Annotated in this window: 39 protein-coding genes and 1 pseudogene (2 of these 40 only partly in view); 22 read left to right on the top strand and 18 right to left on the bottom strand. The window is 41.1% G+C overall.

Annotated features, from left to right (window positions below):
- Both B5X70_RS04480 and B5X70_RS04475 read right to left on the bottom strand, forming a co-directional pair.
- Positions 1-1183, bottom strand: a pseudogene (locus B5X70_RS04480) (hypothetical protein) (its annotated part extends 8267 nt beyond the left edge of the window); the annotation flags it as partial.
- Positions 1184-1795: 612 nt separating this feature from the next.
- On the bottom strand, positions 1796-4270 hold the full coding sequence (locus tag B5X70_RS04475) for a hypothetical protein (protein WP_079556679.1): 2475 nt from the start codon (positions 4268-4270) through the stop codon (positions 1796-1798).
- A gap of 266 nt (positions 4271-4536) precedes the next feature.
- On the opposite strand from B5X70_RS04475, the gene B5X70_RS04470 reads away from it, so the two are divergent.
- On the top strand, positions 4537-5010 hold the full coding sequence (locus B5X70_RS04470) for a S24/S26 family peptidase (RefSeq protein ID WP_079556678.1): 474 nt from the start codon (positions 4537-4539) through the stop codon (positions 5008-5010).
- Between the two features lie 475 nt (positions 5011-5485).
- Here the strand turns inward: B5X70_RS04470 and B5X70_RS04465 are convergent, their stop codons facing one another.
- The 7 genes from B5X70_RS04465 to B5X70_RS04435 form a co-directional block, all read right to left on the bottom strand.
- Positions 5486-6745, bottom strand: a complete 1260-nt coding sequence (locus B5X70_RS04465) for an adenylosuccinate synthase (protein WP_079556677.1) — start codon at positions 6743-6745, stop codon at positions 5486-5488.
- Positions 6746-6969: 224 nt separating this feature from the next.
- Positions 6970-7422, bottom strand: a complete 453-nt coding sequence (locus B5X70_RS04460) for a Fur family transcriptional regulator (RefSeq protein ID WP_079556676.1) — start codon at positions 7420-7422, stop codon at positions 6970-6972.
- Between the two features lie 442 nt (positions 7423-7864).
- Complete coding sequence (locus B5X70_RS04455; protein WP_079556675.1) at positions 7865-10093, bottom strand: RelA/SpoT family protein; 2229 nt, start codon at positions 10091-10093, stop codon at positions 7865-7867.
- 106 nt (positions 10094-10199) lie between these two features.
- Positions 10200-11486 carry a M16 family metallopeptidase gene (locus B5X70_RS04450; protein ID WP_079556674.1) on the bottom strand — a complete coding sequence of 429 codons (1287 nt, stop codon included), beginning with the start codon at positions 11484-11486 and terminating at the stop codon, positions 10200-10202.
- Between the two features lie 57 nt (positions 11487-11543).
- Complete coding sequence (locus B5X70_RS04445; protein WP_079556673.1) at positions 11544-12785, bottom strand: M16 family metallopeptidase; 1242 nt, start codon at positions 12783-12785, stop codon at positions 11544-11546.
- A 140-nt stretch (positions 12786-12925) separates the two neighbouring features.
- Entirely contained in the window at positions 12926-13861 is a 936-nt protein-coding gene (locus tag B5X70_RS04440; protein ID WP_079556672.1) for an NAD(P)H-dependent flavin oxidoreductase, read from the bottom strand.
- A 63-nt stretch (positions 13862-13924) separates the two neighbouring features.
- Entirely contained in the window at positions 13925-16327 is a 2403-nt protein-coding gene (locus tag B5X70_RS04435; RefSeq protein WP_079556671.1) for a TonB-dependent receptor, read from the bottom strand.
- Between the two features lie 285 nt (positions 16328-16612).
- On the opposite strand from B5X70_RS04435, the gene B5X70_RS04430 reads away from it, so the two are divergent.
- On the top strand, positions 16613-17422 hold the full coding sequence (locus B5X70_RS04430) for a hypothetical protein (RefSeq protein WP_079556670.1): 810 nt from the start codon (positions 16613-16615) through the stop codon (positions 17420-17422).
- 109 nt (positions 17423-17531) lie between these two features.
- Here B5X70_RS04430 and B5X70_RS04425 read toward each other — a convergent pair whose 3' ends face one another.
- Positions 17532-17915: a co-chaperone GroES gene (locus B5X70_RS04425; RefSeq protein ID WP_079556669.1), complete on the bottom strand. Its 384-nt coding sequence runs from the start codon at positions 17913-17915 to the stop codon at positions 17532-17534.
- Between the two features lie 58 nt (positions 17916-17973).
- On the opposite strand from B5X70_RS04425, the gene B5X70_RS04420 reads away from it, so the two are divergent.
- Positions 17974-19761, top strand: coding sequence for a chloride channel protein (locus B5X70_RS04420; protein WP_079556668.1), 1788 nt, complete (start codon positions 17974-17976; stop codon positions 19759-19761).
- Positions 19762-19885: 124 nt separating this feature from the next.
- On the opposite strand, the gene B5X70_RS04415 is transcribed toward B5X70_RS04420, so the two are convergent.
- Positions 19886-24661: a LamG-like jellyroll fold domain-containing protein gene (locus tag B5X70_RS04415; RefSeq protein ID WP_079556667.1), complete on the bottom strand. Its 4776-nt coding sequence runs from the start codon at positions 24659-24661 to the stop codon at positions 19886-19888.
- Positions 24662-25307: 646 nt separating this feature from the next.
- On the opposite strand from B5X70_RS04415, the gene glyA reads away from it, so the two are divergent.
- The 4 genes from glyA to B5X70_RS04395 all read left to right on the top strand — a co-directional run bounded on the left by glyA (position 25308) and on the right by B5X70_RS04395 (position 30166).
- Positions 25308-26585 (top strand): serine hydroxymethyltransferase, encoded by a 1278-nt coding sequence (gene glyA / locus B5X70_RS04410; RefSeq protein ID WP_079556666.1) that lies wholly within the window; start codon positions 25308-25310, stop codon positions 26583-26585.
- Positions 26586-27035: 450 nt separating this feature from the next.
- Entirely contained in the window at positions 27036-27962 is a 927-nt protein-coding gene (locus tag B5X70_RS04405) for a serine/threonine protein kinase (RefSeq protein ID WP_079556665.1), read from the top strand.
- Position 27963: 1 nt separating this feature from the next.
- Positions 27964-28797 carry an SDR family oxidoreductase gene (locus tag B5X70_RS04400; protein ID WP_079556664.1) on the top strand — a complete coding sequence of 278 codons (834 nt, stop codon included), beginning with the start codon at positions 27964-27966 and terminating at the stop codon, positions 28795-28797.
- A gap of 229 nt (positions 28798-29026) precedes the next feature.
- Positions 29027-30166 carry a metallophosphoesterase gene (locus B5X70_RS04395; RefSeq protein WP_232468306.1) on the top strand — a complete coding sequence of 380 codons (1140 nt, stop codon included), beginning with the start codon at positions 29027-29029 and terminating at the stop codon, positions 30164-30166.
- A gap of 27 nt (positions 30167-30193) precedes the next feature.
- Here the strand turns inward: B5X70_RS04395 and B5X70_RS04390 are convergent, their stop codons facing one another.
- The gene (locus tag B5X70_RS04390; protein ID WP_079556690.1) at positions 30194-31594 is read right to left on the bottom strand and encodes an adenylate/guanylate cyclase domain-containing protein; all 1401 of its coding nucleotides are present in this window, start codon (positions 31592-31594) and stop codon (positions 30194-30196) included.
- 250 nt (positions 31595-31844) lie between these two features.
- On the bottom strand, positions 31845-32768 hold the full coding sequence (gene miaA / locus B5X70_RS04385) for a tRNA (adenosine(37)-N6)-dimethylallyltransferase MiaA (protein WP_079556663.1): 924 nt from the start codon (positions 32766-32768) through the stop codon (positions 31845-31847).
- Between the two features lie 378 nt (positions 32769-33146).
- On the opposite strand from miaA, the gene B5X70_RS04380 reads away from it, so the two are divergent.
- The 9 genes from B5X70_RS04380 to B5X70_RS04340 all read left to right on the top strand — a co-directional run bounded on the left by B5X70_RS04380 (position 33147) and on the right by B5X70_RS04340 (position 45105).
- Positions 33147-33734, top strand: a complete 588-nt coding sequence (locus tag B5X70_RS04380) for a YIP1 family protein (protein WP_079556662.1) — start codon at positions 33147-33149, stop codon at positions 33732-33734.
- A gap of 4 nt (positions 33735-33738) precedes the next feature.
- Positions 33739-34197: an SsrA-binding protein SmpB gene (gene smpB / locus B5X70_RS04375; protein WP_079556661.1), complete on the top strand. Its 459-nt coding sequence runs from the start codon at positions 33739-33741 to the stop codon at positions 34195-34197.
- 472 nt (positions 34198-34669) lie between these two features.
- Positions 34670-35245 (top strand): RNA polymerase sigma factor, encoded by a 576-nt coding sequence (locus tag B5X70_RS04370; protein ID WP_079556660.1) that lies wholly within the window; start codon positions 34670-34672, stop codon positions 35243-35245.
- Positions 35233-36633 carry an outer membrane beta-barrel protein gene (locus tag B5X70_RS04365; protein WP_079556659.1) on the top strand — a complete coding sequence of 467 codons (1401 nt, stop codon included), beginning with the start codon at positions 35233-35235 and terminating at the stop codon, positions 36631-36633. The genes B5X70_RS04370 and B5X70_RS04365 overlap by 13 nt, the downstream gene beginning before the upstream one ends.
- Positions 36634-36924: 291 nt before the next feature.
- Positions 36925-37341, top strand: coding sequence for an HYC_CC_PP family protein (locus tag B5X70_RS04360; protein WP_143255025.1), 417 nt, complete (start codon positions 36925-36927; stop codon positions 37339-37341).
- 355 nt (positions 37342-37696) lie between these two features.
- Entirely contained in the window at positions 37697-38065 is a 369-nt protein-coding gene (locus B5X70_RS04355; protein WP_079556657.1) for a heavy-metal-associated domain-containing protein, read from the top strand.
- 20 nt (positions 38066-38085) lie between these two features.
- The gene (locus B5X70_RS04350; RefSeq protein WP_079556656.1) at positions 38086-42024 is read left to right on the top strand and encodes an efflux RND transporter permease subunit; all 3939 of its coding nucleotides are present in this window, start codon (positions 38086-38088) and stop codon (positions 42022-42024) included.
- Positions 42005-43255 (top strand): TolC family protein, encoded by a 1251-nt coding sequence (locus tag B5X70_RS04345; RefSeq protein ID WP_079556655.1) that lies wholly within the window; start codon positions 42005-42007, stop codon positions 43253-43255. The genes B5X70_RS04350 and B5X70_RS04345 overlap by 20 nt, the downstream gene beginning before the upstream one ends.
- Positions 43256-43359: 104 nt before the next feature.
- Complete coding sequence (locus tag B5X70_RS04340) at positions 43360-45105, top strand: efflux RND transporter periplasmic adaptor subunit (protein ID WP_079556654.1); 1746 nt, start codon at positions 43360-43362, stop codon at positions 45103-45105.
- Positions 45106-45186: 81 nt separating this feature from the next.
- Here B5X70_RS04340 and floA read toward each other — a convergent pair whose 3' ends face one another.
- The 4 genes from floA to B5X70_RS04320 all read right to left on the bottom strand — a co-directional run bounded on the left by floA (position 45187) and on the right by B5X70_RS04320 (position 49593).
- Complete coding sequence (floA, locus tag B5X70_RS04335) at positions 45187-46191, bottom strand: flotillin-like protein FloA (protein WP_079556653.1); 1005 nt, start codon at positions 46189-46191, stop codon at positions 45187-45189.
- A 5-nt stretch (positions 46192-46196) separates the two neighbouring features.
- Positions 46197-46658, bottom strand: coding sequence for an NfeD family protein (locus B5X70_RS04330; protein WP_079556652.1), 462 nt, complete (start codon positions 46656-46658; stop codon positions 46197-46199).
- Positions 46659-46667: 9 nt separating this feature from the next.
- On the bottom strand, positions 46668-46943 hold the full coding sequence (locus B5X70_RS04325) for an ATP-dependent Clp protease adaptor ClpS (RefSeq protein WP_079556651.1): 276 nt from the start codon (positions 46941-46943) through the stop codon (positions 46668-46670).
- Positions 46944-47007: 64 nt separating this feature from the next.
- Positions 47008-49593 carry a PD40 domain-containing protein gene (locus B5X70_RS04320; RefSeq protein WP_079556650.1) on the bottom strand — a complete coding sequence of 862 codons (2586 nt, stop codon included), beginning with the start codon at positions 49591-49593 and terminating at the stop codon, positions 47008-47010.
- Positions 49594-49837: 244 nt separating this feature from the next.
- Between B5X70_RS04320 and bcp the strand changes: the two genes are divergently transcribed.
- The 3 genes from bcp to B5X70_RS04305 all read left to right on the top strand — a co-directional run bounded on the left by bcp (position 49838) and on the right by B5X70_RS04305 (position 52679).
- Positions 49838-50287: a thioredoxin-dependent thiol peroxidase gene (gene bcp, locus B5X70_RS04315; protein ID WP_079556649.1), complete on the top strand. Its 450-nt coding sequence runs from the start codon at positions 49838-49840 to the stop codon at positions 50285-50287.
- A gap of 408 nt (positions 50288-50695) precedes the next feature.
- On the top strand, positions 50696-51715 hold the full coding sequence (recA, locus tag B5X70_RS04310) for a recombinase RecA (protein ID WP_079556648.1): 1020 nt from the start codon (positions 50696-50698) through the stop codon (positions 51713-51715).
- 124 nt (positions 51716-51839) lie between these two features.
- Complete coding sequence (locus tag B5X70_RS04305) at positions 51840-52679, top strand: CvfB family protein (protein WP_079556647.1); 840 nt, start codon at positions 51840-51842, stop codon at positions 52677-52679.
- A 278-nt stretch (positions 52680-52957) separates the two neighbouring features.
- On the opposite strand, the gene B5X70_RS04300 is transcribed toward B5X70_RS04305, so the two are convergent.
- On the bottom strand, positions 52958-54103 hold the full coding sequence (locus B5X70_RS04300; protein ID WP_079556646.1) for a glycoside hydrolase family 26 protein: 1146 nt from the start codon (positions 54101-54103) through the stop codon (positions 52958-52960).
- A gap of 651 nt (positions 54104-54754) precedes the next feature.
- On the opposite strand from B5X70_RS04300, the gene B5X70_RS04295 reads away from it, so the two are divergent.
- From B5X70_RS04295 to B5X70_RS04285, 3 genes are all read left to right on the top strand, one after another.
- Positions 54755-55306: a helix-turn-helix domain-containing protein gene (locus B5X70_RS04295; protein ID WP_079556645.1), complete on the top strand. Its 552-nt coding sequence runs from the start codon at positions 54755-54757 to the stop codon at positions 55304-55306.
- Between the two features lie 118 nt (positions 55307-55424).
- Entirely contained in the window at positions 55425-57341 is a 1917-nt protein-coding gene (locus B5X70_RS04290; RefSeq protein ID WP_088328646.1) for a DUF4914 family protein, read from the top strand.
- Between the two features lie 265 nt (positions 57342-57606).
- A protein-coding gene (locus B5X70_RS04285; RefSeq protein WP_079556644.1) for an L-threonylcarbamoyladenylate synthase crosses the window boundary here: on the top strand, positions 57607-57671 show its start. Its footprint extends 928 nt past the window's final position; the window shows 65 of its 993 coding nt (coding positions 1-65); it begins with the start codon at positions 57607-57609; its stop codon lies beyond the right edge, outside the window.

Here is a 57671-nt window from a genome sequence, read left to right as displayed (position 1 = left end):
CCCCCGGCACAACAGAATAACTGCCTGAGGCAGTTGAACGGTATAAAAGCACATAATTCTCAATATCTGAAGGATAGTTACCGTTTAATATTCCTTCGGAGAGATCAAAAATGAGTGATGCATTAAAGTTTCCTGCTTTGTGCAGGTAAAAATCTTTTTTCCAACGTTCCTCAACGCCCACAGGTAAATCGGTAAAAACAGGTGAATCATTTACCTCATCATTAACAGAAATAAAAAGATAATCGCCATTGTTAAAGCCTCCGTTTTCGCGGAGGTAAAAACCACTAACCGAAGCTTCGGTGTGAAAACCATCGGACTCCCTACCTATTCCGGCCATATTTTCCCGATAACCGGCTGGAGGGGAGAAAAGGTTATTGTTGATGGTAATATCATACTTCAAAGCGAGATATTGCGAAACAATCTGCATTTGAGCTGTGTTCAAAGCAGAGCGATAAATTATAAATTCAGCGACATCAACATCATGGTATCCTGTATTATATCGACCTAACGCTGCTCCATTCCATGAAGTGAGCTGATTTGCAACATTTCTGGCTCCCAGAAAACTGTTATTTTGAAAGTTTTTACGGTGTGCTGTTGAGAGCGATGAGTTTAATGATGTAGCAAAAATCCCATAGGTATCTACAGTTCGGCCTCCTGAGTGGGGCTGAGCCGCTGCCACCATATTTGTCTGGAGGTCGTTTCCCCAGTGGTGCGAACGTATCTGAGTGTCGTTGAACCAATAAACGTGCAGGTTAGTATTTGCTCCACTACCCGTTCCCCCAAATAGTGCTTTAAAAGTACTGTTGCTTCTGCGTTTCCCTACAAACAGCACAGTGTAATCGCTGTTGGCAATCACATTACCATCAAATGACAGAAAATCGTTAGAGCCATCAAATGAAACAGCAGATCTACCATTTATTTGATCTATAAGAAACCTAGGTCTTGAATCGGCTACAGATTGCTCTGCATGATTTTCATTTCCAGACTCATCCGGCCATATATCAACAAAATCGTTATCGGATAATTCAAGCATATCCGCATTAAACCAAATAACATTTTGTGGCTGCCCATTTTCACCAGAGGCATTTCCAACACCACCCGGCCCAGATTGAGCATACAATCCGGTAATTGCTCCTATGAGCACCATTGATATTAGAGAATATCTAAAGTAGATTTTTTTCATGGTGCAAAGATTATATAAAAATTAGAACTTTGAATAATTTCAGACAACGAAATAGGCATCAAAATACCTTTTTATTTTCTACGTAACATAAAAAAGAATAGTTACAAATAAATGTCAGAAAAACATTATATTTACATATTTTAATATATACACCTGCCGTCTGTTAGAGCTAAAAATGAGAATTAATGGATGAAGGGTGACAAGGTAGAAAGGAGATGAAGCGTAGCGGAATTCAGCATAGCGGAACCGGAAACCGGAGTTCCGTAAGGCGGGATAAACCACATAAAGCATATAAGATTTTAACCACAATGGGCACTAAGAAGACACAGAGGTCTCTATAAATTCATTGCGCACTTTGTGTAATTCTTTGTGAACTAAGTGGTTGGACTTTACCATATAAGGCATATAAGATAGGGTTAATAGTTTAAGTTTGACACCATGAACCATAAACTCAAAACTCTTCAACATTTCTTATCAACCTAATGACCTAGTAACTTGCCACCTTTCAACCTTGTTACCATTTAAAAACAATAGAGGACCTTACATATCGTGAAGCCCTCTATTGTCTTAACTCTTATATTATTCTCAGCGTCTTAGCGTCTCTGCGTTTAATCATCTGACCCCCACTACCCGCTCACTCTTCACCACATCGCCGGCAGTTACACGTACAATGAATATGGCACTGGTGCGTGGAAGCACCACCAAAGTACGACTGCTGCGAGCCAATGTTTCGCTCACTTTTTGACCTTCTATAGAGAACACCTCAATGTTAGCTTCCCCCATTTGAAGCAATTGCGAATCAATGCTTACCAAAACTTTTCCGGCAACGCCATTGATACGAATACTTGCGGCTGCACTTGGATCTTCCATCTCAGGTTCCAAATCTGTGGAGACCATATAGAAGTGAAGCACGAAACGATCATCCCGTTCGCCCGGTTCGCTCACCGTATAAACATACTCGCCTCCGGCAGTAACATGGATAAAAGCCCCCGTGTCCCGATCCTCCAGGTAAACAGAATGCATCCCGTAGTAATAACTCATATCAAACGTGAGAGACACATCACCTGGCACCCTGTTGCGAACAATCAGCGGAATGGTGCGAACAGGTTGATTCAACTCGGGTAATCCGTTAATAGCCAATTCTGTTTCACCTGTCCGGGTAAATATTTCAGGCACTCGCTCATCATTGTTGCGATATTTTTCGGAGTCACCTTCATCAATACCTTCAGATGCACTCCGAGAAAAATAGATAACTGCTCCATCACGAGTCAGTCCGTTATTGGCAGTAATACGAATAACATCACCATAAGCGTTGTTACTGCTCTTTAATTGTGATTCAGGTAAGCCATGTACTCGTGCCTGATTGTTTACTGTTATTGTTCGATTACTTCCTATTGGACGTACGTAAAAGGATTGCTTAGGTGGTATTAAACTCATTTCCTCCTCATTATATTCTCCACTATCAGAAAATAATGAAACACGAGCTCCAGGAACAGCCGATCTATTAAATGTAATATAAGTCATTGACTCTCCAATTCGGGTTCTATACCAAATAGTAGATTCAAAATGTTCTCGCTCCCATCCTGTGTCATCTAACCAGTTAATAAAGCTTGGATAGGGATTTGCCATTAATTGAAATCTGTTTTCAACAAAAGTTCGACTAATCTCACCGGAATTTAACTCTCCCATATAGGAAAGCTCCATTAAGTGATCCGATTCAGAAGTTTTATGATAAAAAACAGCTACCCCTTCCAGCTTTCGCATAGCTGTTTCATAATGTTGAGTAAAAGTGGAATACCAGCGATCACGATACACATTGACAAGCGTTCCAGAACCTTGAGCTCCCGGACTGAAATTACCAAAAGTAGCATCTCGGATGGCACTTCCTAGATAATACCATTTCTCTTTGGGTAGAGTTAATTTGACATTCGCATCTCCTGTAATTTGACCATATGTTATTAAAGAGGCCATTCCGCCTTCCTCATAACTATTTTCAAGAACCAATTCTGCATCATCCTGAATGATTAAATTACCATTGACAGTTAAACGTGCTCCGGGTTTAAGGGTAAGCACGGCACCGTTTTCGATAAGAAGGTTGTTCACTTCAATAACACCTGAATAAAAAGAAATTTCCGGATTATTACCAGATGGTTTTATCCTAACATTAGATTGAATATCAGGCAAAGAGCCACCCCAGTTACGCGTATCAGCCCAATTAACATCAATGCTTCCAACCCATAAAAACCGATAACCACCAATGTTCACAACATCAGGTAACACTTTCTCAGCAATCGCAAGTAAATCTTCATTTCCAGACTCATTCTCTAGAAAATCATCAATATCTCCATACTTGTTCGCTATTGGAGAATAGGCATATTCATGATCAGCATCCGGATCCAGTAAATATAAGTTACTATTACCATTAGGAGATTGAAACCCTCCTCCCTGAAATTTAAATGTTCCACCTATGATAAGTTTCCCCGTATTTGATAAAGCACCATTAGTAATCGTAAAATCTCCTTTAACTACCATATTCCCATTTATGAAGATTCCTGCACCAGTAACATTAACATTTCCATGTACGATCAGCGTTGCTCCTTCTTTAACATTTAATGACTGTGATGCAGTAAGATTACCAAAAATTTCAACATAGGCTCCATTTTCTATCACGTGCCCACCCCATTGAGCAAGGATGCAATTACCGTTATTTACAGTAAATCTGCCATTAATAGTAACACGTGCCGGATTAAAATCTCCTGTTCGGGTAATAACTGCACCACTAACAATTGTCATTGTCTGGCTTGTGATTCCAGTAACTGGGGGCTGATTTCCATTCCAACTTGAAGCATCCTCATAATTTCCTTCAATCGAGTTGCTTACAAACTGCCCTGCGGACTCACCAATAGCCAGCATGCTAAGCACTAATAAAAATCCCAATTTCTTCGTGTATATCTTCTTCATACCTTTGGTATTAAATACAAAATCATTTTTCAATATCAGGACAAACCTCTTAAACATATTTTTATCATTGTTGTTCAGAGTGTCCGTTTGAAGTTTTATACGAAAAAACAGAGTGACTTGTTTCATTTTTAAATGTTAAAAACTAAAAACAAACAACAATTGGTCTGAAAATTGAGACCATCAACCACGCACCCCTTAACACCTTATCTATTAACACTATAATACTAGTAAAAACACAATTCAGATCAATACAATTTGAATAATCAAATTGAACCATCATCATACGATTAACATAATTATATCACTGTTGGTGTTTTTTGCGCATTGTTTTACCTGATTGTTACAAATAAGTAATAACTTTTTTATATTATTGTGGCCTGAACCACAATTACATGTCGCCATTTACTGAAATAGAATATTTGTCCTGGTTAGAGGAACTGCTTAAGCACGGGAAAACCGTGCAGGTACCGGTAATTGGCATGAGCATGTTTCCCTTTTTAATGAAGGACGATGTGATACAGGTAAGCCCCATTGGATATGATGATTTAAAACCAGGCCAGATTCTGATTTTCACCCGTGAAAACAGATGGATTGCCCACCGGCTCATTAAATCTGAAAATGGTTTTTGCTATACCCGGGGAGATGGAAATGCAAAAGAAGATGAGCCCATCCCTTTCAAGGATGTAAAAGGTGTTTTATCCGGCATAGGCTCATCACGCTGGATATTGGCAAAATATAGCTTTGGGAGAATCGGCAAAGTGCTTATCAAAACGGGAGTGGTAACGGGGCCGACATTCTGGTTTCTGGGAATTCTCTCGTATAAGATTCTGTGTTTGTATAGGAGGGTTTTAAAGGTTGGAGGGTAGGAAGGTTGAAAGGTGACAAGGTGATTAGGTAAAAGAGTGAAGTTGATAAGTTTTGAGTTGATAGTTGATGGTTTTAAGTTAGAGGTTTAAGGTTTAAGGTTTAAGGTTTGAAGTTTGAAGTTTGAAAACATTGAACTTAGAACATTAAACATTGATCTTATATGCCTTATATGGTAAAAAAAAACGTCAATTTTAACAACAATGGACACAATGAAAGGCACAACGAACACAATGAAAAACCTTATTTGGTTGAATTTAACCAGAGATAACACAGATTCCTATTCACGTCTTCAGGTCATTTATTAATAAAAAAGAGGCATAACACGTATGCCCCTTCTGATTCTTCAATACCCTTATATATCATATATGCTTTAATTCCAGACACCCTGTTACCTTGTCACCCTGTTACCCTGTCACCGTAAACTCCGCTTTCCGCTTTCCGCTTTCCGGTCTCCGGTCTCCGGTCTTCCAACCCTTACCTAACAATCGTCTGCTCCCTATCCGGCCCCACAGAAACTATAGAAATAGGTATTCCCAATTCACGCTCCAAATAATCGATGTAAAGATTTAACTCCTCGGGAAATTCGTTTTCGGAACGCACACCGGTGAGGTCACACTTCCAGCCGGGCAATTCGGTGTAAACCGGTTCAAGGTTTTCAGGCAGTTCGTAGGGGAACTCCTCAAAAATTTCATCATCAATTTTATAGGCTGTAGCCACTTTTATGGTTTCCAGATCGCTTAACACATCGCCTTTCATCATGATCAATTTGGTCACGCCATTAATCATTACACTATATTTAAGAGCAACCAGGTCAAGCCAGCCGCAGCGACGTGGACGTCCGGTGGTTGAACCAAACTCATTTCCATTTTTTCGCAGATTTTCACCCACCTCATCAAACAGTTCTGTTGGAAAAGGGCCACTTCCCACACGGGTACAGTAGGCTTTGAATATTCCAAACACCTCGCCTATTTTGTTGGGAGCAATTCCCATTCCGGTGCAGGCTCCGGCACATACGGTATTGGAAGATGTAACAAATGGATAAGAACCAAAATCTATATCCAACAAAGTTCCCTGTGCACCTTCAGCCAGAATGGATTTCCCCTCGTTGATGTACCCATTCAGTTCATGTTCACTGTCGATGAGCTTAAATTTCTTTATATTTTCGATGCCCTCCATTAAACCAGCCTCAAACTCCTCAATGTTATAATCGAAATCATACATTTCAAGCAGTTTTATGTGTTTCTCCTTTAGGGCAGCATATTTTTTATCAAAATCGTGTAGAATATCTCCCACTCTCAGACCATTCCGACCTGTCTTATCCATATAAGTGGGTCCAATACCCTTCAGGGTAGAACCAATTTTAGTGTCGCCTTTAGATGCTTCCGAAGCGGCATCCAAAATGCGGTGTGTTGGTAAAATCAGGTGTGCTTTTTTTGAAATATATAAGTTTTTGGTCAAATCAAAACCTTTGGCCGACAGCCCGTCAATCTCCTTTTTAAAACTGACCGGATCTAAAACCACACCGTTTCCGATGACATTAATAATGCCTTCACGAAAAATTCCTGACGGAATATTATGAAGAACAAACTTCTGATTATCAAACTCCAGTGTATGTCCGGCGTTTGGGCCTCCCTGGAAACGGGTAATCACATCATATTTTGGGGTTAAAACATCCACCACTTTACCTTTTCCCTCATCGCCCCACTGCAATCCTAATAAAACATCTACCTTCATTATTTCTATTTATTTGGGCTGTTAGTTAATAACAGCCGGAAAACTTTTGGACAATAAAAATCGGAAAACCGTCCCTTTCAGGGATGACTTTCCGATGTGTAAAATTAGATATTATAAATGGGATAACGAGTAAAAAATCGATTTATTTTTTAACCTGTCTTGTCGAAACCATCTTGACTCCACAACTGTAAAGGATTTGAGCTTTTAATTTTGTAAGAAAATGACTACTCCTGATCCTGGCAGGCTGAACATGTACCGTAAATGTACAGACTGTGGTGCGACACTTCAAAATTCATGACTTTGGCAGCATTGTTAAGCACCATTTGAACGGTTGGGTCACAAAACTCAACAACACCTCCACATTTCATACAGATAAGATGGTCATGTTGTTTCGATTCAAAAGCCTTTTCAAACTGCGCAATGTTCTTTCCGAACTGGTGTTTAATCACCAGTTTACAATCGAGCAAAAGATCGATGGTGTTATAAAGCGTGGCTCGGCTCACCCGGTAGTTTTTGTTTTTCATAAAGATATAGAGTGATTCAATGTCGAAATGACCATCACGGGAATATATCTCCTCCAGAATAGCGTAACGTTCGGGTGTTTTCCGGTGTCCGTTTTTTTGAAGATATTCAGTAAAAATCTGCCTTACGGCATCTTTTGGTTTAACCTTATCCATAATTAATCCTATTAAAAACAGAGAGCTGCAATATAGGAATTTTTCAGAATATCTGAAAGCAAATAAGTTTTTAAGGTTACTCGGTTGGAGGGTGGCATGGTAAAAAGTTTACAAGGGTTGTGGATTAAAGTTGACGAGTTATGAGTTTATGGGTTATGGTTGAGTATTTTTTGAAAGATTGGTATATCGAATCTCCTTATAATTTGGGGTGTTAGCCCCTAAGAGTTATGGTAAATGAACTACTGATCGAATGTGTGAAAATTTAACCACGGTGTTCACAAAGGTTTACACAAAGTTCGCAAAGAATCACTTAGTGTCCATTGTGTCTTCTCTGTGATCTTTGTGGTTTAAAAAAGTTTGAAGTTTTAGGTTCAAGGTTGACTCAACTTTGAACTTAAAACTTCGAACATTAAACTTATGTGTCTTATGTGGTAAAAAAAAACTACGCATTAATTCTCTCCTGGCGGGATACATTGTGTACCCCTTTTATGCGTGAAATATTAAATATGAGATTATTCAAATCCTCTGTATTATGGATATATAGATAGATGGTCCCTTCAAAAATGCCGTCGTGACTGTCGAAATGAATGGAACGCATATTAACATTCTGGTCGTCGGAGATGACTTTGGTAATTTTGCTGACGATACCAATCTGATCAATGCCGGAGAGATTGATCACCGCCAAAAACGAGAGTATTTTATGTGACTCCCAGCTGGCTGATACGATACGATTACCGTGGCTTGACATCAATCTGATGGCAACCGGGCATTTACGGCTGTGCAGAATTAATTTCTCCTTATCGTCGTGATATCCTACCACATCATCGCCGGGAATGGGATTACAGCAGGGTGCGATAAGATAGCTTTCATCGTCCATCTGATCTGAGACCACCATTTCGTTGGGCTTAGATGCTTTCTCGGTGCTGCGACGACCGGAGCGAACCCCGCTTTGGGTTTTCCCAAAAGATAAACGCCAATACCTCACCCATTTGTTGGTGGTTTTATCGCTGAGAATCTTTTGAAGATTATCCAGTCTGATGAGATTTCTTGAGATTTTAATATAGAGTTCTTCCTTGTTGGGAAGGTTATAAAAATTCTGAAGTTTCTTCAGAATTTTGGCATTGATGGTCAACTTTTTTTTCTTAAGCGCATCTTCCAAAACACTTTCACCCCGCTTAACCATATCCTTACGCTCTTTTTTGAAAGCATCTTTAATACGTGTTTTGGCCTTGGCTGTGGTCACATAACTCAACCACTCATATTTTGGCGTCTGTTTTTCCGAAGTAAGAATCTCTACCTGATCGCCACTTTTTAGCTCATGGCTCAATGGCACCAATTTGTAATTCACCTTGGCACCTATGCATTTATAGCCGATATTGGAGTGAATTTCGAAAGCTAAATCAAGGGTAGTCGCGCCTTTCGGCAGAATCTTCACATCCCCTTTAGGGGTAAAAATCATCATTTCGGCGCTGAACAAGTTCAGTTTAAAATCGTCCAGAAATTCCAACGAATCGGAATCAGGGTTTTCCAGCACCTCCCGGATGCGTTTTAGCCAATTATCGAGTTCTGATTCCTTGTCGCTCTGCCCTTTATATTTCCAATGTGCTGCAAAACCTCTTTCAGCAATTTCATCCATACGCGCACTGCGAATCTGTATTTCGACCCACTTGCCATCCGGCCCCATAAAAGTGGCATGCAACGCCTCATAACCATTGGCCTTAGGAACACTTACCCAGTCGCGAAGCCGGTCGGGTTTCGGTTTATATAAGTCGGTAATGTAAGAATAGATATTCCAGCATTGCGATTTTTCAGGAATGGCAGGTTTGGGTTGAAAAACAATGCGTAAGGCCAACAGATCATAAATCTCTTCGAAAGGAATCTGTTTCTTTTGCATTTTAGTCCATATTGAAAATATGGACTTTGGTCGTCCTACTATATCAAATTCATATCCCTCCTTCTTGAGTCGGTCAATAATCGGAAGAGAAAAACGATTCAGTAGTTGTAGATTTCGCTCCTGATACTCTTTTAGGTCATCAGAAATCTCCTGGTATATACCTGGATGTTCATATTTAAGACTCAAATCCTCCAGCTCAGTCTTTATCGCATAAAGACCTAAGCGATGAGCCAATGGAGCGTAAATAAACAGGGTCTCCCCGGCAATTTTGAGTTTTTTATGCTCCGGCATGCTGTCCAGAGTACGCATGTTATGAAGTCGGTCGGCCAGTTTAATGAGAATAACACGAACATCCTCAACCATGGTAAGAAGAAGTTTGCGGAAATTCTCAGCCTGCTTGGATTGAGTCTGATCAAAAGCACCTTCCAGTTTGGTAAGGCCATCCACAATATTGGCAACGGTATCACCAAAAATTGTTTTTATGTCGTCAACAGTATAATCGGTATCCTCCACCACATCGTGCAAAATGGCAGCAGAAATACCCTTTGGCCCCAAACCAATCTCTTCGGCAACAATGCGCGCAACAGCCAAGGGGTGAGTAATGTATAACTCACCCGATTTTCGGCGCACCCCCTTATGCGCCTCCAATGCCAACTCAAACGCCTTTTGAATAAGCCGGTAATCTTCCGGTTTCTGACAACGGTTACAAATTTTCAGAATCTCATCCAGCTCCTGCTTGGCTTCCTGCTCTTCCAGTTTAAGTGTTTCCTCCGACATATAGATTGATCGTTAGACTATTTAGATTTTAGACTATTAGATATTAAGAATAACAAAATCCCAATCAGCGGAATTTCAAAATAGCAATTTAGTCACTTTTGGTCAACTATTTTCCGGCAACGACGACATAAAAGTCGTCGGGGTTCAAATACTTTTCGGATAACTGCATGATACGTTGCTGATCAATTTTGGTTATCTCCTCCACCATTTTTGCATAAAAAGTAAAATCCAAATCATATTCCCACAATGATCTGAATATATCCGATGTTGAAAAAGGGCCATCAAAATTGCGCATCAATTCCCCCAACATATAATTTTTAACAACCTCTAATTCATTTTCAGGCACAGGTTCTTTCGTTAATCGAACCATCTCATCAATGATGGCACCAACGGCAGCCTGCCGCATTTCGCCCATCACCTCTGAGCCAATAACCCACATCCCGCCATTTTTATAGGCTACAATATTTGAACCAATTCCATAGGTAAGCCCTTTCTCTTCGCGAACCGAAGTCATTAGCCGCGAGCCAAAATACCCTCCCAAAATGGTATTCACAATTTGCAGGGGAATAAAATCAGGGTGATTATTATTAAAAAGTGGCCGGCCTATGCGAAGAGCCGATTGCAAAGCCCCTTCCTTTTCTATGAGATGCACCTTTTGTCCCAAAGGCTCAATCTCGCCAACACCATTTAAATTGACCGTTCCGGGGAGCCACTGTGAGGAACCGAAATACTTGACCAACAAATCTCCGATTTCATTTCCCGGTTGGCCGGATACAATGATTCTACATCCTAAGGGAGTATAGGCATTTTTGTGAAATTCAAACAATTCATCCCGGGTCAGCTCATCAAAATGAGACAATTTCAAAGTTTTTCCATAAGGATGGTTTGCTCCGAAAACAACCTCGGGAAACCGCCTTGCTGCAATGGTCTTCACCTTTTCTGAGTCGAGAATATACTCCTGTCGTCGTTTATTAATATAGATATCTGTTTCGCGCTTATCGAAAGCCGGATTTTTAATAATATCTTCTACCAATGGCAACATATCCGGAAGTTCTTTGGTCAGACAAATCAGTGTAACCACCGTGTTGTGGTAAAAAGTCTGGGTGCTAAGGTACGCACCATAAAAATCGAGCATACCGGAAATCTCCTGAGAAGTCCGACTCGTGGTACCTTCCATCAACAGGTTTCCAACAGTGGATGCCAATAATGGTTTACCCGCCTGCACAGCTCCGGCCGGAAACATCCAGTCGATTTTTGTCACGTCCTGGCTTCCGGCTGTTATCATTGAAACCTCAATGCCGTTGGGCAAACTCAAACCGGCAACCGGCAAAAAACCGATCTGGTTTATGGTTTCGAAGGCCGGCCCTTTCGACCGGTCTGGTTTTATGTGCATATAAAAATTCTTTTGTCTGTTTGTTGCATATTTCGATTTCAGCTTAAATCCACCTCATCACCCTTTTTCGGCCAGGTAATGAAGGGTTGAGCTGTTTTCTTTTCGGAAAACGCTACCGGCAGTTGCCTGAATCTGCTCTGCTGTGACTGCCCTGTAGTGCTCTATTTCACGATTGATATTCTCCGCATCACCCATCAATTCATACTGCGCCATGTTCATGGCCTTATTTAAAAAACTGATTTCAGCGAAAACAAGATTGGATTCAATCTTGTTTTTAACTTTCTGCAACTCTCTGTCATCCACCAGAGTGTTAGTAATCGAATGCAATTCGTTCCAAACGGCATCTTCCGCATCTTTCATTTTTATCCCCGGCATTAATCGCCCTGTGACGGCGAATAAACCGGGATCCATATCACCTGAAATATAAGCATTTACATCTGAAAACAGTTGCTTATCCTTTATGAGCGATTGAATCAATCGTGATGAAGGACCATTTGATAAAATATCAGATAACAGGTCGTTGATGCAGAAATCATCGTCCCTCCGTGCGCCGATGTGAAAATGAATATTGAGCAGATGCGCCGGCACATCACGTTTTACTTGGAGAAAACGTGCTTCCTGTTGTGGGAGTTCAGCCGGAATATTTCGAACCGGAACATCCCTGCGGGGGATGTCACCAAACCATTTTTCGGCCAGTTTAAAAACGCTGTCGGGTTGCACATTTCCTGAAACTGACAACACAGCATTATTGGGGGCATAGTGACGATAAAAGAAGTTCTTGACATCGTCCATGGTGGCATTTTCGATGTGGCTGATGTCTTTACCAATGGTTGGCCACTGATAAGGATGCTGTTTGTAAGCCATAGGCCGCGTAAGAAGAGGAATGTCGCCATAGGGCTGGTTCAGGTAACGCTGTTTGAACTCCTCAATCACCACCTTTCGTTGCACTTCAAGGTTTTTATCGGTAAAATTCAGCTCCAGCATTCTGTCCGACTCGAGCCAAAAAGCAGTTTCAATATTGGCTGCCGGCAAAGTCACGTAGTAGTTGGTGAAATCATTGCTGGTCCAGGCGTTGTTCTCACCTCCTACCCTTTGCAGAGGCTCATCGTAGGATGGTACGTTCACACTTCCGCCAAACATCAGATGTTCAAACAAATGTGCAAATCCTGTCTTATCAGGGGCTTCATCTCTCGCACCCACATCGTAAAGCAGGTTTACAGCTACCAAAGGTGTTGTGATATCTGGATGAACCACAATCTTTAACCCGTTTGCCAACTGATGTTTGTATATTTCTATCATAGAGTTTTATCTAATTTTTAATGATTTACTTATTCCAATGTCAAATCAAATTGGAAGTATCTCCATCGCTCACCCCTAACCCCAATGGGGGAACCTCTAAGCGCACCAAGTTTGCCCGAAGCCTAACGGTTGATTTGATACTAAATCCTTAACCGTGCTTCGTTATAACCTGATTTTAAGTCTTCAAAAATATCGGCCACACTTTGAAGTTTATCCACCAACGCAGCCACCTGGCCAATTTCCAGCTCACCTTCATCTAAATCGCCTTCAAACATCCCCTTCTTTGCTCTGCCACGCCCCAATAACTGAGACAACTCCTCCGGAGTGGCTCCACGTAATTCTGCCTCGCGAACAAGCTCGAAGAAACGATTGCGCAACAACCTCACTGGTGCCAGCTTTTTCAATGAGAGCATGGTATCACCCTCCTTCGCGGCTATGGCATATTGTTTAAAAGCCTCATGCGCCGATGATTCAGCGGATAAGGCAAACCGGGAACCAATCTGCACCCCTTCGGCACCCAGAACCATGGCAGCTAAAACCTGCTCTCCTGCGCCAATTCCACCGGCGGCAATCAAAGGCAACGATGTTGCCTTGCGGATTAAAGGAATCAGGGTCAGCGTGGTTGTCTCCTCTCTCCCATTATGTCCTCCTGCTTCAAATCCTTCGGCAACAATGGCATCTACACCTGCTTCTTCGCATTTGGCAGCAAAACGGCTGTTGGCTATCACATGAACTACCGTTATTCCGTGAGATTTAAGAAAGCCTGTCCATTTGGCCGGACTTCCCGCAGAGGTAAACACTATTTTCACCTCCTCTTCCACAATGATATTCATCAACTCATCAATGTTGGGGTAGAGCAATGGAACATTGACCCCCCAGGGGTTTGAAGTTGCCTGTTTCATCTGACGAATGTGATGCTGAAGCACATCGGGATACATACTTCCTGCCCCCAACAATCCCAAACCACCGCAATTACTTACTGCTGATGCCAGTTTCCATCCACTGCACCAGACCATTCCTCCCTGAATCACGGGATACTCTATATTGAAAAGTTCAGTTATCCTGCTTTTTTGCATTTTAATTGTATTTTGAACCTACAAAGATAGAGTTAATTAAGACAATGTAGAACGATTGAGGACTTAAAACTCAAGGATTACCCCAATAGACGGCAAAACCGTTCCAGAAGAGGTCCTTAGCTCTCTCAATTCATATCTTGGGCGGGAGTCATTTTCGGCAGTGAAAATGATTGGTGAATCATTTTCATCCAGTGCCTGAACCAAACGTGCAGGGTTTCTGCTCTGGAAATTATACACATTTTGAATATCCAGATACAAACCTAAAGAGAAACGTTCGAAAAAGAAGGTTTTATCCACCCGTAAATCAAGTTGATGAAACGGATCCAATCTCTCCTGATTAAATCTTGAGAAATCCAGGTATTCTCTTCCTCTTACATCCCATGCTTCCACGAGTTCAGAAGTGTTCCGGTCAAAAGGGGTATAAGGCAATGCCCCAATGTAACGCCACTTGAGGCCGGCATCCCAATTGCGGTTAAAGTTTTTATTAACGGTTAAGGTGAGAAGATGGCCACTGTCCCAGGACGATGCAACATAATCACCTGAGGCATCGGTAAACTCACTGTTCACCCAGGTGTAGGCCAAAATATAGCTTAACCCTTCTGGAGAACGACGCTGAATTAAAAATTCAGCGCCATAGGCACGTCCTTTACTATCAGGAGTTACCTCCTCATCACCCAATACGCCAAAATCGGCTCCCTTACTGGCTAGCGAAATGCCTTCGTTAACCGACAATGGATAATCGGCATATCTTTTTCTGAAACCTTCGATGGTGGCTCGTGTGTTGCTGTTTATTCTATATTCAAAACCGGCAACAAAATGGTCGGCACGGATATACTTCAGATTGTTGAAACGGTTTTGTAACACCCCGTTCTCATCACGAAACCCAAGTGTGGTGTATGGTGGCAGCTGATAATACCTGCCAACAGAAGCATTGACCAAAAACTCAGGTAGGAAAGCGTAAGAAGCAGATGCGCGGGGGCTTATCTGATCCAACGGATTTCGCATGGAACTGCTGAAAGAGTTGGCATCAACTCTTACCCCTCCCGAGAGACGTAAACGCTCTTCTAACATCCGTCGTGAAACCGACCCGAAAACCCCATATTTAAACAAGTCCAGATTCGTTTCATAATCAATTAAACGAGAAACATCGTTTACAAAAATGCGGTTGGTGGTGCGGTTATAATAATTAGCATGTTCAAGGTTAAAACCTGCACTCAAACGGTATTCACCCGGGTTTGCCACAAACTCAAATCTTAATTTATTCTCAATCTCATCGGAAACATAATCGTTTAAGAGGTTATCCGGGGAACTGTCATCATTATCAGCATATTTAAAAATGGTGTTGTTTAAATGGTTCCGACTGAGCGCGACTAAAAAATTGTTACTACCGATAAACCGACGATATGAAGCACCCAGCGTGTAATTCCACTGCTCATTAACCGGCAGATAACTTAAAATGTAACGGTTCTCTTCTGTGTCGTCCGGTGAAGAGTTCAATCTAAATTGGTCCAATGCACCCACTCCCAGGAATGTAATTTCATCGCGCCTGTTGAGTTTAGTTTTGGTTACAAACTGAAAATCGTTAAACGTGGGAAGAAATGGCAAGCCCAATTGGTCGAACAGAAACTGCAGATAGGAACGACGCACAGAAAACAACCCTGAGGTGTTTTCTGTAATTGGTGTATTAACAGACAATGAGAGCTCCGAAGCACCTACTGTAGCCTTAAAAGCAGGTCTCTCTGGATTGGGGTCAATCTGTCGGAATTCGAAAACCGAACTCAAAGCGTTGCCTCTTGAGGCCGGAAACGCACTGCTGTAAAAGTCAACCTCTCTGATAAAATCCACATTTAGAATTCCAACCGGCCCCCCGGATGCACCCTGAGTTGAGAAATGATTCAGCACAGGAATCTCAATGCCATCCAGGTAAAAGCGATTTTCAGCCGGCCCCCCGCCACGCACAATCAGCTCGTTTCGAAAAGAGGTGGTGCTCCCCACCCCGGGAAAACTCTGTAATACTTTTGAAAAATCACGACTGGCGCCTGCACTTCTTTCAATTACATCGAGCCCGATGCGCTGAAGCGACAAAGGACTCTCAATTCTTTGGGCAAACGGACTGGCAACCACTCTTACCTCCTCCAGTGAAGTAGTTGTAGGTGTTAACGCAATTTCAACGTAGTTTGGTCTCATCGCCGAAAGCAATATCTCCTCCGAAATAAATGGTTCGTAGCCCAAACTCGAAACCTGAAGACGCACAAAACCCACATTCAATCCCGTAAATTCAAAACGCCCATCCTCATTACTGGAAGTCCCGGTTGTTGTATTAAATATGATGATATTGGTGAAAGGCAGTAATTCATTGGTATTGGCATCCTTTATGACCCCTGTAAGCGTGGTGGTTTGTTGAGCTGATGAGTAGCTGAAAGCCAATATAAAAGCCAAAAGGAATGTGGTATGATATCTCTTCATAAGTTTATTGTTTAGCAAATTTCGTTTTGTTGTTAAACAAAACGAAAATCATTAAGTTCAAATGCAAAAAAACAACATCTTTGGCATATTACTTGCAGTTTTCACATCCGGTTGGTAAATTAATAGAAAAGTTGTTACGAAGATGGTCAGGGCTAACGCCACTAAATTAAACAATGTATTTTTCATACGAAACACCCTCTTTTATAACTCTAGCCCACACGAGCACGACAATTAATGGATTTTATCCCGAAGCATAGGGAATCCCAATAAAACAAAACACAACACATGAAGCGAATGCTATTTCAAATTTCGTTACTAACCTTAATCCTGCTATCATCCTGCTTGTCAACAAGTCAAAAAGAAGAATCCAGCACTGCTGTGGTGCAAAACCCGGTTACATTTTCATTGACTGAACTGGACAGTTTGGTGGGAAGAAAGCCATGTTCAACCGGCCTATGGACAATGCCTGAAGTGGAATATTTCATGACCAAAATGATGGGTGATGAAAAATATATGGAATTTCTTTTCCTGATGCAGGACGCATCGGCTCTGAAAAAAGACCGCGTCATATACTCAATAGGTGTTTTGCCTGACGATGCCATCCAGGCACTCGGCATCATCATGTTCGACACCAACCACAACAGGGTTTATGCCGAACTGGTTTATCCCGGATTGCGTGAAGTATTCACCTCATCAGAAAGCGCGCCGGTTCTTCCATCAGAAGTGATGTCGAGAAGAGCAGCTTTTGGCATTGAACATCCCGAAATTGTAGCCCGCGAATACCCGGTTCATTATACCGGAAAATATCCGCATACCGATGGCGAAGGCATCCGCATGAATCTTCATTTAGACCCCATTAATATGAAATATATTTTATACACGGGAAAAATTGAAGGTTATGGGGAATCAATAAGAAGGGAGACCGGATTATACGAAATTAAACAAAACAAGGAGCAGGATCTCCTTGTTTTACTGCCATACGATAAAATGATTCAGGGACACACTTTTACCAGAAACAACTCCGGGTTATCAATTCCGGAAGATACCATCATTCGTCAAACACAAATAAAAGGGATGTTGTTAACAAGACGATAGAGTTAAGTCAAATCCGAAGTGGCCCCTCGATCGCTCCTAACCCCCAAGTGTGAACCTCCATGCGCACTAGGTTTACCCGAAGCTTAACGGTTAAGTTGACACTTGTGTGCTAATCAAAAAACCCTTCATCCCTGATTAACATCAAGATAGCGGAATGAGGCACGATGACATACTTCTCGTTTTTAAATTCAATTTCGATGGCACTGTTTTGCATATAAACAGCCAAATCCCCTTCCATTGGCTGAAGTGGAACGTATTTTACATCATCCCCTTTAGATTTCCAGGGTTCATCGGCTTCGGCAATGGCGGGGATGGGATACCCCGGCCCCACTTTCACTACATAACCTGATAACACCTTCTCCTTTTCCTGAATATTGGGAGGCAAATACAAACCAGACTTGGTTTTGTTTTGAGGTGACCTAGGTTTAATTAAAACCCGGTCGCCCACCATGATAAAATTCTCTAAATCTTTTCCTTCTATCCCTAATGACATATCTTTTTTTTTGCAAATATATAGAATAAGGTCTAAATTCGCAGCCCAAATTGGAGCTATGCAATTTCTCACTGAAAAAATATCAAAACTCTTTGGTCAGTTTCTTATCTGGCGTGTTCGGAACATCTCCCAACAAAACTTTGTGCTTATACTTGCCATGCTGGTTGGTCTGTTCAGTGGTCTGGCAGCAGTGATACTGAAAAATGCCATTCATTTCATGCATGACCTGCTTACGAAGGGTTTTGACCTCACCGACTGGAACTACATGTATCTTTTATATCCAATGATTGGGATATTTATTACCATGATATTTGTCCGTTACATTGTAAAAGACGACATCAGTCATGGTGTGACCCGAATTTTGTATGCCATCTCAAAGAAAGAAAGTAACCTGAAGGCACACAATTCGTTCACATCCATCATAGCCAGTACCTTTACCATCGGATTTGGAGGTTCTGTTGGAGCTGAGGCACCCATTGTACTTACCGGCTCATCAATAGGTTCATCGCTGGGACGCCTCTTCATGATGAACTACAAAACCGTCACCCTGCTTATAGGATGTGGTGCTGCCGGTGCCATAGCCGGAATTTTTAAGGCCCCCATTGCCGGCCTCATGTTTACCATGGAAGTGCTGATGCTGGGCTTAACAGCATCGTCCGTTGTACCATTGCTTCTGTCAGCCGTGGTAGCGGCCTCCGTTGCCTATTTCTTTTTGGGTGAAGGTGCAGAATTTACGTTCCTGCTGGAAGCTCCATTTGAACTCAACAATCTCCCTTTTTATATTCTTCTTGGTGTTGTTGGCGGAGTGGTTTCTCAATATATGACCTGGGGAACACTCAAACTAGAAAAGAGAATGGGAAAAATTACAAATCCATACTATAAATGGCTGGCCGGCGGATTTGTACTCAGTGTGCTTATATTCCTGTTTCCCCCGCTATATGGCGAAGGATACGATACCATCACCGCCATGCTATCCGACGACTCTTCTGCCATAGTGGAAAACAGCATTTTCTATACCTTCAGAAGCAACAACATTGCCATACTGGCCTTTTTAGTGTTGATTATACTTTTTAAAGTGGTGGCATCCACACTAACCAACGCCAGTGGTGGCGTTGGTGGAATATTTGCTCCCACGCTGTTTTTGGGCGGTGTTACAGGCTACTTCCTGGCACTTCTAATGAACGAATTGGGTGCCGACTTACCCGTTTCTCATTTCACTCTTGTTGGAATGGCCGCATTGATGTCGGGTGTGATGCATGCACCTCTCACCGCCATCTTCCTCATTGCAGAAATCACCAACGGGTATGCACTTTTCATACCCCTGATTACTGTTTCGGCCATTTCGTTTTTAACCAATAAATATTTTGAGCCACACACCATCTATACCAAACGACTGGCGAGGCGAGGAGAGCTAATCACCCACCATAAGGACAAGGCGGTACTAACACTGATGCGGCTGAATAAAGTCATTGAAAGGGATTTTCTGGCTGTTAAAGCCGACCACACCCTGGGGGAATTGGTAAAAACCATCGCCAAAGCCAAAAGAAATCTGTTTCCTGTGCTGGATAAAGAAAAACGATTGATTGGAGTTGTTACTTTGGAAGACATTAGGGAAATCATGTTTAAAAACGAACTTTATCAATCCACCACAGTTCAACAACTGATGACTGTGCCACCCGCTTTTATTCAAACCACAGACCTTATGGATGATGTGATGAAAAAATTTGAGGACACCGGAGCCTGGAACCTTCCCGTAATTGAAGATGACAAATACATTGGATTTGTCTCAAAATCGAAGATTTTCTCTGCTTATCGCAGAGTGTTAATACATTTTTCGGATGATTAGTAAACTCAGAAAGATGCTGCAAAACATTTACAGCACCTTTCTTTTCCTAAAAAAACTGCTACGAACAATTGATTTAATAGAAAACTAAGAAAACATCAATCTAAACTGCAATATTGACCAGAATCTATCTTTTTATCACAAACCTGTCAGTAATAGCTTTATTGGATGATGTTATTTTAATTACGTATAATCCATTGGTTAAATTAGAGGTGTTAATTTTTAATACATCGTTATCGTAACCATTGCCCGAATCGATTATCATCCCGAAAACATCATAGATTACATAATTACTAATTGAGGCTGATGCGCTAACTAAAATATAATTGTTAGCAGGGTTTGGATATAAAACCAAAGAGTACTTTTCATTAGTAAATGATTCATGAATTGAAACAGAGATATCTTCAGTAAAAGATACAGAAACCAAAATATCAGAGTTTAATTCAGGGATGTTTAAAGTGTTACCTGAAGCTTCAATTACAGGAATGCCATTAACAGACCACTGGCTTACTCTATATCCCGGATCCGGAGTGGCATAAAATACAAGAGTTTCACCTTCGAACACTTCGTATCCGCTATCGAAACTTTGTCCGTTTACTGTGGCATCAAGTTCGCCATTGCTTCCATTTACTGCAAAGGTAACGGTTCGCTTTTCGGGCATCTCCCAGCCTTGGTACAACTCTAAAACCTCTGCGGCTGTAAGGGCTTTGTTATAAATGTAGAAATCATCAAAAGTGCCTGCAAATGAGCTGGTACCGAAGTTTATCCCACTGTTCATTCCCACTCCAATAAGAAACTTATTGTTTGAGAAGGTGAGTTGATGCCCGGCAGTATTTATTTCCTGATGCAAATTCCCATTGACATATAAGGCAAGCTTGGATGTTCCTGAATTAAATGCCACGGTAATGTGTCGCCAGTTTCCGTCATCAACATTTACTCCGCTGTTTATATCGTCAAATGTGGTTGTATTTGCCCAGACTCTCAGCGATCGGTCTCTGGCTATAAGACCAGTAAAAGCCTCGAACATGGTTCTGAAACCTGTTGTAGGTATCACATTCCCATCGGTTTTTACCCAATAGGAGACAGTCATGGATTTGTTTGTGGAATTATCAAAGAAGTTGCGTAGTTCGGTATCGTTTTCCAAAGCATTGGCTCCGTTGAACTTAATAGCTTTTCCTTCTCCATTAACACCTGGCACATAGACGGGATTTACAGTACCTATATAAGACATGTGGAAATTATCAGATATGACGTTTTGAGGCGTTTCTTCAAAATTATAGTACGCGACCAATCCATCATTGTTCATAGGTGATGCAACAAATGAGGCGCTTACAGTGGTGTTTTCTTGTATGTTGGTATAGGTGAAAGTAGCAGATTCTTCCCCTGCAACCACATGTCCGTTTACCGACCATCTTGCCAGCATAAAACCGGCATTGGGAGAAGCGGTAAAAACAATACTCTCACCAATAGCTGTTACATCTCCACTATTAATAATCACGGAGTTAACTTCTGCTGATATACTTCCATTGCCTGTGGTGTTAAACTCAACGACAAAGCCAATGGGTTTAAAGGCTACTTCTACCAAAACATTTGCAGAAAAGCCTAAGAGAATATATTCGGTACCGGTTTGTCCGGCAACTTGCACTCCATCAACATACCACGCTAAAACCTCGTAGTCCATATCAGGGGTAGCGGTAAATACCACATTTTTATCGTCAGCGACTGCTTGACCGGGTACTATGGCTGTACCATCCACTTCAGCTGAAATTGCACCATTGCTTCCTGCAACGGCAAAATCAATCAGGTAGGCGTTGGCAGGAATGCTTTCGAAGGAAACAGATAGTGTAATATCCTCGCTAAGCTCGTCAATAATAAGGGTATTGTTTTGGGTGGGTAATACCTGCCCGTTTAGTATCCATTGTTCTACCTTGAAACCTGCATCAGGGCTTGCTTCAAAAGTAATGGTTTCGCCGGTGAGGGCTTCATAGCCGCTTTCGAAAGTAAGATTGTCCACGAAAGCGCTGAGTTCGCCTGAACCGGCTGTTACATTATACGCTATTGTATGATTTACTCTGGGTGTTTTTCTGTTAAACAAATCCATTGCATCGGCACTGGTAAGAGCCCGGTTGAATACATAAAAATCGTCAATGGCGCCCGGGAAGTTTTTGTTTGCCCAATCAATAATGCCTGAGGTAACACCCACCCCTATTGTGAATAAGGTGTTGTATAGAATAAGATTGCCCCCTGCATCCGTAGTGATTTCAACAAAGAAAGCGCCATTTCTGTATAATGTAAGTTTGGATGTATTGGCATTATAAGCTATGGTAAAATGCCTCCATGTATCCAGATCAACCGGGAAATTGCTTGCAATGCCTTGTGCCTGGTTGTCTACTGCAGAAACCCTAAAGCTTGGCCAAGCTCCGTCAGCATAAAAACCGTTAAACGCATCGTAAAGAGTGGTTTCTGCTAAACTAATGGCTTGGTCTGCTTTTGCCCAAAAAGATATGGAAATAGACTTGTCGGTAGCAGCATTGAAATAATCATGAAGCTCATCTTCGTTGATAAGCGCATTAGTGCCATCAAATTTAATGGCTAAGCCTTCTTCTCCGGCACCCGTTACGTATTGAGGTGTTCCGGTTCCGGTATAGCTCATGTGGAAATCGTCTAAAAATCTGTTCTCAGGGCTGTTTTCGAAATCGTAAAAAGCCAAAAGTCCGTCTGTGTTGAGCAATTCTTCGGTGAAGGAAACGGCAACATGAACATTGCCCTCCACATCTTCCAACAAATATGTATTTCCCGTTTCACCGGTTAAAACCTGACCGTTGAGCGACCATCTTAATACCTTAAAGCCGCTTGGTGGAGCAGCTGTAAACTCAATGTTTTTACCTCCTTGCACCTCATTACCGCTAATTACAGTCTGGCCATCAACAACGGCTGTTAGGTCACCATTATCCCCTGCACTGAATGTCAGGTCGAAGAATTCGATGGGTCTGATTTCAAATTCAACTTCAACCATTGTATTGGCTGAAAGATTGCTAAGGATGTATTCAGTGGTGGTGTTACCCACTACTTCGGTTCCGTCCACCAACCAATGCATTACGCGGTATTCACTGTTGGGGTTTGCGGTAAAAACAATGTCTTCGCCATTGGCAATAGCCTGGCCGGGCACAATGGCGCTGCCATCAACACTTGCTGTGAGGTTGCCGCTTCCGCCTATAACCGAAAAATCAACCACTGAACTGTTTGCGGGTATGGCTTCGAAAGAAACGCTTACGTTTGTGGCATCCGACAATCCTTCCAGAACAAAAGTATTGGATTGCGTATCCTGAGCTGAGCCGTTTACTGTCCATTCTTCTACTTTAAATCCGGCATCGGGAGTTGCTGAAAAAGTTATAGTGGCATCGGATTGAATATTGTCTCCGGAGATTATTTCTGCACCGGATACTTCCGCAACCAATGATCCATTGGCTCCGTCGGAGAAGGTGAGCTCATAAAAAGTGGTGCTTTGGGGTTCTACTTTGTTGAAAAGTGCGTTTATATCGTTATGGTCTAAAGTTCTGTTGAATATAAACATTTCATCAATAAGCCCTTTAAAGCCTTTTGTTGCATAGTTAATTACACCTCCTACTTGTCCGGCACCCACTACAAAAGCATTGTTAAATATTTCAATGGGATTTGTATTGGGGGGTGTTGTATTCCATTCCAGAACATTGTTGCGGTAAAGCTTCATGCTCCCCATCCCTGTGGACGGTAGATCCAAGACAAAAACAATGTGTTCAAATTTATAAGGGGTTGGTAATGGCTGCGTCTGAGTTTGTTGCCAATTCCCATCCACCGGCTTATACCCCGCACGGGCGCGCTCTGTTCCTCTAAAAAAGAGGCTTTCAAACATCTCGGCGTAGGTGTTGGTTGTGGTGTTGTTTTGATCGGGAAATAGTTTTACCCAAAAACTCACCGATATGCTCTTGTTGGTTGCATTGCTGTAAAAATCGCCAAACTCATTATCATTAAAAAATGCCCCAAAACCATTAAATTCAACGGCATTTCCTACTACGCCTCCGCTATTTATTGTGGGTGTAGTACCATGGGGTGTCAGGTGAAAATTGCCGGAAAAGTTGTTGCTGCCGTCCGTTTCAAAGTTATAATGTGCCAAAAGGTCATCCTTGGATAAGGTATGCTCTATGGGACTTTCATTGTTATACAAGGATTCGATATCCGAAGGGGTTAGTGCACGATTGTAAAGATACATATCTGAAAAATCGGCTGCTAAGCGGTCCGTTGAATTTCCAAATTCATTATATCTTGAAGCGATGGAAAACTTATCTCCATGCTGAAAAATTTCGGCAGGTGCTACGCCAAAAAAATCTTCACCAATGAGGACATTATTGATATAGCCCCTGAGCGAACCCTTGTTGGCATCGAAGACTATGGCATAATGGCGCCATACAAATCCATTTGCCGATACGGTGGATTCTATGTTTCGCCACTCAGAACCCACTCCTACGCCAAATTCAGTATTCGATCTTCTAATATACAAGCTTCTGAAAGCTTCAAGATACGTTCTGGTTGGAGGAGTAGAAGGTGCTAAATTATTGGATCGCATCCAGAAACTGATGGAAAAAGATTTATCGTGCGCATTTTGAAGAAAGTTAGCCAATTCGCTCTCGTTGAAAAGGCTATTGGTCCCATCTGTGCTTACAAAGCTTCTTCCATCGGCGGAGTTGTAAGTTGGTAAATTGCTGCCTGTATGCGCAATTGGGGTAAGATCAAACGCGTCACTCACCTGATTGCTGGCATCGGTTTCGAAACTGTAGTGGGCTATTAGCCCTCGATCAGTCAGCTGTCCCAACAATGAAAAATTCAAAAGAACAATATTGACAAAAATTAGTAGTGATATTTTCATAATAGTTTTAGTTTTAAAAAATTGAATTCCAATGAAATATGCATGTAAAAATTAAGTAAATCTCTATGATTATGCATTAATTTAGATTTAATAAGATAATAAACTGCAAAAGACACCACACTGTTCTTTAACAATATCATTACAAACAAATATATAAGCCTCTAATTTCTAGCGCCATACAAAACCAAACCTATAATATAACAACAAACGTAACTCAAAGTAATAAAGCCACTTAAACACAAATAAAAAGCTATATTCAGCTCCAATAGAAGTTTTGACCAACACCTGCTTTTTTTAGATAAACACAAGTCTGAACCCAACTAAAAAACCAGAAATATTCAATTGCGTACAAACGAACAGAAATTGCTAATAATTTGTAAAATCATTACATTTGCCATATAAAACAATTCTCACTCTACTTAATTGACGAGTGAAAACACCAAATAAACTACTTTAAATATTCACGGATTCAAAGGATACCTTAATCAGAGGCAAAACAAAGCAACAGTTAAGAACGAATAACAAAACAAAAAACTTTAACTTCTAAAACTTTTTCTAAATAGTTATTTATAAGGCAATAAAAGGAATTCCACTATACAGAAATCTATCTAACAAATAACACAAACAGAATATAACAATAGCATTAATGAAAAGAGACCAGCAAATTTTTGACCTCATTCAAAAAGAGCATCACAGGCAGATGGATGGCATCGAACTGATTGCCTCCGAAAACTTTGTCAGTCCTCAGGTTATGGAAGCCATGGGCAGTGTTTTAACCAACAAATATGCTGAAGGACTTCCCGGAGCACGTTACTATGGTGGTTGCCAGGTGGTTGACCAGAGCGAAAGTCTGGCCATTGACCGGTTAAAAGAGCTTTTTGGTGCTGAGTGGGCCAACGTGCAGCCCCACAGTGGTGCACAAGCCAACATGGCCGTTTTAATGACCGTTCTGGAGCCGGGCGATAAATTCCTTGGACTGGATTTGGCTCACGGAGGACACCTTTCTCACGGATCACCTGTGAACAGCTCTGGTCTCTGGTATCAGCCCATTGCCTATGGCGTTAAAGAAGATACCGGGCTGGTTGATTATGACATGATGGAGTCGCTGGCTCTGGAACATAAACCGAAATTGATTATTGGTGGTGCTTCTGCTTATTCCCGCGATTGGGATTATGAAAGAATGCGCGCCATTGCTGATAAAGTGGGAGCTATTTTAATGATTGACATGGCTCACCCTGCCGGTCTGATTGCTGCCGGATTGCTTAACAATCCTGTAAAACATGCACATGTGGTCACTTCAACCACACACAAAACCCTTCGCGGGCCACGTGGTGGAATCATCCTGATGGGCAAGGATTTTGATAATCCATTTGGGAAAACGACCAAAAAAGGGGTTGTCCGTAAAATGTCATCTTTATTGGACTCAGCGGTATTCCCCGGAATTCAGGGAGGCCCACTGGAGCACGTAATCGCAGCCAAAGCGGTTTCATTTTTCGAAGCTCTGCAACCTGAGTACAAAAACTACCAGTCGCAGGTAAAAAAGAATGCTGCTGAAATGGCTCGTTTGCTCATTGAAAAAGGCTATAAAATCATCTCAGGTGGAACCGATAACCACAGTATGCTCGTTGATTTGCGCACCAAGTTTCCTGATTTGACCGGAAAGAAAGCAGAAAACACTCTGGTTATTGCCGACATCACCATCAACAAAAACATGGTACCGTTCGATGACCGCTCACCGTTCCAGACTTCGGGAATCCGTTTGGGTACTTCAGCGCTTACCACGCGTGGTTTAAAAGAAGAGCACATGGCTCCTATTGTTAACTTTATTGATGAAGTACTTTCAAATCCTGATGATGAAAAAGTACTGGCCGATGTTCGTAAAAGAGTTAATGCCATGATGAAGGAATTCCCGCTATTTGCATAAGGAATATCTTTTATACAAAATATAGAAAAAGGCTGCCGTCAACGGGCAGCCTTTTGTTTTACACACAAAAGTTTCTATTTTCACATTACAACATCTAAAAAAAATTTCATTGGTGTCCGGTTAATTATTTAAAAATCATGAAATATGCCTTGTTTATTGAGCTGCGCGGCTTTCTTGGAATATTGGGCTTGCTTTCCGCCTCAGGAAAAAGACGTTAAGAAAATCAATGTTTTTTTCGTTAAGAAAACCGTGTTGTTTGAGCGTAGCGAGTTCACGGTTTTTAGAAAAACATATTGATTTTTAGTCTTTTTCGTGCAGCGGCGGCATTTTTTGTTTACTTTTTTTTGCTGTAGAAAAAAAGTAAAAGCCTGTGCGGCTTGAGCACTTAAATAATATGAAATTATTTCCCCGGACAATAGTGGAAAATTTTCTAATCATCTTATAGAAACAATGGGTGAAATCAAGGAACAAATTAAGAAACTGAATTTTGAACCTTTAAAGAAACTGTCATCCGGCAAATTTGGTGAAGTATGGAAGGCAAAAGATATCTCCACTTGCCAGGTTGTCATCATAAAACCATGTAGCAATCAAATAAACAAGTCTCTTTACAATACACTCAACACCATTGAACATCCTGCCTTATCTAGAACATCCAGAATAGAACAAAACTTCATCATTCGGGAGTTTCATGATGGGGTATCCCTAAAGGAGCTTCTTTCTAAGCCATGGCATTCTAAAAATCTTACCCGGTCATTCTGGCTGAAAGCATTTTCCGGTCTGCTTGACGGACTGGCCATGTTGCACCAAAATAACATCCTGCATCTGGACATAAAACCCTCCAACCTTATTGTAACTAATAAAAACGGCAAACTCACTCCCGATACCATCAAACTGGTTGACTTTGAACAGGCTGTCTTTTTCCCCATAGAAGAGGATGGGCAGCGAAGACCTTTTGCTCTTGGGTATTCACCGCCGGAACAGCTTCTGAACCTCAATCATTTGGCATCTCCGGCCTCCGACATATTTGCATTGGGTGTTACACTATACGAGGCACTCACACGAAAAAAAGGGTTTTACTACCACGATCCCGAAATGATGATGCACATTCAATTAAATGTACCATTATTAAGAACCACAAAGCTCCCGTCAATACTCTATAGTATGCTGTCAAAAGCCACTGCAAGAGTGGCTTTTCATCTTCCTCCTTCCCGACTTTCCCAAACTCAAACCATTGAAATAGTTCAGCAGGGAATTCAAAATAGGTATCAATCGGCAGAGGCATTCAAAACAGCCATTGAAGAATATCTGGGCACTAACTGTGACCATCGAACAAATTGGTTTGAAAAGTTGTTTAACAAACTCAAGCAAAAACATTAACATGACCAAAAAACCAACTGTCTTTATAACCGGAACATCCTCCGGCATTGGAAAAGCCACTGTAGAACTCTTTATTCGTAAAGGATGGCAGGTGGCCGCAACCATGCGAAACATTTCAGCACCCAATGATTTTTCGGAAATGGAGGATGTTAGGCTCTATCAACTGGACGTTACCAATTCTGAATTGGTTAATGAAGTAGCAAGAAAAGTGTGGGAAGATTATAACGGCATAGAAGCCGTTATAAACAATGCCGGATACGGAGCCATCGGGCCTCTTGAAGGTGCCACTGAAGAGCAGATAGCCAAACAGATGGATACCAATTTCATGGGAAGTGTGCGAATAATGAAGGCCTTTATACCTTTTTTCAGAGAAAAAAGAGGTGGCGTTTTTGTCAACGTTTCATCCATAGCAGGAAGAATTGGCATGCCTTTGTACAATATTTACCATGCCTCAAAATTTGCTCTCGAGGGCCTTACTGAAAGTCTCTATTATGAACTTCGTCCTTTTGGGGTGCGGGTAAAACTTGTGGAACCGGGGCCTGTAAGGACGGAATTCAACGGGCGATCCAGAGAAGATTTAATCACCAACGATCAGGCAGGATACAAACATATAGTCTTAAATGTAAACAACTTATATGGCGGTTTTTTCGAAAAAGGAGATCTTCCAGAAACTACAGCCAAAACAATTTACAAAGCCGTAAACTCTAAAGGAAGCAGGCTGAGATTTCCGTCGGGAATATTGGCAAAATTTTTGATGGTTACCAACAAAATCTTACCGGGAAACTGGCTCAGAGTCATCACCTCCAAAGTTGCCGGCATAAAATCTGAGATTTAGTAACTGTTGAAATTTAGTTTCTAATATATGTAATAGATAAAAAGAGTGTTAGATTTTAGACAGATAGAATAGACGATTAGATATATCTGATTTTCTGGCTAATTTTGTCTATAGATCTAATCTCGATTCATCGGGACTAAACAGATTAATATAAATCTAAACAGTCTCTTAAGTAATTCTATACTAATTGTGTACTCTGTTTGGTATTAATAAAACAACTTAAAAATATATGATATTCTTCTTCATTGTTCTGGCTGTTCATACTGTTGTCAATCTATACATCGCCATAAGGGGCTGGCAAGCACTTGAGGCAGCCTCAAATTTCAGACCCTGGTTTATTGCCTTTATGATTCTGGTTTACGTTGCCTATCCCGCTGGCCGTATTCTTGAAAAAATATGGTATCATCCCATTCCCATAACTCTGCACTGGGTTGGAGCCTTTTGGTTTGCAGCCATGCTTTATGTTACCCTTATGCTCTTTTTAACAGATATTGGTCGCATTGCAAATCACTTTTTCCCATTTTTGGAAAAGATTGCAGGGAGCAACGTTCCTGCAATTAAACTGAAGTTTTTCATAGCTGTATCAGCCATTTCCGGTTTAATCATTCTTTTTGGCCACATCAATGCGTGGTATCCAAAAACATCGCGCATCGACATTGTCATTCCAAAAGAAGCAGGTAATTTACAGTCATTGAGAATTGTTGCAGTAAGCGATGTACATCTTGGAACTATTATAGGACCCCGCAAAACTGGCAAGATGGTTGAATCCATCAACAGAATGAACCCCGACATCATTCTCTTTGCCGGCGATATTGTGGATGAAGATGTCAAGCCGGTTATAAAACAGAATTTGGGTAGAAATCTTCAGCAGTTAAAAGCACCTCTTGGAATATATGCATCCACGGGCAACCACGAATATATTGGTGGTGGCGACCCATCCATCAATTATCTGGAGCAAAACGGAATAAGAGTATTACGCGACACGGTAATTTCCATTCATGATAATTTTTATGTGGTAGGCAGGGAGGATTTACACAAAAAATGGGTAACCGGAAATCCTCGTAAGGATTTATCCGAAATACTTAAAGATATTGACCGTTCAAAACCTGTTATTTTGCTGGATCATCAACCATACAATTTGGATGATGCCATGGAGGCCGGTGTGGACTTACAAATTTCCGGTCACACACATCACGGACAGCTATGGCCTTTTGGATATGTTACCAATAGAATTTTTGAGGTAAGCAGAGGATACAAACAGAAAGGGAATACCCATTACTATGTAAGTACTGGATTTGGAACCTGGGGACCACCGGTGAGAACCGGTAACCGGCCGGAGATAGTGCTGATTAACTTATATTTTGAATAAAACCGGGTGTTTTATTCAAAAAATCAGCTATTCAATCAAAGTACTTTCTTTAATCAGTTGCTCCAACCTTTCAATTTGTTGTTGTTTATTTACTTCCCTCAATTGGCGGGCGGTTTTTGTGAAATATTGATGTTTGCGAATAAATTTGAGTTGTAGTTTATTCCATTCGCTCCAGGAGCCTATCATATCATGCTCATGAAGTTCCTTGTAAAGAGTGTTTGAAACAGGAATAAAATCTGTCCGACCCAGATAATCCAAATCAGAATCACAAATAATTTTTTCAAGTATATCAGAAGGAGCTGGTGGCATTTTGGTGGCCATTATTAATCGGCAAACTGTATCAATCTGTTGAGGAGAAAAATCATAACTGGACAGTTTTTCACGTGCCATAACCGTTCCATAGTGTTCATGATCTTTATAACTGATGGTATGACCTGCATCATGGAAAAGGGCTGCAAGTTTAAGCAATAACACATCTTCATCACTTACACCTTCGGCCCAACCAATCAACTCCACTTCAGTAACCACATCAATGGTATGTTTAATGTTATGATAGTAAAGATCAGCAGGTAGTTTTTTCTCCAGGTAGTCCAGCAACTCTTCCTGCACATCCATAAACTGAAGCGTTGAGTATTTCAATTTGAATTTTTCATTTGGGATACCTGGCTCTGTTTCGCTTTCTAATTCAGGAATAATTCCTCTAATCTGATATACACCCAAGTTTCCTTTATACTTTACAGGAATCTTCCCTATTAGGCGGGTATCATAAAACTCTTTAATCAACTCATAAGTCATTACCGTGGCACCGATTGAGGAACCCGAAACCGCTTCCCCAATGCGACAGGCAATATTTATGCTATCTCCGGAAAAGCTGTATGTTGAAACTTTATTACCATTTGGAACAGCAGTTAACGGACCTGTGTGCAGACCGATTCTCAATCGCCAAATGCTCAGGCTGTTCTTCTTTTTTAGTCTTTTAACTGCCTTTTGCATTTCCAGAGCCACCTGAACCACATCAATGGGGTTGGTTCTGTTTTCTGTCTGCAAACCTGCCGCATAGATGTTTACATCTCCAACAGATTTAATCTTTACAATGTTATTCAGGAAGGCAATTTCATCAAGCGCGAGGTATAATTCATCCAAAAGGTCAATCATTGGAGCCGGATCGTCAAACTTGTAAAGCTTATGAAAACCTCTTACAGAAACATAGATCAGTGATACCATTCGCAACCTTTTAGCATGCTTCCGGGCATCCTTAGGCTTTTTCTCTGCATCCAGCGAAAATTTTGAAAGCGCATCCTGATAACTTTTATTCTGGGTTTCAATGGCAGAAAAACGCGCAACAAGATCATCCAGTTGGCTTTTAAGCTCTTTGTTCCTGTTGGCTAAACGTTGTATCCGATCAATATAACTTTCTGGTTCTTCCATGCTTTTAAAGAGTTTTCTGACAGGATTAACAAAACCCCGTTTTATTATCAAAAAATACGATAAAAAATCGGTAAGGTTTTGCAAATAAGAGAAAAGTTTAGAACCATTTTAAATAAAAACTAGTTAAAAAACAACACCATAAAAGCATAAACAACTAGTTTTATGAGTCTTCCGCCCACCTATACAATAATCTAATGAAGAATAACCGTTCAAATAGTTTTGACCAACAGCTCTTTTTTTATGATAAATGTTAATCCAACATTTCAATCACCTTTTCTATTCTGCTCTCTACAGGATCATTCACATCCATCCAGTTAATATGAAAGCCTCTGCGCTTTTCCATTCCCCGGAACCATGTCATCTGCCTTTTTGCAAACTGGTGTATCGCAATATTCAACTGATCGAACATCTCCTCATAAGAAATTTCCCCAATTACATAGCGAGTTACAAACTTGTACTCCAAACCGTAATATATCAGATCCTCGGCAGGAATACCTTCATCCAGCAATCCGCGAACTTCTTCAATCATGCCATCTTTTAAACGCTGCTCCAGTCGGCGGGTAATTTTTGCCCGACGTTCGTCCCTGTCAATATTTAAACCAATAATTAAAGGCCTCACCTCAGGTAGTTCCACTACAATCTCGGGATGGTTCTGATAGTATGTTTCTATTTCAATGGCTCGTATGGCTCTTTTTACGGTATCGGTATCGGTGTTGTTGTGAAGTTCACGAAAAGAAGATAAAATTGCTTCTAGTTCATTCAATGATCTATTCTTTAATGATTCCCGCAATGATGGATTTGATGGTACATGAATCATTTTATATCGCTGTAAAACAGCTTCAATATACAATCCTGTGCCTCCGCACAGGATGGGCCAGACAGATTTATTATTCAACTCCTCAAAAACCCTGAAAAAATCGGTCTGATATTCATATACATTGTATTTATACCCGGGTTCACGAATATCGGTTAAATGTGCGGGCACTTGATATCCATCCACAATGTAATCATCATAATCTTTACCCGTTCCCAAATCCATCCGTTTATAAACCTGTCGGGAATCGGCACTGATGATTTCACCTTTCAGAGCTTTTGCAAGTTTTGCTGCAAAAGCTGTTTTGCCGCATGCCGTTGGCCCCAGCACCACTATCAGGTTGTAACCGTTGTTTTTCATGTGTTTTTAATTTGTTTTCCAGTTGCCACATGAAACTCGTCCGGAAGTCTCGGGACTCGTTTCATATTCAATCCTAAGATTTACAGATTATAAGGTGTAAGATTTTTAGACAGAATAAGAAGATTCAGCAGATAATCAGACACATCTGATTATCAACATCAACAACACAATCTCTCTGGAATCTGATCAATCTGTCGATCTCGCCACATAGGGAAAAATAATCTATAATTATATATTCTATTTGCTTTATTGAATCTGGTTGTGATGTAAAGATACTTCCAACCGCAACAAACTGAAAAATTATTCAGCTTTTTATTATTAATCGCTGCTTTTTATATTTTTGTATGGGAATTGTGAATCATTTAAAAGGATGAAGGCATGTTGGAAAAGGAGACTATTACCACGGGAAAACTATACAGCAATCTCTTTATGAGATTAAAGAACCTCATCCTGCAACCCGGAAAAGAGTGGCAAATCATACGGAACGAAAACAAAAATATCAATGATATCATCACTGAATTTTCCTTGCCGCTCATCGCACTATGTGCTCTGGCTACATTTCTTAATTTCACAATAAACCGACAGGGGTTTAACCTTGAATTGGCCATAAAACAATCGGCTGTTACCTTTACTGCGCTTTTTGGAGGACTGTTTCTGGCATGGATCATACTTAAAGCATCACTATCCAAACTGCGTATTGAAAACAAAAACAATCTGGCCTTCAAGATAACAGCATACGCATCGGGGTTATTATACATTATTTCATTCATAACCAACCTGGTACCCGAACTTCTCCTGTTTCATCTGGTTACGTTTTACAGTTTATTCATCATCTGGAAAGCCATTGAGCCGGAAAAAATACCGGGAGCTGAACAAAAATCAATTATCACCATATACATCGCTGTTTTAATTCATTTTATTCCTTACTTTGTAAGATATTTATTAATCAATCTGATCATTCTATAATTACATGTCAACCCCCAATAGGATCAACATAAAAAACAAACGTGCATATTTTGACTTTGAACTGATTGAAAAGTTCTTTGCCGGGATACAACTTGCCGGAACTGAAATAAAATCCATCAGACTTGGAAAAGCAAGTCTGGTTGATGCATACTGCTATTTTATAAAAGATGAACTTTGGGTAAAAGGAATGAACATTGCCGAATATTTTTATGGCACCTACAACAATCACCAACCTGCGAGAGAGAGAAAATTACTACTTCAACGAAAAGAACTCAATAAACTGCTGAGAAAGACCAAAGAAAGTGGTCTGACCATAGTTCCACTTCGTATGTTTCTTAACGACAGGGGATTCGCCAAGATAGAAATTGCCCTTGCAAAAGGAAAAAAGCAACACGACAAACGCGAAACCCTGAAACAAAAAGATGCCAGCAGAGAACTGGATCGGATAAAAAAGAGCTTCTAGAATTTAAAAAACACGCAACCAACCGAATTTATTGCATCATATGTTTAGGAGAAGGGAGATCGGAGGCGAAGTGAAACAGAATGCCGAGTATCAGCAATGGCAAAGCGGGATGAAACGCAGTGAATAGGATTCCGAATAGAGGAACAAAAGCGACACGAAAACCCGCAAATTGGGATAAGCATAACGAAACTTTGTGTAGCGGAAGTTTGGTATGAAAGGTCATTGTGTAACTCGGAATTCTCCGTCGCTAAAGCGATGGAGGATATAGGGAAAATTGATGGAAACCATTTGTTATCGACTCTCGTTGCTCTCTTTTCTTTAATTCGGGGTGTAATATCATGACGTAATCTGTTTTACTTTACAGAAAACCGTTCAATTTCACCTGTTGAATATTGATTCAGATCATTCGGGTATGTTTTTTGCTATAGAAATCTGTTTTTGTTAACCATTAAAAAAATCATTACAACCTGTTGTGTCAAGGCTGAATGAAATAATACCTGCATGCCGGAATGGTGATCGTAAAGCTCAGAAGGAGCTTTATGAGTTGTTTGCACCCAAAATGTTTGCTGTATGCATCCGATATAGTAAAAACAGGGTTGAAGCAGAAGATTATTTACACGAGGGTTTTATTAAAATTTTCGAAAAAATTGATCAGTACGGGAACAAAGGATCTTTCGAGGGCTGGGTAAGAAGAATCATGGTTAACACCATTCTGGAAGGATATCGAAAAAATAAACAGATGGTGGTTTTGGATGAATCGCAGTTAAAGGATGAAAATGCAGATGATGAAGCAGATGAGCCGACCGATGAAGAAGCTTCCGTAAAACTTGAGGAGGTTATGACCATAATAGAACAATTACCTGAAAAATACAGCCTCGTTTTCAACCTGTACGTTCTCGAAGATTATTCCCATGAAGAGATTTCCAACAAACTGGGAATATCCATAGGAACAAGCAAATCAAACCTTTCCAGAGCCAGACAATGGATAAAAAAACGGCTCTGTGAGGAAAAAAAAACGGCATCAGTTAACGAATTATGGCAAAATTAACTAAAATAGAAACCAAATATCGCCAACACATCAGGGAGATGGAAGCACCTCCGCCTGCACAAATGTGGAGTCGGATTGAAACTTCCCTGGATAAAAAAACATCCCGTAAAGTAATGATATGGCTTTGGCGGGCAGCTGCCGCTGCTATGATTATCGGTTTTGCTAGTTTAGGAGTTTATTTCCTGATTCCTGAGAATCAACATGCAGAGATGTACTCCTTTTCGGAAAAACCGGAGGTTTTTTCCAACGAAACCAAAGCCCTGGAAAAACAGTACTTTAATGAATCCTCAACCCAATATTCTCCTCCAATCGTTACCCATGTTGATGAATCTCATCATGATCCCATCACCAAATCAATAATACAATCCAGTGACAGACAACACGCATTATTAAAACCGGATTACCGGACAAAAGAGGAAACCACTCACCTTAGGCATACTCCCGATATTCCTTTCTTTTCATCGAGGAAAGTGAGAGTCAACAAACTGATGGCTCAAAATAAACAGGAAAACTGGAACGATCGCTATAATGTCAATAATCATATTTGGTTTAATGAGAATTATACAAACAAAGACCAACCTGAAAGGAGATTTCATGTAGGGGCATCTGTTTCTCCGGTGTATAGCTACAGACAAACATCCGGAAGCCAACCTATGCCAATGGGAACGCTCTACGCCAGTGATCAATTCAATGAGAGAGGTGTAGTAAACGCCGGAGGAGCGCTCAACGTGAATTATCAATTTCACAACAGATGGGCGGTTGAATCGGGGGTGAGGTTCGCAAGAATGGGACAGGAAGTAAGAACAAACTTTCAGCATGAAAATGTTTTCGCCATGGCCGAAACTTCCTATAATCAACCCAATCAGACAAATATTAAAAGTGTACCGCTGAATAACTCAATGGGAACAATTTCACAACCCCGTTCCCCTGAAAGATCGCCGACTCCAAGCAGAACAGGGCTTTCTCAATCTCCACAAAGCGTATTAATGGACGTTAACAGTGTTGAAAGCATAAACAACGAAGCACGCTTTGAGCAACTCATCGACTATGTAGAGATTCCTTTTACCCTGCGCTATTACATGATTGACAGAGAAATTAAAGTGTCGTTGGCCGGTGGTGTAAGCACCAACTGGCTCATTTCAAACAGGGTTCACCTGCGCGATGGAGATGACCGCAACAGCATCGGAAAAACTGAAGGCCTCTCAACCATAAATTGGAGTACCCATGCAGGTTTGACATTCTCAATTCCGGTATTTGGTCCTCTTTCATTTACCATGGAGCCCAGGGTAAATTATTTTCTTAACGAAATCAATCAGGACTTTCCGGTCAGATACAGACCATACTCATTTGGTGTTTATAGCGGAATTCAATATACTTTTGGGGAGTAAATAGCCTATTAGTAAACTGAAGAGTTTATAAGTTGATGGTTCAACCAGATCTCTATGCCTTTCGATATTTGATTGAGAAACACTTCGGTTAAATTATTTACAAGAAAAGATTAACGACAGATTAAATCACAATAAACATTTGATATTCAAACATCTTTAAAGAATACTTGAATTACAAGACTTCCACCCAAAACCCCAATAAATTACTAATCAATGCTTTAAATCACACAAACAAACACAAAAAGCATCTCATTATTGCATTCAGGTAATTTATTTCTTATTTTTGTGTTAATGCAAAAGATAAAAGCCATATCGTCGGCCTTATTAATTCTCCTTTTTTCTATGTCTATTGGAGGAGCATGGCACTATTGTGGCGGTACTCCGGTTAATTTCAACCTAACTTTACAAAACAGCCAACCGGGATGTGCGATGGCAGGTTGCAATATTTTGCAGGATTCTGATGATGCAATGCTCTCTTATGGCAACAATTGCTGTAAAAATATTTATCAGCAACTTGAGACCGATAATTATCAAATATCTGATAAACCTCGGATTTCCTGTGCAGAAATAGTGGTATTTTACAGTTTGTACGCTGAGTACAATTTCATTTCATCTGAAAATGAAAACATTCATAGTTATTTCTACAAACATCCACCCGATTTCCTTTACGAAGTAGATCTGAACATTGTTCAGACCTACCTTTTATGATTCTGTAATAGGACTCATCGGATTTCTTCTTTTATCGTTACAGGCACTGTTTAATTTTTTATGGGTATTGAGCAACTCTGATAGTATTCGGATATTCAACCAATATCCCAATATAAGTATTGCGATTAAACAGTAACTTAATACAATAATCATCTTACACAAATCTCAAGAGTCGAGCAAATGGCATCAATATTTGCAATCGGTCTTTTTCACCAGACATTGCTGATTAATTGCCATTTATCCCCAATTTCACTATTTTATAGTAATTGAATTATTAAAACAGTTCAATACATCCCTGATGTGTATTCAAATCGTGCACAACTGTTTTTCCATAAACCATATTAAAAATTCAACTATGAAAACTTCAATATTCTTATCGACAATTCTATTCAGCCTGTTTATACTTTCAAACTCTTGCACAAACCGATCAGGCAGCACACAACAACAAACCACTGCAATTGAAACTCAATTCACTGTAGCAGGCAACTGTGGCATGTGTAAAACGCGAATTGAGAATGCAGCAAAAGAGGCAGGTGCCATTTCGGCCAATTGGGAAAGAGAATCACAATCTTTAAAAGTCTCTTTCAACAACCAAAAAACATCTCTGGAGAGCATACAGAAACAAATTGCGGCTGCCGGACATGACAATGATGGGCACCATGCTGAAGACCATGTTTACGATGCTCTTCACTCCTGCTGCAAGTATGAAAGAATTCAACACTAACAAAAAAACAGTCAGATACAATGCTGAACAGAATCATAAAATTTTTCCTCGAAAACAAATTGGTAACATTCCTTTTGTTTATCCTATTTGTGGGTTGGGGAATAATCACTGCACCATTTAACTGGGACACGGGGTTTTTACCCCGTGATCCGGTTCCGGTGGACGCCATTCCTGACATTGGGGAGAACCAGCAAATCATCTTCACTGAATGGATGGGTCGGAGTCCGGAGGACATCGAAGATCAAATCACCTACCCCCTCACATCGGCCTTACTGGGACTCCCGGGAGTTACAAGCATCAGAAGTACATCCATGTACGGATTTTCCAGCATATATGTGATATTTGATGATAATGTGGAATATTACTGGAGTCGTACACGGTTATTAGAAAAACTAAATGCCTTACCACCGGGGTTGTTACCGTCTGATGTTGCACCAACACTGGGGCCGGATGCGACTGCCCTGGGACAGATTTTCTGGTACACTCTTGAAGGACGCGATCCTGATGGCAATCCTGCCGGAGGCTGGGATCTACACGAATTACGCAGCATTCAGGATTTCTATGTTCGCAACGCACTCATGTCGGCACAGGGGGTTTCAGAAGTCGCTTCGGTTGGCGGACATGTAAAGGAATACCAGGTTGATCTCGACCCAGTGGCCATGAAAGCACATGGAGTCAATGTAAAAGAAGCAGTTGAAGCCATCCGCCAAAGCAATCAGGATGTTGGAGCCGGAACTGTTGAACTCAACCTGGTGGAATACTACGTTAGAGGTTTGGGGTATGTAAAATCGCTGAACGACATTGAAGAAAGTGTTGTGAAGGTGAACAATAACATTCCAATACGAGTACGCGATATCGCAAAAGTTTCTATTGGCCCGGCACCACGAGCACATGGAGGAGTTCTCGACAAAGGGGGCGCCGAAGCCACAGGTGGTGTTGTGGTGGCTCGCTATGGAGAAAATCCGCTCAAAGTAATTGAGAATGTAAAAGATAAGATTGATGAAATTTCCGATGGGCTGCCAACTCGTAAACTGGATGATGGCACCATATCGAAAGTCACAATTGTGCCTTTCTATGACCGTACCGAACTCATTTACGAAACACTTGGTACACTTTACGAAGCCATCAGCCTTCAAATTCTTATTACCATCATCGTGATCATAGTCATGGTTCTGAATTTAAGAGCTTCAATCATGATATCAGCACTTTTGCCCCTAGCTGTACTGATGTCTTTTATCATGATGAGATATGTAGGCGTTGATGCCAATATTGTAGCTCTTTCGGGCATCGCCATCGCCATTGGAACCATGGTTGATTTAGGAATCATTCTTAGCGAAAATGTCATCCGTCATAAAGATGAAGCATCCGAAAATAAACCACTTGTAAAAGTGGTTTTTGAAGCATCGGTGGAAGTTGCACCGGCAATACTAACCGCAGTTTCCACAACCATCGTTAGTTTTTTACCTGTTTTCACTTTGCAACAAGCAGAAGGAAAACTCTTCGGACCCCTGGCATATACCAAAACCTTTGCCCTTATAGCAGCATTAATCATCACCTTTACCATGCTTCCTGCGTTGGCACATTGGCTGCTAAGCATCAAATCAAAACGCAACAACATCAGGCTCTGGCTGAATGGTTTGGCTATTTTTACCGGCGTGATTGTTGTTTGGTGGTATCCCTGGGCCGGCGTGGTGCTTCTTCTGTTGGGTATTGTCAATACTATTAAAATACTGGTCGAAAATGGCATCGTTCAGAGAACCAAAATCATCAATCTGTTATCAAAACATCACGATATTTTGATTATTGGTATTATTTCACTTGCTGTAGCCTGGTTGCTGGCGGGTGAATGGATTCCACTTGGAGTAAGAAACAGCCATACAACAAACTTCTTGTTCGTTGTACTCATTATCTCTTCGGTATTGGGTCTCTTTAAGGTGTTCATTTTTTATTATCCAAAAATTCTGGATTGGTGTTTAAGCCACAAAAAGATATTCCTGGCTGTTCCGGCCATTTTTATTCTTTTGGGAATCAATATCTGGATGGGATTTGACTCTGTTTTTGGGTTTATACCCAAAATCACCGAAAAAGTGGGCTGCAAGATCCGTACCAACAAAGTATGGAGCACATTACATCACGCATTTCCCGGAATGGGAAAGGAGTTTATGCCTTCGCTCGACGAAGGTGCATTCTTACTGATGCCCACCAGCATGCCACATTCCGGAGTTGATGCCAACATCGAATACCTGAGACAGCTTGATATGAGAGTTGAAGCCATTCCGGAGGTGGAAACGGTTGTTGGAAAAGCTGGCCGTGCCGAAAGCGCACTTGATCCGGCGCCAATGTCCATGTTCGAAAACGTCATTCTATACCGGTCTGAGTATGTTACCGATGAAAACGGCTACCCCGTTCGCTTCAAAGTTGACCGAAAAGGCAGATTTGAATTAAGCGCAAAGGTCAGAAGCTCGTCATTGTCTGCTCTCACAGAGCAGGACAACACAAAACCGGTGTTGTTCGACTACGGCACAGGAGGTATTTTAAGTTCACAAGGCGATACACTAATCAGAGAAATCTCTTTTACGGAAGTAATTCCTCACCTGATACAACATCGAAGAGGACATTTTTTCAGGCAGTGGAGAGAGCACATAAATACACCTGACGATATCTGGCATGAAATTGTGATGGCCACCAACGATATTCCGGGTGTAACATCGGCTCCAAAATTACAGCCCATTGAAACCCGTCTGGTGATGCTTCAAACAGGAATGCGGGCACCGATGGGGGTAAAAGTTTTCGGCCCCGATCTGGAGACCATCGAAGCATTCAGCATGAAAATAGAAGACGCACTTAAACAGGTACCCTCGGTTAAATCACAAGCAGTTTTTGCCGACCGAAGTTTGGGTAAGCCATATATGGAAATCGTTCCGGACAGAAACTTGCTGGCCAGATACGGAATATCAATTGGCGAGTTCCAACACTATGTTGAAACCATGATTGGAGGAATGGCACTTACCACAACCGTTGAAGGACGGGAGCGATATGATATACGGGTTCGTTACGCACGCGAATGGCGCGATGATTATGAAAAAATGAAACGTATATTGTTACCGGCACACAACGGCACACTCATTCCTTTAGAAGAGTTGGCCGAAATCACCTATCGATCAGGGCCGGCCATGATCCGGGGAGAAAACACTTTTCTTGTAGGCTTCGTGCTGTTCGACAGAGAAAGCGGTTATGCAGAAGGAAGTGTGGTCAACGATGCTAAACAACACCTCCGAAACCTCATCGGCAGTGGCGATCTCGTCGTTCCTGAAGGCGTCAGCTATCAGTTTTCAGGGAGTTACGAAAATCAGATAAGAGCTGAAAAGCGCTTATCAATCATCATCCCCTTGGTATTGGTGGTCATATTCCTGTTGCTCTATTTTCAGTTCAAATCAACCATCACTTCATTCATCATCTTTTCGGCCATTATTTTGGCGTTTTCAGGTGGTTTTATGATGCTTTGGCTGTATGCACAGGAGTGGTTTTTGGATGTTGGATTGCTGGGAACCAACCTCAGGGAGTGGATGCAAATCAGGCCGTACAACCTGAGTGTGGCAGTCTGGGTAGGATTTATTGCACTTTTCGGCATCGCCACCGATGATGGCGTTGTAATTACCACCTACATATCGCAGAGTTTTGAAAAGCACAAACCGGAAAACATCCTAGAAATAAGAAAAGCGGTTATGGAAGCCGGAATGAAACGAGTACGGCCATGTTTGATGACCACTGCCACAACCATTCTGGCTCTATTGCCGGTTCTCACATCTTCAGGACGAGGTGCAGACATCATGATTCCCATGGCCATTCCCGCCTTTGGCGGAATGTCCATCGCACTTGTGACACTCTTCCTGGTTCCTGTTTTGTACTCTTTAAAAGAAGAAATAAAAATCAATCGAAATGATAAAATTCATTCATAATAAATCAATGCTCACAACAATAGGCTTTCTTTTGCTGTTTGTTCATGCCTCTGCGGGGCAAACATTGGATGATTATCTTCAAATGGCAGGAGAAAATAACCCCGGTCTGAGAGCCTCCTTTCTGCAATATCATGCAGCATTGGAAAGAGTACCTCAGGCAGGTGCGCTCCCCGATCCGGAAGTATCCTTCGGCATTTTTCTTAAACCGATGGAACGCTATACCGGAAATCAGATAGCAGATATCAGCATCATGCAAATGCTTCCCTGGTTTGGTACACTGAAAGCGGCCAGGAACGAGGCCACACAGATGGCATATGCAAAATACGAGATTTTTCGTGAACGTAGAGCCATGCTAAGGTACGATGTGAAGGTATCGTGGTGGAAACTCCATTTAATTAATAAAGAGATGGAAGTCGTTAACGAACAAGTAAAAATACTTGAAACCATTGAGCAGGTAGCCAATAATAAAATATTGACCGGTAATGGCAGCATGTCAGATATCCTCCGGTTAAACATGGAGAGAAACGAGTTGAGTGTGAAAATTGAGGATTTAAAAGACCTCAAAAATGCAACTAAAGTAGAATTCAATCAATTGCTCAACCGTGAGCCGGATGCTCCAATAGAACTTACAGATAATTTGAAGATCCACATAAGCCAAGAGGAACTGGCGTTTTCGCTGGACTCAATCCTGACAGACAATCCGGAACTTCAGATGTATCAAAGAGAGCAGTCGGCATATTCAGCCATGGAAACCATGAACAGAAGAATGGGGCTTCCGATGGTTGGCATCGGACTTAATTATGGAATATTTGAACCTCGACAGGGAAACCAAAGCATGATGAATGGAGACAATATGTTGATGCCTATGGTTTCCGTCTCCATTCCCATTTGGGGTGGCAAATACAGAGCAGCCATAAGGGAGGCTGAAATAAGACAACAAAGTGCCCTGGAACAACAGTTGAATACTCATAATAATCTGGTGTCTGAGTTTGAATCAACACGGGTAGAATATTCCGAAGCTTTAAGACGTGCTTCTCTCTTTGAGGAGCAAATCAATTTGGCCAGTCAGGTGCTGGATATTCTCATTACCGACTATCTGGCCGGTAATGCAAGATTTGAAGAGATTATGCGTATTCAACAGAAAATGACCGAATACGACCTAAACAAAGCCAGAGCCTATTATGACAGTCAACTGGCCATTGCAAAAATCGATAGAATGATAGGGAATTGATTAAGTTTCAGGTTCTATGGTTAGCTTCCCGCTCTTATACCACGGAGTAATCTGTTCACACCAAAACATCGAACCTTAAACTTCGAACATAAAACATTTAAAAGATGAAATTAAATAAAAGAGATTGGATATTGGCAATAACGGGACTTGCAGCAGGAATCCTGATTGCCATCATCATATTGCCAACCGGATTACATGATCACGGAGATTCAGTACACGATCATGCCGAAGAAGACACTGAGTGGACATGCTCCATGCATCCACAAATCAGACAGGATGAACCTGGAGATTGTCCGCTTTGTGGAATGGACCTGATTCCTGTTTCAGACACCAACGGAGGATCTGCCCATAGCGGCTCTTTTACATTCACGATGTCAGTGCAGGCAGCAGCTCTGGCTAATGTCAGGACAAAGAAAGCAGAGATAAAAACGACTGGCAGAGACATCAATTTAACCGGAAAAATTGTTGTGAACGAACAAAGCATCTCCTCCATCACAACGGACTTTTCAGGACGAATCGAACAACTCTGGATTAATTATACGGGGCAGGAAGTCAGAAAAGGCGAAAGATTGGTTTCGATATACTCACCGGAGTTGATTACTGCGCAAAAAGAGTTGATTGAAGCCGCTAAAGTTAAAGGTGATCAACCACGATTATACGAAGCAGCTAAAACTCGTCTGAAACTTTGGAACATTACAGATGCACAGATTGAGGGAATTGAAGAATCAGGAGAGATAAGCACTTCTTTCGACATTCATACAAACAGCGATGGTATCATAAAAACCAGGCAGGTTTCGCAGGGGGATTATATTTCAAGAGGCCAGCGTCTGTTTGATGTGGCTTCACTTTCTAATGTATGGGTTTTTCTTGATGCATATGAATCAGACCTTCAATGGCTGAATGCTGGCAATGAAGTAACCTTTACGGTTGGAGCCTATCCCGGTGAGGAGTTTGTCTCGAAAATCTCGTGGATTGATCCTGTCATCAATCCCGATACACGAACGACCAACATACGACTCGAAGTTGAGAACCAACACCAAAGGTTTAAGCCCGGAATGTTTGTAAGCGCCTCAGTTTCTTCCCAAATAGAGCCATCACTTCAGGTACCCGTTTCTTCCGTGATGTGGACAGGCCCAAGGTCTGTAGTGTATGTAAAAATTCCGGATGAAGAAACCCCAACTTTTGAGATGCGGGAAGTAACCATTGGAGTTAGAGCCGGAGAAAACCAGGTAATAAAATCAGGTCTGGAGCCGGGCGAACAAGTGGTGGTTAACGGAACCTTTGCCGTAGATGCAGCAGCTCAGTTACGAGGCAATTACAGCATGATGCACAGACCTTTGGATAAACTCATCGCAGTTCCACAAGAATTTAGAAACGCATTGTCCCAGATTATTGAAGTCTATATTTCTGTAAAAAATGCACTGGTAGAGAGCGACCTGACCACAGCCTCTCATTCGGCCATGGAACTCACAGAAAAAACAGATCAAATAAGTAATGATGCGCTGTCAGCAGATGCAGAGGGACATTGGCATATACAAAAGCATCAAATATTGCATTCAGCCGGAGAAATTCAAGAAGCCGAATCTCTTGAAAACGCACGCACTGCATTTGAAAAACTTTCAGAATCCGTATTGGATATAATGGAAAGATTTCGCCCCGGTGATGAAACCTTTTTTGTAAACTACTGTCCGATGGCATTTGATGATGAGGGTGCATATTGGCTCAGTGAAGTGGAAAAAATTCTTAATCCATATTTCGGAGATGCCATGCTGATGTGCGGAGAAATTACAAAGACATTTGAAGTTAAAAATGCAGAAGAACTTGGTGTTCATGCAGGTCATGTTCATTAGAGTTGAATATCACATTATTTCAACAAAAAAGGGGCAACCATAAGGTTTGCCCCTTTTCAATGAAAAAAAAACTAATTTTTGCTATTTCTTATCTGAACCTTTGTCAGATTTTGTTCCGCTGGACTGAGCAGGTTTAGACAAACTTTCCCGCATAGAGGTATCAGCCTCTACGTTTCGGTATTTGACATAATCCATTACTCCCAGGTTTCCATTTCTAAATGCATCAGCAATGGCTTTAGGTATTTCCGCTTCGGCTTGAATCACATTCGCCCGAGCTTGCTGTGCTTTGGCTTTCATTTCCTGCTCTTCGGCCACAGCCATGGCACGACGCTCTTCTGCTTTGGCCTGGGCAATCATCTTATCTGCTTCAGCCTGATCAATCTGAAGTTCAGCACCAATATTCTTACCTATATCGATATCAGCAATATCAATTGAAAGAATCTCGAATGCGGTACCGGCATCCAAACCTTTACCCAAAACCACTTTAGAAATTGAGTCCGGATTTTCAAGAACTGCTTTATGAGAGCTAGACGAACCAATCGATGAAACAATACCTTCACCCACACGGGCAAGAACGGTCTCCTCTCCTGCTCCACCAACCAATTGCTTAATATTGGCACGAACAGTCACCCTGGCTTTAGTGATTAGCTGAATACCATCCTTTGCAACTGCTGCTACAGGAGGCGTATCAATCACCTTTGGGTTTACCGACATCTGCACGGCCTCAAACACATCACGACCAGCAAGGTCGATGGCAGTTGCCATTTGAAACGACAAATCGATGTTAGCTTTTGATGCAGAAACCAAAGCATGAACCACTTTTTCGATGTGACCACCGGCTAAAAAGTGAGCCTCAAGTTCGTCACGTTTAACATCGTGAAGTCCGGCCTTATGTGCTTCAATCATGGCTCTTACAATAACCGATGGCGGCACTTTACGAATGCGCATCAACATTAATTGTAATAAAGAAATACGAACACCGGTTACCAGTGCCGAGAACCACAATATTACAGGAACATAATAAAGAACAAGAAAAAATAGTACAACTATGACTCCAATCAAACCAAGAGTTCCAAAGTTTTCCATAAATATCAGTTTACAGGTTTAACAATTACATATGTTTTATATACTTTAATTACTTCGATTTCGGTTCCGGGATCAACAAATTGCCCGGGACATCTGGCTTCAACGTCCTCATCATTGATTCGCGCCTTTCCTATGGGATTTAACCGGGTAACGGTAACACCTTTATCACCTTCGTGAATGGTTTCGTCGGTAACTGTTTGCACATTTCCAGTAATTTGGGTGTTAAGCATTAATTTATTCCAAGTTTTCCCTCTCAATGCCAATCCTAAAACCAGCAAACTGGAAAAAATTGTTATGAACAGAGTCCAATTTCCAATTCCTGAGCCGTATCCGTTATAAGCCATGTATATGCCGCCTGCCATCATGAGAACACCTCCTATGCCGGAGATGGTCATCCCAGGAAACACAAAAAACTCAAGAACCAGCAACAGCAAACCGGTGAGAATGAGCAGAATAATAATAGTCATAATTTGATATTAATCAATTGTAACATTCAACTCCTTTTCAATTAATAACATTTGCATTTGCTCCAATTCTGGAATAATTCCTCTCTTAATTTCACAAAAGCCCTTAAAATGGGTAATTAGTGCACACTGCTCGGCCTGTTCCTTATCGTGCTGGCAAACAGCTTGCAATGATTCAATGACGTGATCAAAGGTATTTATTTCATCATTATGGAGGATGAGCAGCCTCTCCTCCAATGGCTGATTACCGGCATTTTCCTTTTCACTTCTTTTATCAAAAGGTACCATATTCAATAATTTTACTCAAAGTAAATAAAATATCCGAATAAAAACATCAACGTGATGATGTTTTTTACTCTAAAGTTTTGGCTTTTTGCACGGTAATCAATTCCCCATTTAGAAATGCAACCACGTATGCACCCGGAAATCCGGCATCTATTATAGATTGAACCTGATCTGTTGCTTCCTGATGGGTTCTCCAGGATCCGCTATAATAGCGGCTTAATCCCCGGTCTGGCAGGTACTCGCTGGTAACCGGCGGAATTTTTGCCAAAGCTGCGGCATTTGGTTCATTTCGAAAAACACCAATCTGAATACGGTACTCAGGTCTTTCTGAGAACTGTTGTGTTGGGGGTGTTACTGCTTCTGCGGAAACAAAAGACTCCTCAACAACCGATGCTTCTGCGGGTTGCCCAAATGCGGCAGCAACCATCTCCGATGGTTGCTGCCTGTTCTGCCGCTCAGCAGATTCCGAACCTCGATGAATAGCCGGATATGAAGGTGTTGTTGCTCCTGCATTAAAATCCATAAATCTGGATGAAACTTCTCTCTGTGCTACAGGCTGGCCAGGGACGCCTGCCAATTGCATTAAAAAACTCTCTTCCATCATATCAATGCCATGCCGTTTAAGTGCAAGATATCGTTCAGTTCGCTCGGGGTTGTATGAATGGATGGCCTCCAAGCCCCTTTCTGCCTCTGAAAAATTACTGCGCGCCTGACTCAACATATGCTCACTCCCTGCTCTGTGACTGGTTCCTCCAATCTCCTGAGCCTTTGGATAGTATATTGAAAACTTTTGATCCAATGCCAATTCATATAGTTCCAACGACCGCATTTTTAATTCGCGGGATTGTAAACGCAATGATTGAACCTTATAATCAATCTCTTCTTCAATGTTGTTATTGCCTGTTATTCTGTCCCTCAGACTAACCGGCTCTATGGTAACATTTTGTGTTCGCTCCAACAATCTTGCAGATTCAAGTGATAGAATATTGGCCCATACATAAAGTGAATCAGAGCGAAGCAATTCGTTCTTTTGGTCTTGATTGAACAATGCATTATACATTTGCTTCAATCTCTCCCTCCGTCTCACAAACTCATCATCCGAATAAAAAGTGAGATCACTTTTATTGAGATCGCTCAATGCTCTCTGATTCACACTTACAAAAGCTGGCTTTGCCGCTGCCACTGTGGACGGTATGTACTCTCCACGTGCTTTCAGCTCATTAATCCTTTCAATTTCACGCCTTCTCGCATTCAAATATATTCTCCTTATCTCCTCCTCTAAGCCATATACTTCACGCTCTATTTTTATAATTTCATCTATCAGGCGCTGTAGTTCGCTTTGATTATAACTCTGCGCATAACGTCTGCGCATATCGTTCATCTTGATATTTAAACTGTCTTTTTTGGCTTCTAGCTCCCTGCCTTGCTGAAACAATGACAATGCCTGTTGGCTTACAAAATGGTCATATTTGGTATAAACAAGAGTATCGTTAATTGAAAATCGGAATGCTGAATTATAAACTTCCGGTTCATAAACATCAGCACCGGCATAGGTTGTACTGCTTGCACGGACACGAGCTGATTCCGACACAGGCAGATCAGCTAATGATCGAATCTGATTTATATCCTCCGTGAAATGACGTACCACACTGTTGTCCCAGACTATTTCAACCACAATTACCATGTCCTCACCTACCCCACGGTTAGTTGTAAACCACGCTTTACCTTCATATACATCAGGTACTAAAAGAAAATCATCATCGGGCGAATTAAATGGGGGGCCAAGATTAGATGGCTCAGAAAAAGTTCCTGTAACAGGATCAAAAATGGTTTGATATATGTCATACCCCCCCATTCCTCCTGGACGATCAGAACTAAAATAAAGAGTCGTGCCGTCGATCAGCATGAATGGATAGGAGTCATTGTATTGGCTGTTTAAAGGTGTGTCAAACGGCTCGGCATCGGTCCATGAGTCAAGCAATCTCATAATCTTATGCAGATCATAAGTTCCTCCACTGCCAAGAATTGGGAAGAAAACTTCATCTCCTCTTTCAGTTCGAAAGATAACTTGTTCAGGGTTAACTCCTACTCTGAAAAAATCGCCGGCTCTCATCAATTGACCAGCATCTTTCGACAATCTGTAATGATTCAACATCTCATGGCGAAGTACCGTATCCTTCCTGATAACCTGCAAATCAAAATACTTATTTATCAACACATTAGAAGCATCACTATCCTCAATACCTCTTTTAGCAGCCTGAACCATATCCTCACTGGCTGATCTCTGAGTATTTAAAAATCTTTCGAAGGAGGATTTCGCCAAATCAAACTCGTAGGCACGTTGGTAAAGTTTACCCAGATAAAAATGAACATCGGGCGATGGTGGCCGATTAGCAGCCAAGCGCAGCCTTCTGATGGCTTCATCAGGACGTTCGTTGGTTTTATAAAGAATCAGACCGTAATAGTAATTTAACGCATGATCGCGATTATTACGTTCCAACAGTCGCTCATACATCTCTTTCGCTTCGGCATATTTCCCGTCATTAAAGAGAGAGAGAGCATCCTGAGCCGACACTTGTGTTTGTTGTGCAAACACAAGATCTCCAATTCCTACTAATACCAATACAACACTCCACAGTAAACCTTTAACCATACCACCAGAATTATATAATTATCACACAACCAATCAAACCCAAATAATACAGAAATAAATCACAAATCCTATATGTCAACCTTTTACACAAAGTGTACCATTTTCATATTACGCATCAAATTTAATCAAACCATATTAAAATCCTACTTTACGATGCTATGATTTAAAACAGTAAACATTTCGCAAGGCTTGGGTGTTTTGAATAAAAGACATACCATTAAAAAAACAACTAAAAACCGATACCATGGCTAATTTAAAAGAAGGGGATAAAGCACCTGTTTTCAAAGGAATTAATCAAAAAGGTGAAACAATATCATTAGGCGAGTATAAAGGGAAAAAAGTCGTTTTATATTTCTACCCTAAAGACAACACACCGGGCTGCACTGCCGAATCATGCAACTTGAATGACAACTATGGAGCCTTTCAGGCCAAAGGATATGAGATCATTGGCGTAAGTCCTGACGATGAAAAATCCCATCAAAAATTTGCTGATAAATTTGGCTTACAGTTTAACCTGATTGCAGATACAGAAAAAGAGATTCTTGAAGCATACGGGGTTTGGGGAGAAAAGAAAATGTACGGCAAAACCTACATGGGTGTTAACCGTACAACTTTTATCATAGATGAAGATGGTGTTATTGAAAAAATCATAGCTAAAGTTGATACTAAAGATCACGCGTCTCAAATTATATAGATACCATAAAGTAACTGTTTAAATTTAGTTTCTAATGATTTTTATAGATTATAGATCTTTATCCCGAGGCTTCGGGATAGGATCTAAAAATATATCTATTTTATTCGATACAAATTTAAACAGTTTCTCATAGTTGTGATAAAAACATTTAGATGACAGGGCTACGCCCCTTATGTTTTACCAAATAATTGTTTTCTACGAAGATTACAGGGCTAGCTCCCCTTAGTGATTTTAATACAAATAAAAGGGGCGTAGACCAGACATCTTACAACAATTAATTGACCGCACACAACTAAAATTAAACAGATACTGAGTATCTTATCTCTTATTTTCTAAAAATCTAAAAAAATACTGGTAATTTTTCATTATCTTCACGAGGCAAAAATCAGATAAAACAGATAAGATAAAATGTCAGAACAAAAAGAAAGCAAAGTCAATCAGGAGAAGCTGAAAGCACTTCAGCTGACCATGGATAAAATTGATAAATCATACGGCAAAGGTGCCATTATGAGGATGGGTGACACCGTTGTGGAAAATGTTCCGGTTATTCCGTCGGGATCCATTGCGTTAGACCTGGCTCTTGGAGTTGGCGGTTATCCAAGAGGAAGGGTTGTGGAAATTTATGGTCCGGAATCGTCAGGAAAAACCACCCTTGCCATTCATGCCATTGCCGAAGTTCAGAAAATGGGAGGCATAGCTGCCATTATTGATGCAGAGCATGCTTTTGACAGATTTTATGCCGAGAAACTCGGCGTAAATATTGAAGAATTGCTTATCTCTCAACCCGATAATGGAGAACAAGCACTCGAAATTGCAGACCAGTTGATTCGCTCATCGGCCATTGACCTCGTTGTTATTGACTCCGTAGCGGCGCTGACCCCAAAAGCCGAAATTGAAGGTGAGATGGGTGATAACAAAGTTGGTCTGCAAGCACGTTTGATGTCCCAGGCATTGCGTAAACTCACTTCAAACATCAGTAAAACTCATACCTGCTGTGTCTTCATTAACCAGTTGCGCGAAAAAATTGGCGTGATGTTTGGGAACCCTGAAACCACCACCGGCGGAAATGCACTTAAATTCTACTCATCCATCAGGTTGGACATCAGAAGAATTTCGCAATTAAAGAACGGCGACGAAGTAGTTGGCAGTCAAACCCGCGTAAAAGTAGTTAAGAACAAAGTGGCTCCCCCATTTCGGAAAGCCGAATTTGACATCATGTACGGCGAAGGCATCTCCAAAATTGGAGAAATCATTGATATGGGTGTGGACTTAAACATTATTAAAAAGAGCGGAAGCTGGTTCAGCTATGGTGAAACAAAACTAGGACAGGGACGCGAAGCTGTTAAAGAATTGATTAAAGACAACCCAGAACTTTCGGAAGAGCTGGAAACCAAAATTGTAACAGCTCTTAAAGAACAAAAGAAATAGGGTTAAGTTAAAATATGAAGAGTAACGTAAACCCTGAAAGCAAAATTGCTTTCAGGGTTTTTTGTAAATGTAAATACTTCAACAATTAGTTATACTTTTGTCATATCAACAAAAAACAATTGACATGCAAGTAGAAATCGGAAAAACCAACAAACTAAAAGTCCTCCGCAAAACATCCGTAGGTCTGTATCTCGATGGCGACACCATTGGAGATGTATTGCTCCCAAACAGATATGTGCCCGAAAACATCAACGAGGGTGATGAAATTGATGTATTTGTATACCTTGACTCCGAAGATCGCCTCATAGCCACTACCGAGACTCCTTTGGCCATGGTAGGAGATTTTGCTTTTCTGAAAGTAATTGAAACAGGCCGCTTTGGAGCATTTATGGATTGGGGATTAATGAAAGATCTGTTGGTTCCCTTTAGGGAACAACATGAGAAGATGCAAAAAGATAAAAGTTATGTGGTGTATGTCTATCTGGACGATGAAACGGGACGAATTGCTGCATCATCAAAAATTTTCCGTTTTCTGGACAACATCTCCCCAAAATACAATCCAGGAGAAGAGGTTGACCTCCTCGTAGCCGAAGAGACAGAATTGGGATATAAAGCCATCATCAATAGCCTACACTCTGGAATGATATATAAAAACCAGATTTTTAAACCAATACAAATTGGTGACAAAACAAAAGGATACATCAACAAAGTGCGTGAGGATGATAAAATAGATCTGTTGCTGGAAAAACCCGGCCATGATAAAATGGACGAACTTTCAAAGAGAGTTCTGGACATAATCAATCAGCACAACGGACAAATAGCCATTTCTGATAAGTCATCTCCCGAAGAGATTTCCTCAGTTTTTGAAATGAGCAAAAAGAATTTCAAAAAAGCAATTGGCACCCTGTACAAAAACCGCTTGATTGTGATCGAAGAAAATGGAATTAAAAGAGCGCCGCAATAACAGTTGCTTACCAGTAGAGATTTTTGGGTAAGTTCCAAATATTATGGATTCCCCTTTATCTTTATATAGTTCAAAAAGAACTTTATTATTTGAACAACTGTTTTGATTCGCTGCTTTCAGCTACAACTAATTTTCTCTAAACTAAACCCATCAAGAACGGGATGCCCTTAGCTCTTATATTCCTTGTATTTTCTCGGCAAGATGCCAAAACAATAAATTATGAAGCCCAGGGCTATTATCATCGCCAACAAACTCTTGATATATTGCCCTTGCTTCTCTTATAAACTATTAAACCTATATACATCAATCTCTTTTAAATCATTTTCAAATATTGTAAAAGGGTCGTTATAGAACTCAATAAAATTAGGCGCACTGACCTGTCCCGGGAATGGCGCATAATAATGAGTGGGACTGTTTACATCATTCCTCCAAACCAGAACGTAACTCATTCTCATCCCCTCTGTTTTAAGTATTTCCAACAAAGTGTTTGTCCACCAGGTGGTATCAGGAATAGATTCCAGACCAGTTTCTGTAAAAGCTGCAAGTTTCTGAACCTTTTTTGCGTAATCCGACACAATCATTAGTTTTTGAGATGCGGTCTCCAGGTCATATCTGTCACGGCCAAGATCTCCATAATTATCCATACCTAACATGTCAACCCACTCATCACCGGGATATCTTTCAAGAAACTCCTCCTCTGTTTCGAAACGGTTGTCAGGAGAAAATGCGTAAAGAAAGTTGTTAACATTCAGTGAATCTCGAAGAAATGATACAGTAAATTGCCAGAGTGAAACAAAATCTTCACGGGATGTGTGTGCTTTCCCCCACCAAAACCAGTCGCCATCAAATTCATGGAAAGGTCTGAAAATGATTGGTATCAGCGTACCATCTTCACCACGAATGCTGTGAGCCCAGTCGGCAATATCTGCAAGAATTACTTTGTAATCCTCGTGGGCATAACCGCCCGGAATAATGTGTTGCACTGCTGCAACAGAAACCGAATCAACCCAGTAAAATCGACCTTCCGATACCGGATTGTGAAAATGCCATGTCGCTGTTGTTATGCCTCCACGGTTATAGGTGTCAACAACATTCTTTCTCAATCGTTCTTTTTCCGTTTCAATCTCTTCTCGGGATCGGTTACTCAGGTGCATGAAGTCGATTCCGATTACCGCCGGATGTGAACCAGTAACAGATTTAACATCAGAACGGTCATCGTCACCATACCAGCCTTGTCCATATTCGGTGGCGTGTTGATGTCCAAATAATACGTGGTTTTCAGAAATTTTCATGAGATTTTGAAAAAGAGCCACTGTTTCCGGTGTTGCATTTTTATCGATTGGATTTGCAGGTTCAGTGATTTCGTTACATCCACAAAAAACAGTTATGATCAAGGCAGTGAGACAGATAGGATTTTTATGCATTGTTTGTGTTTTAATTGTCTGTATACTAAAATAGTAATATTTCTATAATATGTAGCGATGAATCAAGCATAAATTAGCGGGTTAATCCCGGGTGTTTAAGGATTTCTCTTTGGAGGGTTAAAAGGTGACATGGTTTTAAAGTTTAAGGTTCTAAGTTTAGGGTTGATCGTTTTCAAACCACGAAGTTCACAAAGAATGCACGAAGATCACTATGGTTCGTCTATCAACAATCTTTTCATGGTGCTCATTGTGGTTAAAAACCTTATGTGACTTATTTTGTTTAAATTGTGCACCTGTGGCGGTATTCTGTTTCTCCAGAGGGATTTGGAATTAACAGGCTCCGGTGCAAAGAATTTCGCTAATCTTCATTTCCGTTTTCCTATCTCACCCTTCCAACTTTTGACCATTTATCCAGATTTATGAGACTTCGTTGCGTCTCTTAGCCTATCAATTTAACTGCCGCTTTATGATATCAAGTTCCACTCACCAAACCTCATTTGACCCTCAACTCTAAACTATCAACTCTAAACCTAGTTTCTGATCGCCCTTTTCCTTTTTAAGTTTTTTAAGTATTGGTTAACAAATTAAGTGCAGTTTAATTATTATGTTTGTATCGGGGATAGAAGGACGTTGTTAATTACAATAAAATTAATGAAGAGGTTAGGAAGCCGCATCAAAAAGAAAAGAGAATTGCTTGGGATGCCCTTAGGGGAGGTAGCCCGATTGGCTGGCATTAGTTCCAGTGCTTTGTCGCAAATCGAAAATGCCAAAGCATTTCCTTCCATCATTACCTTAAAATCGGTGGCAAATGCAATTGGATCAACTGTTGGCGAATTAATTGGCGAAAATGAAATGGCAGCACCTGCGCCAATTGTTTCTGATCAGGATAAAATTCTGGTTGATAAAAACGAGACAGGAGCAGCTCTTTATATGCTGACTCACAGGGAAGAGGGACGAATCATGGGTGCATACCAGGTGGTTCTTGAGAAGGGTGCATCTTCCGGAGATTGGATGAAAAAGCATTCCGGTCAGGAATTCAGCTACATAGTTGCCGGAGAAGTGACATTTTTTGTGGATGACCAGACATATGCCATGAATAAAGGAGATAGTTTATATACTAACTCTCAAAAAAGAAGGGAAGTTGTTAATTCTGGTAGTTCTATGGCGGAAGTTCTTTGGGTGATAACTCCTCCTTATTTCTAAGTCCTGATTTTATTGACAGACAGATCACAATATCTGTGTTCTAAATTAGAAATAAATGTCATTTTTTTTTAACTTTGTGTGTTAGAGAAAAGAAATAGTAATTAATAAATATAATAAAATGAGCATGTTAAAAGAACTCGAAAAGCAAGGTGTGAAAATACCTGCGCAAATCAAAGACCTTTTGGTTAATGCTCCCAAAGTGCATTACTTCAACACAACAGATGAGTTGGTGGATGCATCAGTAGGTGGAGCTGGTAATTCTTCATTCGAGGTGAAATATGATGTTCCCGGAAAAGGAGAATACACTGAGGCAGTTGTACATCGTGTATCAAACGGAATCTCTGCAAATTACACTGAGTCGTATATGCGTCGTCGCGACCCAGGTACCATGTTAATTGCAGATGACAAACCATCTGATAAGAAGAAATTTAAGGATGTATATGGATACGAATTTGAAGATCTTCGTAAGGATACATTTGAATGGCTCAAAGGACAAGAGCTTGCAGTATTTATGTACTATGCAGGTAACTATCCGGTAGGTATTGGTGGAATCGCCATTGCTCCGGCTAATGCTGGTTTCTTTGCTTTAGGATTGGCTTTCCTTCAGAAGATTCTTCCTATGAACGATCTTCCAAAGGGATTCCGTTTGGATTCTGCTATTTATGTAGCGCCTCCATTCCGCCATACTCATTTTGAAGGAAAACAGCGGGTTATTCACAATCGTTTAGACGATATTCATGAGTTGTTCTCTTACAACCTTTATCCCGGGCCTAGTGCGAAAAAAGGTCTTTATGGTGTATTGATCACTCGTGGAGAAGCCGAAGGATGGGTAACTGCTCACTGTTCAACAGTTCAGGCTACCAATCCGTATGACAATACCACAACATTCATGCACGAAGGTGCCAGTGGAGGAGGAAAGAGTGAAATGTTACAGATGGTTCCACGCGAACCGGACGGACAGGTGCTTATTGGTCGCAACACCATTTCTGGTGAAGAGCGTCATATCAATATCCCATTGTTCTGTACCTTCGCTCCGGTTACCGATGATATGGCATTATGCCACCCATCATACCAAAAAGGCAATGGAAAACTAACCGTGGCTGATGCCGAAAATGCATGGTTTATTCGTGTGGATGGCGTTCATAGTTATGGAGATGACCCGGTATTGGAAAAACTAACTTTGAATCCACCTGAGCCTGTATTGTTCCTGAACATCGATACCAACCCTAATGGTACCGCAATGATTTGGAATCATATTGAAGATGAGCCCGGTAAAAAGTGTCCAAACCCAAGGGTTATTTTACCTCGTCACATTGTCAATAACGCAGTTAATAAAAATGTGACTGTAGATATTCGTAGCTTCGGAGTGCGCACTCCGCCTTCTTCTCTTGAAAGCCCCAATTACGGAATCTTCGGATTATTCCATATTCTGCCTCCGGCTCTAGCTTGGTTGTGGCGCTTGGTTAGTCCACGTGGACATGCAAATCCAAGTATTGTTGGAACCGACAAGATGTCAAGTGAAGGTGTAGGTTCATACTGGCCTTTTGCCACCGGAAAGCGTGTTGCTCAGGCTAACTTGCTTCTGGAGCAAATCATCAGTACGCCAAGAGTACGTTACACCATCGCTCCAAACCAGCACATTGGTGTTTGGAAAGTTGATTTCAAACCTCAGTTGCTGATGCGTGAGTATCTTACCCGTCGTGGAAATGCAAAATTCGTTCAGGATCAATATCAGGCCGCTCGTTGTCCGCTGTTGGGTTATGAGTTGAACTATCTGACTCTTGAAGGAAACAAAATCCCTTCACGTTTCCTTAAGGTTTACAAACAGCCGGAGGTTGGTGTTGAAGGTTATGATAAAGGTGCCGAAATGTTGTATGATTTCTTCAAACAAGAACTTCAGCAATATTTGCAGCCTGAGTTGCTACCACTTGGAAGAAAAATTATTGAGGCTTGTTTGGAAGGTGCTTCCGTTGAGCGTTACAATGAATTGCTTCCAATGGAATACAAATACGCTTTTCTTAAAAAGAACAAGTAATAATTAATGATTAAAATTATTTATCATTAACAGGTTAGTTGGCCAGCTCTCAGGAGCTGGCCATTCTGCCTGTAATATCCCCTCGTCTTGTTTAAGTCGAAAAAATGACTCAAACGGGAAGAGGGATATCAATATTAACAATGAGATATCAAATGAGATTCAAAAAAAAGGTTTTGAATTCAGCACAGATCCCAACAAAGAGATTTAATTTGGGGATTTCAGAAAAGTTCAAACATAGTTTTCTTTATTTTTAAGTTGATGTTTAATGATTAAATCAGGAAAAGACATCATCTTTGCTTCAAAATTAATCAGGGAGGGTAAATTGGTTGC

The organism is Alkalitalea saponilacus (assembly GCF_900168165.1).
GTDB lineage: Bacteria > Bacteroidota > Bacteroidia > Bacteroidales > Marinilabiliaceae > Natronoflexus > Natronoflexus saponilacus.
This window is presented reverse-complemented; position numbering and strand designations above follow the sequence as displayed.

Bases quoted from the DNA above. Each gene is read 5' to 3' on its own strand.
- B5X70_RS04475 (WP_079556679.1), bottom strand. From the start codon at position 4,270: ATGAAACAAGTCACTCTGTTTTTTCGTATAAAACTTCAAACGGACACT.
- B5X70_RS04470 (WP_079556678.1), top strand. From the start codon at position 4,537: ATGTCGCCATTTACTGAAATAGAATATTTGTCCTGGTTAGAGGAACTG.
- B5X70_RS04465 (WP_079556677.1), bottom strand. From the start codon at position 6,745: ATGAAGGTAGATGTTTTATTAGGATTGCAGTGGGGCGATGAGGGAAAA.
- B5X70_RS04460 (WP_079556676.1), bottom strand. From the start codon at position 7,422: ATGGATAAGGTTAAACCAAAAGATGCCGTAAGGCAGATTTTTACTGAA.
- B5X70_RS04455 (WP_079556675.1), bottom strand. From the start codon at position 10,093: ATGTCGGAGGAAACACTTAAACTGGAAGAGCAGGAAGCCAAGCAGGAG.
- B5X70_RS04450 (WP_079556674.1), bottom strand. From the start codon at position 11,486: ATGCACATAAAACCAGACCGGTCGAAAGGGCCGGCCTTCGAAACCATA.
- B5X70_RS04445 (WP_079556673.1), bottom strand. From the start codon at position 12,785: ATGATAGAAATATACAAACATCAGTTGGCAAACGGGTTAAAGATTGTG.
- B5X70_RS04440 (WP_079556672.1), bottom strand. From the start codon at position 13,861: ATGCAAAAAAGCAGGATAACTGAACTTTTCAATATAGAGTATCCCGTG.
- B5X70_RS04435 (WP_079556671.1), bottom strand. From the start codon at position 16,327: ATGAAGAGATATCATACCACATTCCTTTTGGCTTTTATATTGGCTTTC.
- B5X70_RS04430 (WP_079556670.1), top strand. From the start codon at position 16,613: ATGAAGCGAATGCTATTTCAAATTTCGTTACTAACCTTAATCCTGCTA.
- B5X70_RS04425 (WP_079556669.1), bottom strand. From the start codon at position 17,915: ATGTCATTAGGGATAGAAGGAAAAGATTTAGAGAATTTTATCATGGTG.
- B5X70_RS04420 (WP_079556668.1), top strand. From the start codon at position 17,974: ATGCAATTTCTCACTGAAAAAATATCAAAACTCTTTGGTCAGTTTCTT.
- B5X70_RS04415 (WP_079556667.1), bottom strand. From the start codon at position 24,661: ATGAAAATATCACTACTAATTTTTGTCAATATTGTTCTTTTGAATTTT.
- glyA (WP_079556666.1), top strand. From the start codon at position 25,308: ATGAAAAGAGACCAGCAAATTTTTGACCTCATTCAAAAAGAGCATCAC.
- B5X70_RS04405 (WP_079556665.1), top strand. From the start codon at position 27,036: ATGGGTGAAATCAAGGAACAAATTAAGAAACTGAATTTTGAACCTTTA.
- B5X70_RS04400 (WP_079556664.1), top strand. From the start codon at position 27,964: ATGACCAAAAAACCAACTGTCTTTATAACCGGAACATCCTCCGGCATT.
- B5X70_RS04395 (WP_232468306.1), top strand. From the start codon at position 29,027: ATGATATTCTTCTTCATTGTTCTGGCTGTTCATACTGTTGTCAATCTA.
- B5X70_RS04390 (WP_079556690.1), bottom strand. From the start codon at position 31,594: ATGGAAGAACCAGAAAGTTATATTGATCGGATACAACGTTTAGCCAAC.
- miaA (WP_079556663.1), bottom strand. From the start codon at position 32,768: ATGAAAAACAACGGTTACAACCTGATAGTGGTGCTGGGGCCAACGGCA.
- B5X70_RS04380 (WP_079556662.1), top strand. From the start codon at position 33,147: ATGTTGGAAAAGGAGACTATTACCACGGGAAAACTATACAGCAATCTC.
- smpB (WP_079556661.1), top strand. From the start codon at position 33,739: ATGTCAACCCCCAATAGGATCAACATAAAAAACAAACGTGCATATTTT.
- B5X70_RS04365 (WP_079556659.1), top strand. From the start codon at position 35,233: ATGGCAAAATTAACTAAAATAGAAACCAAATATCGCCAACACATCAGG.
- B5X70_RS04360 (WP_143255025.1), top strand. From the start codon at position 36,925: ATGCAAAAGATAAAAGCCATATCGTCGGCCTTATTAATTCTCCTTTTT.
- B5X70_RS04355 (WP_079556657.1), top strand. From the start codon at position 37,697: ATGAAAACTTCAATATTCTTATCGACAATTCTATTCAGCCTGTTTATA.
- B5X70_RS04350 (WP_079556656.1), top strand. From the start codon at position 38,086: ATGCTGAACAGAATCATAAAATTTTTCCTCGAAAACAAATTGGTAACA.
- B5X70_RS04345 (WP_079556655.1), top strand. From the start codon at position 42,005: ATGATAAAATTCATTCATAATAAATCAATGCTCACAACAATAGGCTTT.
- B5X70_RS04340 (WP_079556654.1), top strand. From the start codon at position 43,360: ATGAAATTAAATAAAAGAGATTGGATATTGGCAATAACGGGACTTGCA.
- floA (WP_079556653.1), bottom strand. From the start codon at position 46,191: ATGGAAAACTTTGGAACTCTTGGTTTGATTGGAGTCATAGTTGTACTA.
- B5X70_RS04330 (WP_079556652.1), bottom strand. From the start codon at position 46,658: ATGACTATTATTATTCTGCTCATTCTCACCGGTTTGCTGTTGCTGGTT.
- B5X70_RS04325 (WP_079556651.1), bottom strand. From the start codon at position 46,943: ATGGTACCTTTTGATAAAAGAAGTGAAAAGGAAAATGCCGGTAATCAG.
- B5X70_RS04320 (WP_079556650.1), bottom strand. From the start codon at position 49,593: ATGGTTAAAGGTTTACTGTGGAGTGTTGTATTGGTATTAGTAGGAATT.
- bcp (WP_079556649.1), top strand. From the start codon at position 49,838: ATGGCTAATTTAAAAGAAGGGGATAAAGCACCTGTTTTCAAAGGAATT.
- recA (WP_079556648.1), top strand. From the start codon at position 50,696: ATGTCAGAACAAAAAGAAAGCAAAGTCAATCAGGAGAAGCTGAAAGCA.
- B5X70_RS04305 (WP_079556647.1), top strand. From the start codon at position 51,840: ATGCAAGTAGAAATCGGAAAAACCAACAAACTAAAAGTCCTCCGCAAA.
- B5X70_RS04300 (WP_079556646.1), bottom strand. From the start codon at position 54,103: ATGCATAAAAATCCTATCTGTCTCACTGCCTTGATCATAACTGTTTTT.
- B5X70_RS04295 (WP_079556645.1), top strand. From the start codon at position 54,755: ATGAAGAGGTTAGGAAGCCGCATCAAAAAGAAAAGAGAATTGCTTGGG.
- B5X70_RS04290 (WP_088328646.1), top strand. From the start codon at position 55,425: ATGAGCATGTTAAAAGAACTCGAAAAGCAAGGTGTGAAAATACCTGCG.